The 55,480-nt window shown below is 66.7% G+C and carries 58 protein-coding genes (2 of these 58 only partly in view); 38 read left to right on the top strand and 20 right to left on the bottom strand.

What is annotated here, in order from left to right:
- The 18 genes from nuoG to queA form a co-directional block, all read left to right on the top strand.
- A protein-coding gene (gene nuoG / locus ASE61_RS15100) for an NADH-quinone oxidoreductase subunit NuoG (protein WP_061968164.1) crosses the window boundary here: on the top strand, positions 1-841 show its 3' end. 1,223 nt of this gene lie to the left of the window's left edge; 841 of the gene's 2,064 nt are visible here — the last part of the coding sequence; the start codon falls outside the window, past its left edge; it ends in the stop codon at positions 839-841.
- Positions 842-847: 6 nt separating this feature from the next.
- A complete protein-coding gene (gene nuoH / locus ASE61_RS15095) occupies positions 848-1,900 on the top strand; it encodes an NADH-quinone oxidoreductase subunit NuoH (protein WP_061968162.1) in 1,053 nt (350 codons plus the stop codon).
- The gene (locus ASE61_RS15090) at positions 1,897-2,133 is read left to right on the top strand and encodes a hypothetical protein (RefSeq protein WP_061968160.1); all 237 of its coding nucleotides are present in this window, start codon (positions 1,897-1,899) and stop codon (positions 2,131-2,133) included. Before nuoH ends, ASE61_RS15090 begins: the two co-directional genes overlap by 4 nt.
- A 20-nt stretch (positions 2,134-2,153) precedes the next feature.
- Positions 2,154-2,642, top strand: coding sequence for an NADH-quinone oxidoreductase subunit NuoI (nuoI, locus tag ASE61_RS15085; RefSeq protein ID WP_038367698.1), 489 nt, complete (start codon positions 2,154-2,156; stop codon positions 2,640-2,642).
- 187 nt (positions 2,643-2,829) lie between these two features.
- Positions 2,830-3,453 carry an NADH-quinone oxidoreductase subunit J gene (locus ASE61_RS15080; RefSeq protein WP_047575213.1) on the top strand — a complete coding sequence of 208 codons (624 nt, stop codon included), beginning with the start codon at positions 2,830-2,832 and terminating at the stop codon, positions 3,451-3,453.
- Positions 3,453-3,761 carry an NADH-quinone oxidoreductase subunit NuoK gene (gene nuoK, locus ASE61_RS15075; protein WP_061968159.1) on the top strand — a complete coding sequence of 103 codons (309 nt, stop codon included), beginning with the start codon at positions 3,453-3,455 and terminating at the stop codon, positions 3,759-3,761. The genes ASE61_RS15080 and nuoK overlap by 1 nt, the downstream gene beginning before the upstream one ends.
- Before the next feature lie 29 nt (positions 3,762-3,790).
- Positions 3,791-5,800, top strand: a complete 2,010-nt coding sequence (gene nuoL / locus ASE61_RS15070; RefSeq protein WP_061968157.1) for an NADH-quinone oxidoreductase subunit L — start codon at positions 3,791-3,793, stop codon at positions 5,798-5,800.
- 4 nt (positions 5,801-5,804) lie between these two features.
- On the top strand, positions 5,805-7,316 hold the full coding sequence (locus ASE61_RS15065) for an NADH-quinone oxidoreductase subunit M (RefSeq protein WP_061968156.1): 1,512 nt from the start codon (positions 5,805-5,807) through the stop codon (positions 7,314-7,316).
- A 9-nt stretch (positions 7,317-7,325) separates the two neighbouring features.
- Entirely contained in the window at positions 7,326-8,753 is a 1,428-nt protein-coding gene (gene nuoN / locus ASE61_RS15060) for an NADH-quinone oxidoreductase subunit NuoN (RefSeq protein ID WP_061968154.1), read from the top strand.
- Positions 8,754-8,764: 11 nt separating this feature from the next.
- Complete coding sequence (locus tag ASE61_RS15055) at positions 8,765-9,523, top strand: biotin--[acetyl-CoA-carboxylase] ligase (RefSeq protein ID WP_061968152.1); 759 nt, start codon at positions 8,765-8,767, stop codon at positions 9,521-9,523.
- Positions 9,524-9,634: 111 nt separating this feature from the next.
- Positions 9,635-11,305 carry a ribonuclease J gene (locus ASE61_RS15050; protein ID WP_061968150.1) on the top strand — a complete coding sequence of 557 codons (1,671 nt, stop codon included), beginning with the start codon at positions 9,635-9,637 and terminating at the stop codon, positions 11,303-11,305.
- A 33-nt stretch (positions 11,306-11,338) separates the two neighbouring features.
- Complete coding sequence (mce, locus tag ASE61_RS15045) at positions 11,339-11,743, top strand: methylmalonyl-CoA epimerase (protein ID WP_061968354.1); 405 nt, start codon at positions 11,339-11,341, stop codon at positions 11,741-11,743.
- 5 nt (positions 11,744-11,748) lie between these two features.
- On the top strand, positions 11,749-12,141 hold the full coding sequence (locus tag ASE61_RS15040; RefSeq protein WP_061968148.1) for a RidA family protein: 393 nt from the start codon (positions 11,749-11,751) through the stop codon (positions 12,139-12,141).
- Positions 12,138-12,368 carry a DUF1467 family protein gene (locus tag ASE61_RS15035; protein ID WP_061968147.1) on the top strand — a complete coding sequence of 77 codons (231 nt, stop codon included), beginning with the start codon at positions 12,138-12,140 and terminating at the stop codon, positions 12,366-12,368. Before ASE61_RS15040 ends, ASE61_RS15035 begins: the two co-directional genes overlap by 4 nt.
- A 537-nt stretch (positions 12,369-12,905) precedes the next feature.
- A complete protein-coding gene (locus tag ASE61_RS15030) occupies positions 12,906-13,457 on the top strand; it encodes a peptidylprolyl isomerase (protein ID WP_061968145.1) in 552 nt (183 codons plus the stop codon).
- A gap of 42 nt (positions 13,458-13,499) precedes the next feature.
- Positions 13,500-14,144, top strand: a complete 645-nt coding sequence (locus ASE61_RS15025) for a hypothetical protein (RefSeq protein ID WP_061968144.1) — start codon at positions 13,500-13,502, stop codon at positions 14,142-14,144.
- On the top strand, positions 14,144-14,614 hold the full coding sequence (locus tag ASE61_RS15020; RefSeq protein WP_061968142.1) for a peptidylprolyl isomerase: 471 nt from the start codon (positions 14,144-14,146) through the stop codon (positions 14,612-14,614). Before ASE61_RS15025 ends, ASE61_RS15020 begins: the two co-directional genes overlap by 1 nt.
- A 5-nt stretch (positions 14,615-14,619) precedes the next feature.
- On the top strand, positions 14,620-15,705 hold the full coding sequence (gene queA, locus ASE61_RS15015) for a tRNA preQ1(34) S-adenosylmethionine ribosyltransferase-isomerase QueA (RefSeq protein ID WP_061968140.1): 1,086 nt from the start codon (positions 14,620-14,622) through the stop codon (positions 15,703-15,705).
- Between the two features lie 15 nt (positions 15,706-15,720).
- Here queA and ASE61_RS15010 read toward each other — a convergent pair whose 3' ends face one another.
- Positions 15,721-16,749 carry a purine-nucleoside phosphorylase gene (locus ASE61_RS15010; protein ID WP_061968139.1) on the bottom strand — a complete coding sequence of 343 codons (1,029 nt, stop codon included), beginning with the start codon at positions 16,747-16,749 and terminating at the stop codon, positions 15,721-15,723.
- Between the two features lie 180 nt (positions 16,750-16,929).
- On the opposite strand from ASE61_RS15010, the gene ASE61_RS15005 reads away from it, so the two are divergent.
- From ASE61_RS15005 to ASE61_RS14995, 3 genes are all read left to right on the top strand, one after another.
- Positions 16,930-17,592 carry a tetratricopeptide repeat protein gene (locus tag ASE61_RS15005; RefSeq protein WP_061968137.1) on the top strand — a complete coding sequence of 221 codons (663 nt, stop codon included), beginning with the start codon at positions 16,930-16,932 and terminating at the stop codon, positions 17,590-17,592.
- Between the two features lie 83 nt (positions 17,593-17,675).
- On the top strand, positions 17,676-19,073 hold the full coding sequence (gene der / locus ASE61_RS15000; RefSeq protein ID WP_061968136.1) for a ribosome biogenesis GTPase Der: 1,398 nt from the start codon (positions 17,676-17,678) through the stop codon (positions 19,071-19,073).
- On the top strand, positions 19,073-20,170 hold the full coding sequence (locus ASE61_RS14995; protein WP_061968134.1) for an NAD(P)/FAD-dependent oxidoreductase: 1,098 nt from the start codon (positions 19,073-19,075) through the stop codon (positions 20,168-20,170). The genes der and ASE61_RS14995 overlap by 1 nt, the downstream gene beginning before the upstream one ends.
- Here ASE61_RS14995 and ASE61_RS14990 read toward each other — a convergent pair.
- The 11 genes from ASE61_RS14990 to rpsF form a co-directional block, all read right to left on the bottom strand.
- Entirely contained in the window at positions 20,157-20,930 is a 774-nt protein-coding gene (locus ASE61_RS14990) for a tetratricopeptide repeat protein (protein WP_156407109.1), read from the bottom strand. The two genes, ASE61_RS14995 and ASE61_RS14990, sit on opposite strands and share 14 nt — an antisense overlap.
- 31 nt (positions 20,931-20,961) lie before the next feature.
- On the bottom strand, positions 20,962-21,702 hold the full coding sequence (locus ASE61_RS14985; protein WP_061968131.1) for an SDR family NAD(P)-dependent oxidoreductase: 741 nt from the start codon (positions 21,700-21,702) through the stop codon (positions 20,962-20,964).
- 159 nt (positions 21,703-21,861) lie between these two features.
- On the bottom strand, positions 21,862-23,334 hold the full coding sequence (gene purF / locus ASE61_RS14980) for an amidophosphoribosyltransferase (RefSeq protein ID WP_061968352.1): 1,473 nt from the start codon (positions 23,332-23,334) through the stop codon (positions 21,862-21,864).
- Between the two features lie 40 nt (positions 23,335-23,374).
- A complete protein-coding gene (locus ASE61_RS14975; RefSeq protein ID WP_061968129.1) occupies positions 23,375-24,007 on the bottom strand; it encodes a CvpA family protein in 633 nt (210 codons plus the stop codon).
- 106 nt (positions 24,008-24,113) lie between these two features.
- Complete coding sequence (radA, locus tag ASE61_RS14970) at positions 24,114-25,514, bottom strand: DNA repair protein RadA (RefSeq protein WP_061968128.1); 1,401 nt, start codon at positions 25,512-25,514, stop codon at positions 24,114-24,116.
- Entirely contained in the window at positions 25,514-26,644 is a 1,131-nt protein-coding gene (gene alr, locus ASE61_RS14965; RefSeq protein WP_244492847.1) for an alanine racemase, read from the bottom strand. The genes radA and alr overlap by 1 nt, the downstream gene beginning before the upstream one ends.
- Positions 26,641-28,128, bottom strand: a complete 1,488-nt coding sequence (locus tag ASE61_RS14960) for a replicative DNA helicase (protein WP_061968126.1) — start codon at positions 28,126-28,128, stop codon at positions 26,641-26,643. The genes alr and ASE61_RS14960 overlap by 4 nt, the downstream gene beginning before the upstream one ends.
- A gap of 217 nt (positions 28,129-28,345) precedes the next feature.
- Positions 28,346-28,912 carry a 50S ribosomal protein L9 gene (gene rplI, locus ASE61_RS14955; protein ID WP_061968124.1) on the bottom strand — a complete coding sequence of 189 codons (567 nt, stop codon included), beginning with the start codon at positions 28,910-28,912 and terminating at the stop codon, positions 28,346-28,348.
- Between the two features lie 35 nt (positions 28,913-28,947).
- Positions 28,948-29,895 (bottom strand): DUF2232 domain-containing protein, encoded by a 948-nt coding sequence (locus tag ASE61_RS14950; RefSeq protein ID WP_061968123.1) that lies wholly within the window; start codon positions 29,893-29,895, stop codon positions 28,948-28,950.
- A 182-nt stretch (positions 29,896-30,077) separates the two neighbouring features.
- Entirely contained in the window at positions 30,078-30,323 is a 246-nt protein-coding gene (rpsR, locus tag ASE61_RS14945; RefSeq protein WP_038367644.1) for a 30S ribosomal protein S18, read from the bottom strand.
- Positions 30,324-30,325: 2 nt separating this feature from the next.
- Positions 30,326-30,757, bottom strand: a complete 432-nt coding sequence (rpsF, locus tag ASE61_RS14940; RefSeq protein ID WP_061968121.1) for a 30S ribosomal protein S6 — start codon at positions 30,755-30,757, stop codon at positions 30,326-30,328.
- Between the two features lie 333 nt (positions 30,758-31,090).
- Between rpsF and fabD the strand changes: the two genes are divergently transcribed.
- The 7 genes from fabD (at position 31,091) to gmk (ending at position 37,864) form a co-directional block, all read left to right on the top strand.
- Positions 31,091-32,035: an ACP S-malonyltransferase gene (fabD, locus tag ASE61_RS14935; RefSeq protein ID WP_061968119.1), complete on the top strand. Its 945-nt coding sequence runs from the start codon at positions 31,091-31,093 to the stop codon at positions 32,033-32,035.
- 55 nt (positions 32,036-32,090) lie between these two features.
- Positions 32,091-32,828, top strand: a complete 738-nt coding sequence (gene fabG, locus ASE61_RS14930; protein WP_061968118.1) for a 3-oxoacyl-[acyl-carrier-protein] reductase — start codon at positions 32,091-32,093, stop codon at positions 32,826-32,828.
- A gap of 265 nt (positions 32,829-33,093) precedes the next feature.
- Entirely contained in the window at positions 33,094-33,330 is a 237-nt protein-coding gene (locus ASE61_RS14925) for an acyl carrier protein (protein ID WP_061968116.1), read from the top strand.
- Positions 33,331-33,385: 55 nt separating this feature from the next.
- The gene (gene fabF, locus ASE61_RS14920) at positions 33,386-34,657 is read left to right on the top strand and encodes a beta-ketoacyl-ACP synthase II (protein WP_061968115.1); all 1,272 of its coding nucleotides are present in this window, start codon (positions 33,386-33,388) and stop codon (positions 34,655-34,657) included.
- 208 nt (positions 34,658-34,865) lie between these two features.
- The gene (mltG, locus tag ASE61_RS14915; RefSeq protein WP_244492846.1) at positions 34,866-36,218 is read left to right on the top strand and encodes an endolytic transglycosylase MltG; all 1,353 of its coding nucleotides are present in this window, start codon (positions 34,866-34,868) and stop codon (positions 36,216-36,218) included.
- A 111-nt stretch (positions 36,219-36,329) separates the two neighbouring features.
- On the top strand, positions 36,330-37,211 hold the full coding sequence (locus ASE61_RS14910; protein WP_061968111.1) for a YicC/YloC family endoribonuclease: 882 nt from the start codon (positions 36,330-36,332) through the stop codon (positions 37,209-37,211).
- Positions 37,212-37,216: 5 nt separating this feature from the next.
- Positions 37,217-37,864, top strand: coding sequence for a guanylate kinase (gene gmk, locus ASE61_RS14905; RefSeq protein WP_061968109.1), 648 nt, complete (start codon positions 37,217-37,219; stop codon positions 37,862-37,864).
- On the opposite strand, the gene rsmA is transcribed toward gmk, so the two are convergent.
- The 5 genes from rsmA to lptF are packed head-to-tail and all read right to left on the bottom strand — an operon-like array spanning position 37,865 to position 44,679.
- Positions 37,865-38,713: a 16S rRNA (adenine(1518)-N(6)/adenine(1519)-N(6))-dimethyltransferase RsmA gene (gene rsmA / locus ASE61_RS14900; RefSeq protein ID WP_061968108.1), complete on the bottom strand. Its 849-nt coding sequence runs from the start codon at positions 38,711-38,713 to the stop codon at positions 37,865-37,867.
- Positions 38,710-39,732 (bottom strand): 4-hydroxythreonine-4-phosphate dehydrogenase PdxA, encoded by a 1,023-nt coding sequence (gene pdxA / locus ASE61_RS14895; protein WP_061968106.1) that lies wholly within the window; start codon positions 39,730-39,732, stop codon positions 38,710-38,712. The genes rsmA and pdxA overlap by 4 nt, the downstream gene beginning before the upstream one ends.
- A 54-nt stretch (positions 39,733-39,786) precedes the next feature.
- Positions 39,787-42,345, bottom strand: a complete 2,559-nt coding sequence (locus ASE61_RS14890; protein WP_244492845.1) for an LPS-assembly protein LptD — start codon at positions 42,343-42,345, stop codon at positions 39,787-39,789.
- A gap of 49 nt (positions 42,346-42,394) precedes the next feature.
- On the bottom strand, positions 42,395-43,486 hold the full coding sequence (gene lptG / locus ASE61_RS14885) for an LPS export ABC transporter permease LptG (RefSeq protein ID WP_061968103.1): 1,092 nt from the start codon (positions 43,484-43,486) through the stop codon (positions 42,395-42,397).
- Positions 43,486-44,679: an LPS export ABC transporter permease LptF gene (lptF, locus tag ASE61_RS14880; protein WP_061968101.1), complete on the bottom strand. Its 1,194-nt coding sequence runs from the start codon at positions 44,677-44,679 to the stop codon at positions 43,486-43,488. The genes lptG and lptF overlap by 1 nt, the downstream gene beginning before the upstream one ends.
- 154 nt (positions 44,680-44,833) lie before the next feature.
- Here lptF and ASE61_RS14875 point away from each other — a divergent pair, with 154 nt between their 5' ends.
- From ASE61_RS14875 to ASE61_RS26005, 3 genes are read left to right on the top strand one after another with little or no spacing between them, the layout of a single operon-like run.
- A complete protein-coding gene (locus ASE61_RS14875; RefSeq protein ID WP_061968099.1) occupies positions 44,834-46,327 on the top strand; it encodes a leucyl aminopeptidase in 1,494 nt (497 codons plus the stop codon).
- Positions 46,328-46,375: 48 nt separating this feature from the next.
- Positions 46,376-46,828, top strand: a complete 453-nt coding sequence (locus ASE61_RS14870) for a DNA polymerase III subunit chi (RefSeq protein ID WP_061968097.1) — start codon at positions 46,376-46,378, stop codon at positions 46,826-46,828.
- Positions 46,825-47,262 (top strand): hypothetical protein, encoded by a 438-nt coding sequence (locus ASE61_RS26005; protein WP_091859094.1) that lies wholly within the window; start codon positions 46,825-46,827, stop codon positions 47,260-47,262. Before ASE61_RS14870 ends, ASE61_RS26005 begins: the two co-directional genes overlap by 4 nt.
- Here the strand turns inward: ASE61_RS26005 and ASE61_RS14860 are convergent.
- Both ASE61_RS14860 and ASE61_RS14855 read right to left on the bottom strand, forming a co-directional pair.
- Positions 47,259-47,450, bottom strand: a complete 192-nt coding sequence (locus ASE61_RS14860; protein ID WP_061968095.1) for a hypothetical protein — start codon at positions 47,448-47,450, stop codon at positions 47,259-47,261. The genes ASE61_RS26005 and ASE61_RS14860 overlap by 4 nt on opposite strands.
- A 26-nt stretch (positions 47,451-47,476) precedes the next feature.
- A complete protein-coding gene (locus ASE61_RS14855) occupies positions 47,477-48,562 on the bottom strand; it encodes an MlaD family protein (RefSeq protein WP_162260102.1) in 1,086 nt (361 codons plus the stop codon).
- Positions 48,563-48,744: 182 nt separating this feature from the next.
- Between ASE61_RS14855 and ASE61_RS14850 the strand changes: the two genes are divergently transcribed.
- Together ASE61_RS14850 and ASE61_RS14845 are read left to right on the top strand one after the other, a co-directional pair.
- On the top strand, positions 48,745-49,083 hold the full coding sequence (locus ASE61_RS14850) for a YciI family protein (RefSeq protein WP_061968091.1): 339 nt from the start codon (positions 48,745-48,747) through the stop codon (positions 49,081-49,083).
- Between the two features lie 69 nt (positions 49,084-49,152).
- Positions 49,153-49,407: a hypothetical protein gene (locus tag ASE61_RS14845; RefSeq protein ID WP_061968089.1), complete on the top strand. Its 255-nt coding sequence runs from the start codon at positions 49,153-49,155 to the stop codon at positions 49,405-49,407.
- A gap of 42 nt (positions 49,408-49,449) precedes the next feature.
- On the opposite strand, the gene ASE61_RS14840 is transcribed toward ASE61_RS14845, so the two are convergent.
- On the bottom strand, positions 49,450-51,321 hold the full coding sequence (locus ASE61_RS14840; RefSeq protein ID WP_061968088.1) for an ABC-F family ATP-binding cassette domain-containing protein: 1,872 nt from the start codon (positions 51,319-51,321) through the stop codon (positions 49,450-49,452).
- Between ASE61_RS14840 and ASE61_RS14835 the strand changes: the two genes are divergently transcribed.
- The 5 genes from ASE61_RS14835 to ASE61_RS14815 form a co-directional block, all read left to right on the top strand.
- On the top strand, positions 51,302-51,601 hold the full coding sequence (locus ASE61_RS14835) for a hypothetical protein (RefSeq protein WP_156407107.1): 300 nt from the start codon (positions 51,302-51,304) through the stop codon (positions 51,599-51,601). The genes ASE61_RS14840 and ASE61_RS14835 overlap by 20 nt on opposite strands.
- Before the next feature lie 206 nt (positions 51,602-51,807).
- Complete coding sequence (gene coaD, locus ASE61_RS14830) at positions 51,808-52,308, top strand: pantetheine-phosphate adenylyltransferase (protein ID WP_061968084.1); 501 nt, start codon at positions 51,808-51,810, stop codon at positions 52,306-52,308.
- Positions 52,309-52,460: 152 nt separating this feature from the next.
- Positions 52,461-53,792 (top strand): proline--tRNA ligase, encoded by a 1,332-nt coding sequence (gene proS / locus ASE61_RS14825; RefSeq protein ID WP_061968082.1) that lies wholly within the window; start codon positions 52,461-52,463, stop codon positions 53,790-53,792.
- A 43-nt stretch (positions 53,793-53,835) separates the two neighbouring features.
- Entirely contained in the window at positions 53,836-55,128 is a 1,293-nt protein-coding gene (locus tag ASE61_RS14820) for a lipoprotein-releasing ABC transporter permease subunit (RefSeq protein ID WP_061968081.1), read from the top strand.
- Positions 55,129-55,132: 4 nt separating this feature from the next.
- Positions 55,133-55,480, top strand: the 5' portion of a protein-coding gene (locus tag ASE61_RS14815) for an ABC transporter ATP-binding protein (protein ID WP_061968079.1). Its footprint extends 339 nt past the window's final position; only the first 348 of its 687 coding nucleotides appear in the window; its start codon is at positions 55,133-55,135; the stop codon falls past the right edge of the window.

Raw genomic sequence — 55,480 nt, 5'->3', positions numbered from 1 at the left:
CATCGGCGACAAGGCGGACCTGACCTACGCTTACGATTATCTCGGCGCCGGCCCGGAAACGCTGGCCGAGGTCGTGAAGTCGGCCCAGGCTGCTGGGGCCAAGCCGATGGTGCTGGTCGGGCAGGGCGCTCTCGCCCGCGCCGACGGCGAGGCCGTGCTCTCGCTCGCCGCCAAGGCGGCGCAGGCGCTCGGCGCCGTCGCTGAAGGCTGGAACGGCTTCGGCGTGATCCACACCGCTGCCGCCCGCGTCGGCGCACTCGATCTCGGCTTCGTGCCGGGCGAGGGTGGTCTCGACGCCGCTGCGATGGTCAAGCCGGGCGCGCTCGACGTGCTCTTCCTGCTCGGCGCCGACGAGATCGAGGTGCCGGAAGGCGCCTTCGTCGTCTACCAGGGCACGCATGGCGACAAGGGCGCTCACCGCGCCGACGTCATCCTGCCGGGCGCGGCCTATACCGAGAAGTCCGGCACCTATGTGAACACGGAAGGCCGTGTACAGATGGGCGACCGCGCCACCTTCCCGCCGGGCGATGCCCGCGAGGACTGGGCGATCCTGCGCGCGCTCTCAGGGGCTCTCGGCAAGACACTGCCCTTCGACTCGCTGCCCGGCCTGCGCAAGGCGCTCTACGAGGCGCATCCGCATTTCGCGGCGCTCGACGGCCTCCCGGCCAACGACGCTGCGGAGATCGGCAAGCTCGCCGGTCTCGGCGGCAAGACCGACAAGGCGGGTTTTTCGCCCGTCGTCGCCGATTTCTATCAGACCAACCCGATCGCGCGTGCCTCCGCCGTGATGGCGGAATGCTCGGCGCTGGCCTCCGGCCGGCATCAGCAGGCGGCGGAGTAAGCGGCCATGAACTGGGACCTCGTCCTCGATATCGCGATCATCCTCGGCAAGAGCCTGCTGCTGCTGGTCTGCCTGCTGGTCTTCATCGCCTATATCCTGCTGGCCGACCGCAAGGTCTGGGCGGCGGTGCAGCTTCGCCGCGGCCCGAACGTGGTCGGACCATGGGGTCTGTTCCAGAGCTTCGCGGATCTGATCAAGTTCGCGCTCAAGGAGCCGATCATCCCGTCCGGCGCCAACAAGGGCATCTTCCTGCTGGCGCCCTTCATCTCCTGCCTTCTGGCGCTCGGCGCCTGGGCGGTGATCCCGGTGGCGGAAGGCTGGGCGATCGCCGACATCAATGTCGGCGTGCTCTACATCCTCGCGATCTCCTCGCTCGGCGTCTACGGCATCATCATGGCCGGCTGGGCCTCGAACTCGAAATATCCGTTCATGAGCGCGCTGCGCTCGGCGGCGCAGATGGTGTCCTACGAGGTCTCGATCGGCTTCGTCATCATCACCGTGCTGCTCTGCGTCGGCTCGCTGAACCTCTCGGCGGTGGTCGAGGCGCAGCAGAACCGCGGCCTCGCCCATGCGCTCGGCGTGCCGTGGCTCTCGATCCTGAACTGGTACTTCATCCCGCTCTTCCCGATGTTCGTGGTCTTCTTCATCTCGGCGCTGGCCGAGACGAACCGGCCGCCCTTCGATCTGGCCGAGGCGGAATCGGAGCTCGTGGCGGGCTTCATGGTCGAGTATTCCTCGACCCCGTACCTGCTGTTCATGCTCGGCGAATACGTGGCGATCATGACCATGTGCTCGCTGACCACGATCCTCTTCCTCGGCGGCTGGGCCCCTCCGGTCGCGCTGCCGCCCTTCACCTGGCTGCCCGGTGTGTTCTGGTTCGCGCTCAAGGTCTGCTTTGTGTTCTTCATGTTCGCGCTGGTGAAGGCCTTCGTGCCGCGCTACCGCTACGATCAATTGATGCGCCTGGGCTGGAAAGTCTTTCTGCCGCTCTCCATCGGTAGCGTGGTGATCGTGGCACTGGTGCTGCAGTTGACCGGCTGGGGCCCGGTCGCGGGATGAGTTGGGCCGGCCCGCTCGGTGCCCTGATCGGCTTCGGGCTCGGCCTGCTGGAATACCGGCTGATGTCGACGGTGGTGATCGGGGCGCTCCGGCGCACGGATCGCTCGGAGACCGAAGCCGAGAGAGCTGACTACGAGCGCCGCATCCGCATCCTGCGGGCGGTGCTGGTTGTGATGACGATCGGCGTGATGCCGGTCCTGGGTTTCGTAATCGGCCGGACGGTGTTCGGCTGAGGATGTAAAGGACGAAGGCGATGTCACTCGCGCAAGCCGCAAGGGGCCTGCTGCTGAAGGAGTTCGTCGGGGCTATCGGCCTGTCGATGCGCTATTTCTTCAAGCCGAAGGCGACACTGAACTACCCGTTCGAGAAGGGCCAGCTCTCGCCGCGCTTCCGTGGCGAGCATGCCTTGCGCCGTTATCCGAACGGCGAGGAGCGCTGCATTGCCTGCAAGCTCTGCGAGGCGATCTGCCCGGCGCAGGCCATCACCATCGAGGCCGGCCCGCGCCGCAACGACGGCACGCGCCGCACCACCCGTTACGACATCGACATGACCAAGTGCATCTACTGCGGCTTCTGCCAGGAAGCCTGCCCGGTCGATGCCATCGTCGAGGGGCCGAATTTCGAGTTCGCGACCGAGACCCGCGAGGAGCTGTTCTACGACAAGGACAAGCTGCTCGCGAACGGCGCGCGCTGGGAACGCGAGATCGCGCGCAACATCGCGATGGATGCGCCCTATCGGTGATTGACCGACCTCCGGCGTCGTCCCGCGATGATGCCGAAGGGTGCGATTGAGTTCACAGACCCGCCGTGCGGTTGTCCCGCCCGGCGGGCCTGATTATAGACGCTCCAAATTGCTGCGGGCCTTCTGAGTCCCGGAGCACGAACCAAACGAGGACCGCGCCGAAAAGGGGCGGGAAGGGCTGGCCGAGATGAATGCCGCAGCGGCTTTCTTCTATCTCTTCGCAGGGGTGACCGTGGCATCCGCCTTCATGGTGGTGACCTCGCGCAATCCCGTGCATTCGGTGCTCTATCTGATCCTGGCCTTCGTCAACGCGGCCGGGTTGTTCATGCTGCTCGGCGCCGAGTTCCTCGCGATGCTGCTGGTCGTCGTCTATGTCGGCGCGGTCGCGGTGCTCTTCCTCTTCGTGGTGATGATGCTCGACGTCGATTTCGCCGAGTTCCGCCAGGGCTTCCTGAACTATCTGCCGATCGGCGCGCTGATCGGCTTCATCTTCGCCGTCGAGCTGCTGCTGGTCGTCGGCGCCTGGGTCATCGATCCGCAGATCGTCAAGGCGCCGGTCGCCGCGATCCCGGCGGGCATCTCGAACACCGAGGCGCTCGGCCGCGTGCTCTACACCCAGTATGTCTACTACTTCCAGGCGGCCGGCCTCGTGCTGCTCGTCGCCATGATCGGCGCGATCGTGCTGACGCTGCGCGACCGCCCCGGCATCAAGCGCCAGCACGTCCCGACGCAGAACGCCCGCACCAAGGACGCGGCGATGGCGGTCAAGCAGGTGCCTTCGCGCGCCGGTGTCCCCGAGGAGATGGCGTGATGACGATCGGACTGGGCCATTATCTCGCCGTCAGCGCCATCCTGTTCACGCTCGGCGTGCTCGGCATCTTCATCAACCGCAAGAACGTCATCGTCATCCTGATGTCGGTCGAGCTCATCCTCCTCTCGGTAAACCTGAACTTCGTCGCCTTCTCGAGCTTCCTGAACGACATCGTCGGCCAGGTCTTCGCGCTGCTCGTGCTCACGGTGGCGGCGGCTGAGGCCGCGATCGGCCTCGCCATTCTCGTCGTCTACTTCCGCAACCGCGGCACGATCGCGGTGGAAGACATCAACATGATGAAAGGCTGAGCGCACCCACGCGCCTGGACCTCACTGCCATGTATCACGCGATCGTCTTCCTCCCTCTCATCGGCTTCCTGATCGCCGGCCTCTTCGGCCGGCTGATCGGCGCGCGCGGCTCCGAGATCGTCACGACCTCGCTGCTGATGGTCTCCGCCGCCCTGTCCTGGGTCGCGCTCATCCAGGTCGGCTTCGGCTCCGGCACGACCCGTGTGCAGGTCGCGAGCTGGATCTCGTCCGGCGAATTGCAGGTCGACTGGGCCTTCCGCGTGGACACGCTGACGGCGGTGATGCTGGTCGTGGTCAACACGGTCTCCAGCCTCGTGCACCTCTACTCGATCGGCTACATGCACGAGGACGAGCACCGCTCGCGCTTCTTCGCCTATCTCTCGCTCTTCACCTTCGCCATGCTGATGCTGGTGACGGCGGACAACCTCGTCCAGATGTTCTTCGGCTGGGAGGGCGTCGGCCTCGCTTCCTATCTGCTGATCGGCTTCTGGTACCAGAAGCCCTCGGCCAATGCGGCTGCGATGAAGGCCTTCATCGTCAACCGCGTCGGCGATTTCGGCTTCCTGCTCGGCATCTTCCTGATCTTCGTGCTCTTCGGTGCCGTCACCTTCGACGCCATCTTCCCGCGCGCCGGCGAGATGGTGAGCCAGAGCTTCCGCTTCCTCGGCTATGACTGGAATGCCCTGACCCTGACCTGCCTGCTGCTGTTCATGGGCGCGATGGGCAAGTCGGCGCAGTTCCTGCTGCACACCTGGCTGCCGGACGCGATGGAAGGCCCGACCCCGGTCTCGGCCCTCATCCATGCCGCGACGATGGTCACGGCCGGCGTGTTCATGGTGGCGCGGCTGTCGCCGGTGTTCGAATACGCCCCCGTCGCGCTCACCGTCGTCGTCGTCATCGGCGCGACCACGGCCTTCTTCGCGGCGACGGTCGGCCTCGTGCAGAACGACATCAAGCGCGTCATCGCCTATTCGACCTGTTCGCAGCTCGGCTACATGTTCGTCGCGCTCGGCGTCGGCAATTACGGCGCCGGCATCTTCCACCTGTTCACCCACGCCTTCTTCAAGGCGTTGCTGTTCCTCGGCGCCGGCTCGGTCATCCACGCGATGCATCACGAGCAGGACATGCGCCATATGGGCGGCCTTCGGAAGCACATCCCCCTGACCGCCGCCGCCATGACGATCGGCACGCTGGCGCTGACCGGCTTCCCGGGCTTCGCCGGCTACTTCTCCAAGGACGCCGTCATCGAGAGCGCCTACGCCTCGGTGGCGCATGGCGGCCTCGCCTCGTCCTATGCCTTCGTGCTGCTGGTCGTCGCAGCCGGCATGACCTCGTTCTACTCCTGGCGGCTTTATTTCATGACCTTCGAGGGCGCCCCGCGCTGGGGCCATGGTCACGACGCGCATGGTCACGGCCATGACGATCACGCCCATGCCGCTGCTGGGCACGACGATCACGGCCACGGCCATGACCACACGCCGCATGAGAGCCCCTGGACGATGCTGGTTCCGCTCGCCGTGCTCTCGCTCGGCGCGATCGTGGCCGGCTACGCCTTCAAGGAAGCCTTCATCGGCCACGACTTCGAGCATTTCTGGAAGTCGGCGCTGTTCATGGGCAAGGACAACCACATCCTGCACGCCATGCACGAAGTGCCGAAATGGGTCGTCTGGTCGCCCTTCGTGGCGATGGTGATCGGCTTCGCGCTGGCCTGGTACATGTACGTCCGTCGACCCGAGATCCCGGGCAAGCTGGCGGCCGCCAACCCGGCGCTCTACCAGTTCCTGCTCAACAAGTGGTACTTCGACGAGCTCTACGACTTCCTGTTCGTCAGGCCCGCGAAGTGGCTCGGCCGCTTCCTCTGGAAGAAGGGCGATGGCCTCGTCATCGACGGCTTCGGTCCGGACGGCGTCTCGGCCCGCGTGGTCGACGTCACCAATCGGGTGGTCCGGCTTCAGACCGGCTATCTCTATCACTATGCCTTCGCCATGCTCATCGGTGTCGCTGGGCTCGTGACCTGGTATCTCGTGGCGCGCGGGTGAGATGATGTTCGGTTTCGGTATCCTCACCGGTCTCCTGATCCTGCCGCTGGTCGGCGCTGCCTTCATCCTGGTGCAGCGTGGCGACGAGGCTTCGGTCAACTCCAATGCGCGCTGGGCGGCGCTCGTCACGACGGTGCTCACCTTTGTGCTGGCCTGCGTCGCCTGGGGGCGCTTCGACACGGCCAATCCCGGCTTCCAGCTGGTCGAGACCCATGGCTGGGTTTCGGAGTCCATCAAGTTCAAGCTCGGCGTCGACGGCTTCTCCTTCCCCTTCATCGTGCTGACGGCCTTCCTGATGCCGTTCTGCATCCTCGCCTCTTGGACCTCGGTCGAGAAGCGCGTGCGCGAATACATGATCGCGTTCCTCGTCCTGGAAGCGCTGATGATCGGCGTCTTCGCGGCGCTCGACCTCGTGCTGTTCTACCTGTTCTTCGAGGCTGGCTTGATCCCGATGTTCCTGATCATCGGCATCTGGGGCGGCAAGCGGCGCGTCTACGCCTCCTACAAGTTCTTCCTCTACACGCTGCTCGGCTCGGTGCTGATGCTGCTGGCGGTGATGGCGATGTACTGGAACGCCGGCACCACCGACATCCCGACACTGCTGGCGCACAAGTTCCCGTCGCAGATGCAGCCCTGGCTGTGGCTCGCCTTCTTCGCCTCCTTCGCGGTGAAGATGCCGATGTGGCCGGTCCATACCTGGCTGCCCGACGCCCACGTCGAGGCGCCGACCGCCGGCTCCGTCGTTCTGGCGGCGATCCTGCTGAAGATGGGCGGCTACGGCTTCATCCGTTTCTCGATCCCGATGTTCCCGGAAGCCTCGGCCCTGTTCGCGCCGCTGGTCTTCGCCCTCTCGGTTATCGCCATCGTCTACACCTCGCTGGTGGCGCTGATGCAGGAGGACATGAAGAAGCTGATCGCCTATTCCTCGGTCGCCCATATGGGCTTCGTGACGATGGGTCTCTTCACCCTGACGCCGCAGGGCATCCAGGGCGCGATGTACCAGATGGTCAGCCACGGGCTCGTCTCCGGCGCGCTCTTCCTCTGCGTCGGCGTGATCTACGACCGCATGCACACCCGCGAGATCGCCGCTTATGGCGGGCTGGTGAACCGCATGCCGGCCTATGCCGTCGTCTTCATGATCTTCACCATGGCCAATGTCGGCCTGCCCGGCACCTCGGGCTTCGTCGGCGAGTTCCTGACGCTGCTCGGCGCCTTCCGCGCCAACCCCTGGGTGGCTTTCATCGCGACGTCGGGCGTCATCCTCTCGGCTGCCTACGCGCTCTGGCTCTACCGCCGCGTCGTCTTCGGCGAGCTGGTCAAGCCGGAGCTGAAGGACATCAAGGACCTGAACCCGCGTGAATTCGTGATCCTGGTCCCGCTCGTCCTGCTGACGATCTGGTACGGCATCCAGCCGCACACGATCCTCGACGCCTTCGCGGCGCCGACCGAAGCGCTCATCAAGAACTATCAGGCAGCCCTCGCCGTCGCCAAGACGGCGCTGGCGGCCGCGCAGTAAGGTCTCGTCATGGCTCTGCCCGCTCTCGGCCCGGCCCTGCCGGAAATCATCCTCGCCCTCGGCGCCATCACGATGGTGCTGGTCGGTGCGATCCAGGGCGAGCGCGCCACGCGCCTGCTCGAAGGGCTGGCGCTCGCGCTGCTCGCGGTCGCGCTGGTGATGGTTGTCTCAGGCAGCGGCAAGATGCTGACCTTCAACGATGGCTTCATCGTCGACGGCTTTGCCCGCTTCATGAAGGTGCTGACGCTGCTCGGTGCCGGCGCCTCCATCCTGCTTTCGGCCGATACGCTGCGGCGCCAGGGCACGATGCGTTTCGAATTCCCGATCCTGGTCGTGCTCGCGACGATCGGCATGATGATGATGATCTCGGCGAACGATCTCATCAGCCTCTATGTCGGCCTCGAGCTGCAGTCGCTGGCGCTCTATGTCGTCGCCGCATTCGACCGCGACAACGCGAAATCGACCGAAGCCGGCCTGAAGTATTTCGTGCTCGGCGCGCTCTCCTCCGGAATGCTGCTCTATGGCGGCTCGCTGGTTTACGGCTTCACCGGCACCGTCACCTTCCCGGGCATCGCCGCGGCGACGGCCGGCGGCCATGCCGGCATCGGCCTGATCTTCGGCATCGTCTTCATCGCCGCCGGCGTCGCCTTCAAGATCTCGGCCGTGCCGTTCCACATGTGGACGCCGGACGTCTACGAGGGCGCGCCCACCCCGGTCGCGGCCTTCTTCGCCTCGGCGCCCAAGATGGCCGCCATGGCGATGGTGATCCGCGTCTTCATCGGCGCCTTCCCGGGCGCGATCCATGACTGGCGCCAGATCATCGTCTTCATCTCGATCGCCTCGATGGCGCTCGGCGCCTTCGCCGCGATCGGCCAGCGCAACATCAAGCGCCTGCTCGCCTATTCCTCGATCGCCAACATGGGCTACGCGCTGGTCGGCCTCGCCGCCGGCACGGCCGAGGGCGTGCAGGGCGTGATGACCTATATGGCGATCTATCTCGCCACGACGCTTGCCGCCTTCGCCTGCGTGCTGATGATGCGCCGCGACGGCAAGCTGGTCGAGGACATCTCGGAACTCGCCGGCCTGTCCCGCACCAATGGCTGGATGGCGTTCGCGATGTCGATGATGATGTTCTCGCTTGCCGGCATCCCGCCGCTCGCGGGCTTCTGGGCGAAGTGGTACGTCTTCCTCGCCGCGATCAATGCGAAGCTCTATGTGCTCGCCGTCATCGGCGTGCTGACCAGCGTGGTCGGCGCCTATTACTACCTGCGCCTCGTCAAGGTGATGTATTTCGACGAGCCGAAGCCGGCCTTCGAGACGTCCGATCTCGGCGTTCGCGCGGTGCTGCTGGTCTCGGCGGTCTTCGTGCTGGTGCTCTCGCTGGTGCCGGCACCGCTCTTCGACTCGGCGGCGGCTGCGGCCAAGTCGCTGTTTTGAGCTGAGGCTGCGTGCTCGGTGAGGCCGCCCGCGCCGCGGGCTATCGGCTGATCGTCCGCGACGAGGTCGGCTCCACCATGGAGGAGGCCCGTCGGGCGCTCGATCAGGGCGAACCGGGCAAGCTCTGGATCGTCGCCCGCAGCCAGAATTCCGGCAGGGGGCGTCATGGCCGGCAATGGGGCTCGCCGCCCGGCAATCTCTACGCCAGCCTGCTGCTGACCGATCCGTGCGAACCGGCGCTGGCGCCGCAACTGGGTTTCGTGGTGGGTCTCGCCTTGCACGATGCCGCCGCGAAGCTGCTTGGTCCGGCCGCATCCGGGCTGAAGCTGAAATGGCCGAACGACCTGCTGCTCGACCGCGCCAAGACCTCCGGCCTGCTGCTGGAGGGCGAGAGCCGGGCAGGGCGGCTCAACATTATCGTCGGCTGCGGCGTCAACATCGCCTCTTGCCCCCCCGATACGCCCTATCCCGCGACCTTCCTCAAGGCTACGGCGCCGCAGGCCAATGTCGAGGCCATGCTCACGGGCCTGAGCGATGCCTTCGCCCGGCGCTTCGCCGTCTGGTCGCAAGCCGGCGGCTTCGGCCCGACCCGCGCCGCCTGGCTAGAGCGCGCCGCCTTCCTGGATGAGACCATCACCATCCGCCTGCCCGAAGGGCCGCTCACCGGCATCTTCATCGGCCTCGACCCGACCGGGCGCCTCGAACTCGAAACCGAAGCCGGCCGCCGCGTCATCGATGCCGGTGACCTCTTCTTCGGCCCTCCGGGCTGATCCAGCCATCTCTCCAGCCTCCCTCGATCTGGAGGCTACCTTGCTGGCGTGCTAGGGCTCGTTGCCATCACGCGGCATAAGATCAAGCCATTGCCAAAATCAGGATTGCCAGTGACCCGTTCCAGCGACCAGCTCGTCTTCGTTCCTCTCGGCGGCCTCGGCGAGATCGGCATGAACGCCGCTCTCTACGGCTTCGGACCCGAGGGCCGGCGAAAGTGGATCCTGGTCGATTGCGGCCTGTCCTTTGCCGGGCCGGAGGCGCCGGGCGTCGATATCGTCCTGCCCGACCTGCGCTACATCATCGAGGAACGGGCGAACCTGCTCGGCATCGTCATCACCCACGCCCATGAGGACCATATCGGCGCGCTCGCCGCGCTGTGGCCCTCCCTGCGCGCGCCGGTCTATTGCACGCGCTTCGCCGCCGGCCTCCTCGCCACGCGCCGCCTCTCGGAGCCTGGCGCGCCGAGCGTCGAGATCAACGTCGTGCCGCAAGGCGGGGCGATCACGCTCGGTCCGTTCGACATCGAGTTCGTGCCGGTGGCCCACTCGATCCCGGAATCGAACGCGCTGGCGATCCGCACGCCGGCCGGTCTCGTCGTCCATACCGGCGACTGGAAGATCGATCCGACCCCGCGCGTCGGCCTGCCCACCGACGAGAAGCGCCTGCGCGAGCTCGGCGACGAGGGCGTTCTGGCGCTGGTCTGCGATTCGACCAATGTCATGCGCGACGGCACGAGCCCTAGCGAGGCCGATGTCGCCGCCAAGATGAAGGAACTGGTCGCCTCGGCGCCGGGACGCGTCGCCGTCACCACCTTCGCCTCCAATGTCGCGCGCCTGCGCGCCGTCGCCGAAGCCGCGATGGCCAACGACCGCGAGGTCGTGGTCGTCGGCCGTGCGATGGACCGCGTCATCGATGTCGCCCGCGAATGCGGCTATCTCGACGGCATTCCCGGTTTCCGCGCGGTCGATGCCTATGGCTACCTGCCGCGCGACAAGGTCGTGGCGCTGGTCACCGGCAGCCAGGGCGAGCCGCGCGCCGCGCTCTCGCGCATCGCCTCGGACGACCATCCCGAGATCGCGCTCTCGCCCGGAGACCGCGTGATCTTCTCGTCGCGCACCATTCCCGGCAACGAGAAGTCGGTCGGCAACATCCTGAACGCGCTGGCCCGCGACAAGATAGAGATCATCACCGACAGGACGCATCTGGTCCATGTCTCCGGCCATCCGCGCCGCGAGGAGATGGCCCGGCTCTATGGCTGGCTGAAGCCGCAGATCGCGATCCCCGCCCATGGCGAGGACCTGCATCTGGCCGAGCATGAAACCTTCGCCAGAAGCCTCGGCGTGAAGCATGTGCTGCGCGCCGGCAACGGCGATGTGGTCGCGATCTCGGGCGAGGGCGCCCGCAAGGTCGACGAGGTCAGGCATGGCCGGCTCTACCAGGACGGCTCGCTGCTGGTGAATGCTCTCGAGAAAACCATTCAGGAGCGTCGCCGCCTGTCCTTCGCCGGCATCGTCTCGATCGCGGTTGCCATCGACGACAAGGGCGGCATCGCCGGAGAGCCGGAGATCGCCGTGCTCGGCCTGCCGCCGCGCACGCTTGGCGGCATCGATTTCGACGAATACGTCGCCGATACCGTGGGCGATCTGCTCGATAATATCCCGAAAGCCCGCCGCCGCGACCCCGAGGCCCTGCGCAACGCGCTGGAGCGCGGCGTGCGCAGCGCCGTCAACGACGAGTGGGGCAAGAAGCCGCTGGTGCATGCTCTCGTGATCGAGGTGTAGAAAGGCCGCACGGCCACGCCGGAGAGGATGAAGATGATCGGACGCCTGAACCACGTCGCCATTGCGGTGAAGGACCTCGAAGCCTCCACGGCGCTCTACCGCGACACGCTGGGCGCGCGCGTCTCGCAGCCTCAGCCTGAGCCGGAGCACGGCGTCACCGTCGTCTTCGTCGAGCTGCCCAACACCAAGATCGAATTGCTGGAGCCGCTCGGCGCCGAATCGCCGATCGCAAAGTTCCTCGAGCGCAATGCGGATGGCGGCATCCATCACATCTGCTACGAGGTCGACGACATCCTCGCGGCGCGCGACCGGCTGAAGGCGCAAGGGGCTCGCGTGCTCGGCTCCGGCGAGCCGCGCATCGGCGCCCACGGCAAGCCGGTGCTCTTCCTGCACCCCAAGGACTTCCTCGGTACGCTGGTCGAACTCGAACAGGCCTGACGACAATGACCGCCATTGCTTTTCTCGGCCAGCCGGAAGCCGGCTCGCCACGCCCCTTCAGCGCCGCGACCGTCGCGGGCGGGCTCGTCTTCGTCTCCGGGCATTCGGCGCCGCATGACCCGGCGCGTGGCGTCCATCGCGGCGCGACACCCGCCGAGGAAGTCCGCAATGCGCTCGGCCGCGTCGCCGAGATCCTGGCGGAGGCGGGAAGTTCCCTCGACCGCGTCGTGCAGATGACGATGCTGATCACCGACCCGGCCGATTATGCCGCCTGCAACGCCGAATACGTGAAGCATTTCCCCGGTGGCCTGCCGGCCCGTCATACTGCGCGCTTCGGCGTGCCGACCGAGGCGAAGGTCGCCTTTTCCTGCATCGCGCTCGCGGGGGCCTCAGCATGAATATCGTCGGCGGCCTCGCCCTTTATTTCGTGATCTGGTGGATCACGCTCTTCGCGGTGCTGCCCTTCGGCATCCGCAGCCAGCACGAGGCAGGCGAGGTCGTGGCCGGCACCGAGCCTGGCGCGCCCGTATTCCCTGGATTGCTGAAGAAGGCCGTCATCACCTCGCTGATCGCGGCGGTGATCTTCGCCGGCGTCTGGTATCTCTGGGTGAGCTACGACATCTGAGAGAATGTCCACCTGCGCTCCGAGCCCTCATCCTGAGGAGCCGCGCAGCGGCGTCTCGAAGGATGCTCCAGATGGTTCGGGAGCCTCGGCGAACATCCTTCGAGACGCGGCCTTCGGCCGCTCCTCAGGATGAGGGCTCAGTAACTGTTCGATGAGCCGGGAAACGCCGCGCAACCGCCCAAGAAAAAAGGCAAGGCCGATGCCTTGCCTTTGGTAGTCCGCTTTTACCGCTGCACCGGCGCACGTCTCCGAAAAGCGTGCGACTCATTTTGCAAGGCGGGCGTTTGTTCCTCCCAAGACCTGGTCCGCAGCGCTTCGACTGGCAAAGCGCTCCCAGCGCCGGAAGGATTAGCCGATTGTGACGGCTCTGTCACCAGTTTAGGCAGCATCAGCCTGGAATTTTTGCAAGATTAGTCTTCCTTGCACTTGTGCAGTGCAGCAAGGGCAGGCGCGTGTCGATGCGATGCCTTGTTCCGGTCAAAGGATAGGGCTATCGACCGGCATCCGCCGGGCTCGCCGGCGGCCATGGAGATTTTCATGCTGCGCAGCTCGCTCGCCGCCCTTGCCGTCGTCGCCTCGCTCGGTTTCGCCCAGGCACAGAGCCCGAAGGCCGATCCGGAAAACACCGTCATCCTCGAGACCAAGGATGGCCCCGTGACGATCCGCCTGCGGCCGGATCTCGCGCCGAAACATGTCGCCCAGATCAAGGCACTGGTGAAGCGCGGCTTCTATGACGGCATCGTCTTCCACCGCGTCATCGACGGCTTCATGGCCCAGACCGGCGATCCGACCGGCACCGGCACCGGCAAGTCCGACCTGCCGAACCTGCCCGCCGAGTTCACCCCGACGCCCTACAAGGTCGGCTCGCTCGGCATGGCCCGTTCGTCCTCGCCGGATTCAGCCAATTCGCAGTTCTTCATCTGCTACGAGGGCTGCGGCTCGCTGACCGGCCAGTACACGCTCTTCGGCGAGGTCGTTTCCGGCATGGATGCCGTGCGCAAGATCAAGAAGGGCTCCAGCGCCAATAACGGCCAGGTGAGCAACCCCGACAAGATCGTCCGCATGCGCATGCAGGCCGACGCCAAGTAAGCCGGCTCAAAGCGGAGAGGACGAGCCGGGGAGGGTGCGGCGATGCTTCGAACGGCCCTGATCGGGATCGCCCTGGTGCTCGGCCTGGGCGGAGCGCTCGCGCAGGAGACGCGCGATCTCGGCCTGCCGCCGCCTTCCGGCTCGCAGAATCCGGTTCTGCCCCCGCCTTCGGGCTCGCAGAACCCGATCCTGCCGCCGCAGAGCGGCCAGCGCTACAATCCGGGTGTCGGCGGTCCCTTCAGGGGCGACGACATTCCCGGCCTCGACCAGCGTCGGCTCGGTTCGCCGCGCGTTCTGCAGGGCACCGGCGAGATCGGGCTGATCGGTCAGGTCACGCCTGACGCGCCGCCGGACGGCACGGAAACCGTCGACCGGCTCGACGAGATCGCGCCGGCTGTGCGGCGCTGCTGGAACCCGCCGCCATTGCCGGGTGATCTGACGGGCGCGATGGTGTCACTGCGCTTCAGCCTCCGGCGTGACGGCAGCCTCTTCGGGCAGCCGCGCGTCACCTGGGAGACCAAGCGCGGCGATGCCGCATTCCAGCAGCGCTTCAGCGATTCCGCCGTTGCCGCGATCCGTTCCTGCACGCCGATGAGGTTGTCGGCGGGCCTCGGAGCGAGTATCGCGGGGCGACCCTTCACCATCCGCTTCCACGGCCGCACGCGGCTCAATGAAAGGCAAACCTGATGTCCCTCGATCCCGAGAACACCCTCGTCATGGAAACCACCAAGGGCAAGGTGGTCATCAAGCTGCGTCCCGATCTCGCGCCGGGCCATGTCGAGCGCATCAAGCTGCTCGCCCGCGAGGGCTTCTATGACGGCATCGTCTTCCATCGCGTCATCGACGGCTTCATGGCCCAGGTCGGCTGCCCGCACGGCACCGGCACCGGCGGTTCGAGCTATCCGGACCTGAAGCAGGAGTTCAACGCCGAGCCGCATGTCCGCGGCGTCTGCTCGATGGCCCGTGCCCAGAACCCGAACTCGGCCAACAGCCAGTTCTTCATCGTGTTCGACGATGCCCGTTTCCTCGACAAGCAGTACACCGTCTGGGGCGAGGTCGTCGAAGGCATGGATAATGTCGACCTGATCAAGCGTGGCGAGCCGGTGCGCGATCCCGATTCGATCGTCTCGATGAAGGTGATGGCCGACGCGGCCTGATCATCGTGGATGTCGGGCTCTTCGATTTCGACCTGCCCGAGGACCGTATCGCGCTGAGGCCCGCAAGCCCGCGCGATGCGGCGCGGCTGCTCGTGGTGCGCCCGGACGCACCCGAGCCGCTGGAGGATCGCGGCATCCGCGACCTCGTCGCGCTGCTTGAGCCCGGTGACGCGCTCGTCCTCAACGACACGCGCGTCATCCCGTCCCGCTTGCGTGGGCGGCGCTATCGCGGCGAGGATTCGGCCCGCGTCGAAATCATGCTGCACAAGCGCGAGAGCGAGGATCGCTGGCTCGCCTTCGCCCGGCCGGCCAAGAAGCTCGCCGTCGGCGAGCGTGTGGTTTTCGATTCGGATGCTGCCAGCAATGCCTGCGAGCTCGGCCGCCTGCACGCGGAGGTGATCGCGAAGGGCGAGGGCGGCGAGGTCGAATTGCAGTTCAGCCTGACCGGCGCCTATCTCGACGAGGCGATCGAGCGGCTCGGCGAATTGCCACTGCCGCCCTATATCGCCGGCAAGCGCCCGACCGACAGCGCCGACACGGCCGATTACCAGACCAATTTCGCTCGGAAGGACGGCGCCGTCGCCGCGCCGACCGCGGGCCTGCATTTCACGCCGGAGCTATTGGCGGCGCTGGAGGCGCGCGGCGTCAGCCGGCATTTCGTCACGCTCCATGTCGGCGCCGGCACCTTCCTCCCGGTCAAGGCGGAGGACACCGACCACCACCGCATGCATGCCGAGTGGGGCACGGTCTCAGCCGAGACGGCTGCCGCGCTGAACGCCGTCAAGGCGAAGGGCGGGCGGATCGTCTGCGTCGGCACGACCTCGCTGCGCCTGATCGAGAGCGCGGCCGCCGAGGACGGCACGATCCAGCCTTTCTCCGGCGACACCGCGATCTTCATCACGCCGGGCTACCGCTTCCGTGCGGTCGACATGCTGATGACGAATTTCCACCTGCCGCGCTCGACGCTCTTCATGCTCGTCTCCGCCTTCTGCGGACTCGACATGATGAAACGGGCCTATGCCCATGCGATCGCGGCAAATTACCGCTTCTACTCCTACGGCGATGGCAGCCTGCTCTTCCGGGCAGGCTGACCGCGCCCGCAGGCCTTACTTCGCCGGCAGCGGCGGCACGCCCTTCTGCCAGACCGGCCAGTCCGCGACGATGTGATCGACCACCTTCGAGCCCACCGCCTCGACATTGGCGACGGTCTCGGCGAAGCCGCCTGCAGTCTGGCCGGGCGCCGGGTCGAGATGCTGCAGCGTCGTCTCGTTCGGGTTGCCCTGGTCGAAATTGACCGCGCCGCGCAGGCTCATGATCCGGTCGGTGCCGAACTGCCGCTTGATCACCAGCGTGATCGCGGCCGCCTCCATCTCGGTGATGACGTAGTCGTCCGCGCCGTAGAGCTTGGCCATATATTGCGCCTCCTTCGACAGGCCCGGCCCGTGGAAGAAGGTGTCGCCGGTCATATGCGTGCCGACCTGTACGGAGGGCGCGGCCTGCGCCTTCTTGTCTGGGTAGCGCATGCGATACTGCTTCGCGGAGTCGGAATCCTGAAGGTTCACGCCGGAGCCGAGCTTCACCGCCCAGTTCACCAGAACTGGGTTGAGCTGGAAGACGCGGTAGCTCTCATAGCCCTTGCGCGGCATGAAGACGGGCTCGCCCGGCTTGCCTTCCTCCGGCGCCCAGCGATGACCGAGATCGTAATCGACCAGCCAGCTCCCCCAGGAGATATCGCCGATCGTGCCGCGCGAAGGCGGCGTGCCGGCGACGCCGCTCAGCACGAAATAGGCCTGCGAGAAATCATAGGCCGGGTCGAGCAGGATCGCCTGCATCGACGAGGACGAATTGACCTTGCCCATGCCCAGCACGCTGCCGCAGACGCCGTCGCCGTTGCAGTAGACCGGCTTCAGCGCGCCCTTGACCTCATGCGGCTGGCTCGCCTTCCAGTAGCGCTCGTACCAGTGCTGGAATTCGCCGGCCCGGTCGCCGGTATTCTCGCCGATCTCGAACATCGCGGCGATGAAGACCTTGACCTTGATCGGTTGGGTCTGCGCGGCAGCAGGGGCCGCGAGCGCACCAAAGGCGGCGAAGGCGACGGCGGCGAGGCCGGCCCGTCTGGTTGTCGTCTGCTTCATGGAACTCTCCACGGCCGAAAGCTGAAAAGGCCGTCCGGGGCGGGCGCAGCAGGGGCCGAGCCGATTTTGCCATGTTCGGAGCCCGCTCGTCCATCATGGTCGACGCTCCATGCACTGAACCGGCTCGCATTCCCTGGCTGAAAATGCTACCGGGCTCCCAACAGGGATTTTGATAGTCAAATGGCCGATATTTTTCGCGAGATCGAAGAGGAAGTCCGCCGCGACAAGGCGGCGGAGCTCTGGAAGAAATATGGCTGGGTCGTCACCAGCCTCGCCGTGCTGGCGGTGCTGGCCGTCGCCGGCTGGCAGTTCTGGCTATATCGCGAGAATCAGGCCTCGCAGGCCGTCGGCGCGCGCCTCGAAGCGGCGCTGAAATCCTCGCGTGACGGCGACGCCACCCAGGCCGAGACGATCCTGAAGGAGCTCTCGACCACGGCGCCGGCCGGCTACCGCCTGATCGCCCGCTTCCGCCTCGCGGCCGAGACGGCCAAACGCGACCCGGCCGCCGGCGCCGCAGCCTTCGATGCGCTCGCCGGCGACGCTTCGCTCGACCAGACCTATCGCGACCTCGCGAAGCTGCGCGCCGGCATCCTGCGCGTCGACCTCGCGCCCTATCCCGAGATCAAGGCGGCGCTGGAGCCGCTGGCGACCCCGGAGGGCGTCTGGCGCCACACGGCTCGCGAGTTCCTCGGCATCGCCGCGCTCAAGGCCAACCTCTTCGAGGATGCCGGGCGCTGGTTCGATGCCGCGATCACCGATCCGCAGGCGCCGCGCGGCCTGCGCCAGCGCGTCGAGCTCTATCTCGCTCTGGTCCGTGGCGGCCCCGTCACGGTGAAGAACTGAACCGGAGCCTCGCTCCAACGCCGCCGCCGCCCCGGCTCCTCGCTTCGGCAGGCCGGGACGACGGCGAAAATGTGTGAAATCTGATGACAGCCATCGTCGCCCTGATCGGGCGCCCCAATGTCGGCAAGTCGACACTGTTCAACCGGCTGGTCGGCAAGAAGCTCGCCCTGGTCGACGACCGGCCGGGCGTGACGCGCGACCGCCGCGAGGGTGACGCCACCCTCGGCCATCTCCGCTTCAAGGTGATCGACACCGCCGGTCTCGAAGAGGCCGACAAGGAATCGCTCGCGGGCCGCATGCGCGCCCAGACCGAGACCGCGATCGCGCAGGCCGACGTCGTGCTCTTCATGATCGACGCCCGCCTCGGCATCACGCCGATGGACCAGCCCTTCGCCGATCTGGTGCGCCGCTCCGGCAAGCCCGTGATCCTGCTCGCCAACAAGGCCGAGGGGAAGAAGGGCACCGACGGCATCATCGAGTCCTACGGGCTCGGCCTCGGCGATCCCGTGCCGTTCTCGGCCGAGCATGGCGAAGGCACCTCGGACCTGCTCGAGGCGCTCGCGCCTTACATCCCCGATGAGCCCGAGGACGACGAGGACGAGACGGCCTGGGCCGACGTTCCCGCCGCCGATTCGGATGACGAGGAGGATATCGATCCCGATCGCCCCTTGCGCGTCACCATCATCGGCCGCCCGAATGCCGGCAAGTCGACGCTGGTCAACCGCATGATCGGAGAGGACCGGATGCTGACCGGCCCCGAGGCCGGCATCACCCGCGACACCATCTCGGTCGACTGGGAATGGCGCGGCCGCAAGGTCAAGCTCTTCGACACCGCCGGCATGCGCAAGCGCGCCCGCATCGAGGAGAAGCTGGAGAAGCTTTCGGTCGCGGATTCGCTGCGCGCGATCCGTTTCGCCGAGGTCGTCGTCGTGCTGCTCGACGCCACCATCCCCTTCGAGAAGCAGGACCTGACGCTGGTCGACCTGACCGAGCGCGAGGGTCGCTCCGTCGTCATCGGCCTCAACAAATGGGACCTCGTCGCCGACAAGCAGGGCCTGCTGGCCGAGCTCAAGGAGAAGGCCAACCATCTCCTCGCGCAGGTGCGCGGCGTGCCGATCATTCCGCTCTCCGGCCTCGCTGGCGAGGGCATCGACAAGCTGATGCAGGGCGTGTTCTCCGCCTACGGCGTCTGGAACCGCCGCGTTTCGACCGCGCGGATCAATCGCTGGCTCGAAGGCGTGCTCTCGGCGCATCCGCCCCCGGCCGTGGCCGGCCGACGCATCAAGATCCGCTACATGACGCAGGCCAAGGCCCGCCCGCCGACCTTCGCGCTGTTCGGCAACCAGCTCGATCATCTGCCGGTGTCCTACACCCGCTATCTCGTCAACAATCTCCGGGAAGCCTTCGAATTGCCGGGCACGCCGATTCGGCTGCATCGCCGCGGCGGCGACAATCCCTATGACAAGGGGCGCAAGAGCTGATGAGGGTTGCTGTCGTCGGGGCCGGCATCGCCGGGCTTTCCACCGCCTGGTCGCTCAGCAGGCGCGGGCATGAGGTGACGCTGTTCGAGCAGGCGCCGCAGATCCCCAACCCCTATGCGGCCTCGGGCGACCAGCACCGCATCATCCGCCGCGCCTATGGCGGCGCCGACGGCTATGCCCGCACCATCACCGAGGCCTTCGAGGCCTGGAGTGAACTCTGGGCCGATCTCGGCAGGCAACACTACGCGCCCTGCGGCGTGCTCGGCATCTCCCAGACCGAGGGCGACGAGGGCGAGGAGTATCGCGAGGGCCTCGACCGCATGGCCTCGCCCTACGAGCTCTACGAAGCAGCCGAGGCCGCCCGGCGCTATCCCTTCATCGATCCGGCGACGATCCGCTACGCCTATCTCAGCCCCGAGGGCGGCGCGCTGTTCCCGGCCCGTATCGCCGCAGACATGGTCCGCCTGCTGCGCGAGCGTGGCGTCACCTTGCGCGAGGGCGCGACGGTCACCGCGATCGATCCCGAGAGCGGCCGTATCGACCTTGCCGACGGCGAGGTGGCGAGCTTCGACCGCATCGTCGTCAGCTCCGGCGCCTGGGTGCTGAAGCTCCTGCCGGAGCTTGCCGATGCCCTGACGACCTACCGCACCGCCGTCGCCTATCTCGACCCGCCTGATGACCTGAAGGCTGCCTGGCAGGCTGCCCCGGTGATCGTCGATGTCGGCGGCACGGTCGATGGCTATGTCCTGCCGCCGGTCGACGGCACCGGCCTCAAGGTCGGCGCCGGCGTGCACAAGCGCCCGCGCCAGCCCGACGAGGAGCGCGAGCCGCGAGCCGGCGAGGGCGAGCAGATCCGTGATTATTTCGCGCCGCCCTTCGCGCGCATCGCCGAGTATCGTGTCGAACGCGTCGTCACCTGCGCCTATACCTTCACAGCGGATCGCAAGTTCCTGTCGCGGCAGATCGGCCGCGTGACGGCCGTCTCGGCCTGCTCCGGCCATGGCTACAAGTTCGGCGCGGCGGTCGGCCGGCGCGTCGCGGCTGCGGTCGAGAGCGGCGATCAGGCCGGCCTGCTGCGCTGGCTCAGGGCCGAGTGACCGGCGCAGGCGCGCCTGCATCGCGCGCCGAAAGGGCCTTGGCCTTCGCCTCGTCAGCAACCGCCTCGGCCTCCTGGCCGGCTGCGCGTCTGGCGGCTGCGCGGAAGCGATAATTATCGTCGGCATCCGGCGCGAGACGGATCGCCTCGCTGAAATCGGCGATGGCGCGGTTGGTGTCGCCGTTGTTGAAATGGGTCAGGCCGCGGACCGACCAGGCTTTTTCGAGACGCGGCGCCAGAGCGATTGCACGGTCGAGATCGGCGAGAGCCTTGGCGGGCTCGCCGAGCGAGGCCTGGATCGACGCACGCGTGATGAAGAACTCAGCCTGCGATGGATCGAGCCCGATGGCGGTATTCAGATCGCTCAAGGCCCTCGGCAGATCCCGCATATAGAGCAGCCGGGCTTTCCCGCGCTTCCAGAACGCCACGGACATCTTCGGCGCAAGAGCGATGACACGGGCATAGTCGGCAAGTGCCCGCGTATAGGCCGCGCCCGTTCCCGGTGCCAGGAGATCGGCGCGATCCAGAAGGGTGGCGACAAGCGCCTCACCCGTAAGCCCGTGGTGCTCCACCAGCGCGTTGCAGGCGGCGAGAGCCTTGTCATGGCGCGCAATGATCTGAGCCGGATCGGATGAGGGCTCGTCATGCCCCGAACGGCAGATCTGGCGCAGGTCCGCGACGGAATCGGCAAGAGCCGGTCCCCCGATCAGGACGGCGGCGAGGCAGAGGGCTGTCGACCAACGGACGGAAGGCAAAACCACGCTGTCTCCTTCGTCTTGGTATGGCCGCGTCTCAGGCCGGCAACTGCGGCGTCAGCACCTTGCCCTGCGGGAAGTCGAAGATCTTGCCGCTCTCGGCCCAGTCGGGCGAAGCCAGCCGGACCAGATGCGGCGCCAGCTCCTCCGGCGTCTTCAGCGTCTGCGGGTCTTCGCCCGGCATCGCCTCGGCCCGCATCTTGGTGCGCAGGGGCCCCGGATTGACCAGCATGAGCTTGACCGGGGTCGTCGCCGTCTCGGCCGCATAGGTGCGTCCCAGAGCCTCCACGGCGGCCTTGGAGACCGAGTAGGGACCCCAATAGGCCGTGCATTTATGCGCGGCGCCCGAGGTCATCAGCAGGACGCGGCCGGCATCGGATGCGCGCAGCGCCGGGTCGAGCGCCTTGAGCAGGCGCCAGTTGGCGGTGACGTTGATGTCGAGGACCTTGGCCCAATCCTTCTCGGTGACATGGTCGAGCGGGCTCAGCGAGCCGAGCACGCCGGCATTGGCGAGCAGGATGTCGAGCTTGCCCCAGCGCTCCGTCACGGCGTGGCCGAGCTTCTCCAGCCCGCCGGCGTCAGCGAGGTCGAGCGGCACCAGCGTGGCGCTGCCGCCGATCGCTACGATCTCGTCATCGAGCTCCTCGAGCGCGCCGGCCGTGCGGGCGAGCGCTATGACATGGGCGCCTGCCTCGGCGAAGGCCAGCGCCGCGGCGCGGCCGATGCCGCGCGAAGCGCCGGTGACGAGCGCGACGCGCCCCTTGAGCGGTTGGGTCATGATGAAAGTCGCCCCGTTTCCCTCGCGCCGTCATCCCGGACAAGCCGCGATAGCGGCGCCGATCCGGGATCCATTCCGGAGCGCTTCCGATGAACGTTCAGGCATGGATCCCGGGTCTGCGCTTCGCTTCGCCCGGGATGACAGCCCTTGTGGAAAAGCTCAGCCGGCTTCGGCCAGCAGCGAGATCCGCTGCTTGGCGCTCTCGCCGATCAGGTCGGTCAGCGAGGTCGGATAGTCGCCGGTGAAGCAATGGTCGGTGAATTGCGGCCGGACGGGATCGCGCCGCTCATGGCCCATCGCCCGGTAGAGCCCGTCCACCGAGATGAAGGCCAGCGAATCGGCGCCGACGAACTGGCGCATCTCCTCCAGCGAATGGGTCGCGGCGAGCAGCTTCTCCCGGTCGGGCGTATCGATGCCGTAATAGTCGGGATGGGTGATCGGCGGCGAGGAGATGCGGAAATGCACCTCCTTGGCGCCGGCCTCGCGCATCATCTTCACGATCTTGAACGAGGTCGTGCCGCGCACGATCGAGTCGTCGACCAGGATGATGCGCTTGCCCTCGACCACCGAGCGGTTGGCCGAATGCTTCAGCTTGACGCCGAGCTCGCGGACCTTCTGCGTCGGCTCGATGAAGGTGCGGCCGACATAGTGGTTGCGGATGATGCCGAGCTCGAAGGGGATGCCGCTGGCCTGGGCATAGCCCAGCGCCGCCGGCACGCCGGAATCCGGCACCGGCACGACGACATCGGCCTCGGTCGGCGCTTCCTGTGCCAAAACCGCGCCCATCGCCTTGCGGCGCTCATAGATGCTGCGGCCCTTCACGATCGAATCGGGGCGGGCGAAGTAGATGTATTCGAAGATGCACGGCCGCTCGGCCACCGGCGGGAAGGGCTTGTGGCTCTCGATCCCGCTCTCCGAGATGATCACGACCTCGCCGTTCTCGATCTCGCGGACGAACTTGGCGCCGATGATGTCGAGCGCGCAGGTCTCCGAGGTCAGGATCGGGCAGCCATCGAGATCGCCGAGCACGAGCGGGCGGATGCCGAGCGGATCGCGCGCGCCGATCAGTTTCTTGTTGGTCATGCCGACGAAGGCATAGGCGCCCTCGATCTGGCGGATCGCCTCGATGAAGCGGTCGACGAATTGCTGCTTGCGGCTGCGCGCGACGAGATGCAGCAGCACCTCGGTATCGGAGGTCGACTGGTAGATCGCGCCGTCGCGGACAAGGTTGCGGCGCAGCGTCAGCCCGTTGGTCAGGTTGCCGTTATGCGCGACGGCGAAGCCGCCGCCATGCAGTTCGGCGAAGAGCGGCTGGACGTTGCGCAGGATCGTCTCGCCGGTGGTCGAGTAGCGGACATGGCCGATGGCCTGCTTGCCCTTGAGCTTGTCGATGACGCTCGCTTCCGAGAAGGCGTCGCCGACGAGGCCGAGGCGGCGCTCCGAGTGGAAGCGCTTGCCGTCGAAGGAGACGATACCCGCCGCCTCCTGTCCGCGATGCTGAAGCGCGTGCAGGCCGAGCGCCGTCAGCGCTGCCGCGTCGGCATGGCCGTAGATGCCGAAGACGCCGCATTCTTCCCGGAGCCGGTCGGCATTGGGGTCGAAGGCGGTATCACGCTCGGTGTGCGAGATCATGTCGAGCTCCACGCGCTGGGACGGTTTAGCTGAGCCTCAATTAGGGACGGGCAGGCGCCGGCGCAACCGGGGCTGGCGCCACCGGTGCCGGCGTCGCGGGGCTGCGCGGCTCTTCCGCCGGAGCCTCGGGCGCGGTCTCGGTGGTCTGCTTCTTCAGCAGGTTCTTGATGAAGTCGGCGTTGACGTCCTGCGGCAGCATGGAGATCAGCGAACGGCCGGTCTCTTCGAGCATCGGCTTGGCCTTGGCATCCTTGGCCCAGACCGGCATCTTCTCGGCGCCGACCAGGGCTGCGAAGAACAGATAGCCGATCACCGCCAGCAGCAGGCCGCGCGCCGCACCGAAGACGAAGCCGAGCGTGCGGTCGAGCGCGCCGATGCGCGAATCCAGTACGAAGTCCGAGACCCGCGCCGTGATCAGCGAGACGACGATCAGCGTGCCCAGGAACAAAGCCGCGATCGAGGCGACCAGCGCGATCGTGCCCTGCGCCGAGCTTGCCGGGATGTATTGCTGGATGAAGGGCACGAGCTGCGGGTGGAAAAGCCAGGCGACGACTGCCGCGGCGACCCAGGAGGCGATCGCAAGCACCTCGCGCGTGAAGCCGCGCACGGCTGCGAGCAAAGCCGAGATCAGAACCACGCCGATGACGACGAGATCAAGAATGGTGACAGGCATTGGGAGGGCCGCTTTGCTGTGGTCAGGTGCCGGCCAGCCGGAGCAGGGCGGCCGTTTCGGCTTTGCTATACGCGTTCCCGCCCTCTGCGTCACCCTTTGGGCGGAGTCATTTCACATCTCTGCGAGGTGCACGCGCCGCGATATCGGCAACGAGTTCCGTGACATGGCCGAAACGCCTGAGCGAGAGCCCGTTGCCGTCGCCATGATCGGTGCCGCCGCTCGGCATCAGCGCCGCCTCGAAGCCGAGCTTGGCGGCCTCCCGGAGACGCGCGGCCGCGACCGCGACCGGGCGAATCGCACCCGAGAGCGCGATCTCGCCGAAATAGACCGCTTCCTGCGGTAGGGTCGCTCCGCTCAGCGAGGAGACCAGCGCCGCCGCGACCGCGACATCGGCCGCCGGCTCGTTGACCCGCAACCCCCCGGCGACATTGAGATAGACGTCGTGCTGGCCGAGCCTCAAGCCCCCATGCGTTTCGAGCACGGCCAGCACCATGGCGAGCCGGCTGTTCTCCCAGCCGACGACCGCGCGCCGCGGCGTGCCGAGCGCGGTCGGCGCCACCAGCGCCTGAATCTCGACCAGCACCGGCCGGGTACCCTCCATGCCGGCGAAGACGGCCGCGCCCGGTGCAGGCTGGTCACGCCCCGCGAGGAACAGCGCCGAGGGGTTCGTCACCTCCGACAGGCCCTTCCCGGTCATCTCGAAGACGCCGATCTCGTCGGTCGCGCCGAAGCGGTTCTTCTGGCCGCGCAGGATGCGGAATGAGTGCGCGCCTTCGCCTTCGAAGGAGAGCACGGCATCGACCATGTGCTCGACCACGCGCGGGCCGGCGATCTGCCCGTCCTTGGTGACATGGCCGACCAGGATCAGGCAGGCGCCGCTGGTCTTGGCATAACGGATCAGCGCCTGGGCCGAGCCACGGACCTGCGTCACCGTGCCCGGCGCGCTCTCGACCTCGCCGGACCACATCGTCTGGATCGAATCGATCACCACCAGGGCAGGGCGCTCGCCCTGACCCAGCGTCGCGATGATGTCCTCGACATTGGTCTCGGCCGCGAGATCGACCGGCGCCTCGGCCAGCCCCATCCGCTCGGCCCGGAGGCGCACCTGCCCGGTCGATTCCTCGCCCGAGACATAGACGACGCGCCGGCCGGCCTTGGCGAGCGCCGCGCAGGCCTGCATCAAGAGCGTCGACTTGCCGATGCCGGGATCGCCGCCGATCAGCAGAACCGAACCCGGCACGAAGCCGCCGCCGGTAACGCGGTCCAGTTCGCCGATGCCGGAGACGATGCGTGGCGCGTCCTGCGTCTCGCCCTTCAGCGTTTCCAGCGCGAAGACGCGCCCGCGCGCTCGCCCGCCGGAGGAAAGCCGCCCGCCGCCGGGAACGGGCGCGGCTTGTGCTTCCTCGACCAGCGAGGACCATGTCCCGCAGGCGTCGCACTTGCCCTGCCAGCGATGATAGACCGCGCCGCAGGCCTGGCAGTGATAGGTGGGACCGCGCTTGGCCATCAGCCGCCGATATAGCGCCGCTGGTAGCGGCGGCCGAGGCTGGTGAGGATTTCGTAGCCGATCGTCTTGGCGCCGCCGCCGACCGTTTCGAGATCGAGCGGGCCTCCGATCAGGGTCACGCTCGCGCCGCGCTTGGCGGCATCCGCGGGAGCATCGGTGACGTCGATGATGATCAGGTCCATCGAAACCGAGCCCACGAAGGGGCAGGAGACGCCATCGATCAGCACTGAGCCGCCGGTCGAGGTATCGGTCCAGCTGCCGTTGCGCGGATAGCCATCGGCATAGCCGAGGCAGATCGTGGCGAGCTTGCGCTTGCCCTTGGCCGTCCAGCGACCGTTATAGCCGACCTGCGTGCCGGCCTCGACCTCGCGGGTCTGGATGATCGTCGCTTCGAGCCCGACGACCGGCTTCATCGGATTCGGCTGCCCGGGCGTCGGATTGCCGCCATAGAGCGCATAGCCCGGCCGGGTGAGCTGGTAGGACGGGCAGTCCTTCAGGAAATGGCCCGACGAGTTCTTGAGTGAAGCCGGCACCTCCGGCAGGGCCGCGGCGATCTCGGCGAAGGCGGCGATCTGGCGGGCATTGGCCGGGTCGGTCTCGACTTCGGACGAGGCGAAATGGCTCATGACCAGCCCGATTCCGGCCGCCGCGATCACGCCCGAGCGCTCGCGGGCGAGATTGAGACCCTCGCCGGGCCAGAGGCCGAGCCGGTTCATCGCGGTGTCGACATGCAGCGCCGCCGGCCGGACCTGCGCACCGGTCTGCCGGAACGAGGCCCATTCCAGCAATTCCTCATGCGAGCCCAGAACCGGCGACAGGCCATGCGCGGCGAAGGTCTCGGCGGCGCCGGGCAAAAGCCCGTTCAGCACGTAGATCGTGGCGTCCGGTGCGACCTTGCGGGCGCGGATGGCCTCCGAGATATGGGCGACGAAGAAGCTCTTGCAGCCGGCTTTCGCCAGCGCCGTCACGGCGGGCTCGATGCCGATGCCATAGGCGTCGGCCTTGACCACGGCGCCGGCTTCGGTGCCGGCCCGCTTCCCCAGCAGGCGCCAGTTCGAGATCAGTGCGTCGAGGTCGATGGTGAGGGTCGCGCCGAAGGCGGCGGAATCAGGCAGGTCGGCAGGCATCATTCACGGTCCGGCAGGCGCATCTCATCGGCGCGATCGGAGAAGCGTGTCACATCCGCGTCGAACTGCAAGGCCACGGCGCCGGTCGGGCCGTGACGCTGCTTGCCGATGATCAGTTCGGCGACGCCGTGCATCGCCTCCATCTCGATCTGCCACTTGTTATGCTCTTCGGTGCCGGGGCGCGGCTCCTTGCCCTTGAGGTAGTATTCCTCGCGGTAGACGAACATCACCACGTCGGCGTCCTGCTCGATCGAGCCGGATTCACGCAGGTCCGAGAGCTGCGGGCGCTTGTCGTCGCGATTTTCGACCTGGCGCGAGAGCTGCGAGAGCGCGATGATCGGGACGTTGAGCTCCTTGGCCAGCGCCTTCAGGCTGGTGGTGATCTCGGTCAGCTCCTGCACGCGGTTCTGGCTGTTCTTGGACGAGCCGGACAGGAGCTGCAGGTAGTCGATGAACAGGACGTCGAGCCCCTTCTGGCGCTTCAGGCGCCGGGCACGCGCCATCAACTGCGCGATCGAGATGCCGCCGGTCTGGTCGATATAGAGCGGCAGCTTCTCGATCTGGGCGGCGACGTCGGTCAGGCGGGCGAAATCGCCCTCGGTGATGCGGCCCTGCCGGATCTTGTAGGAGGAAATGCTCGACTGCTCGGCGACGATACGGGTCGCAAGCTGATCGGCCGACATTTCGAGCGAGAAGAAGCCGACGATGCCGCCATCGACGGACTTGATCGAGCCGTCCTCCTGCCGCTCGCCGCGCCAAGCCTTGGCGATGTTGAAGGCGATGTTGGTCGCGAGCGAGGTCTTGCCCATGGCGGGGCGCCCGGCGAGCACGAGCAGGTCCGAGCGCTGCAGGCCGCCCATGCGCTGGTCGACGTCGCGCAGGCCGGTCGAGATGCCCGACAGGCCACCGGCGCGCTGGTAGGCGCTCGCCGCCATGTCGATGGCGAGGCGCAGCGCACCGTCGAATTTCTGGAAGCCGCCCTCGTAGCGGCCCTTCTCGGCGAGCTCGTAGAGCCGGCGTTCGGCATCCTCGATCTGCTCGCGCGGCGCCATCTCGACCGGCGCGTCATAGGCGACGTTGACGAGGTCCTCGCCGACGCCGATGAGCTGGCGGCGTATCGCGAGGTCGTAGACCGTTCGGCCGTAATCGGCGGCGTTGATGACGGTCGTCGCCTCGGCGGCGAGGCGGGCGAGATACTGGCTCGGCGTGATCTCGCCGAGATCGAGGTCGTTGACGAAGGTCTTGAGCGTGATCGGCGTCGCGACCTTGCCGGCCCGGATGAGGCTCGATGCCAGCTCGTAGATGCGCTGGTGGATCGGCTCGAAGAAATGGTCCGGCAGCAGGAAGTCGGAAACGCGGTAGAACGCGTCGTTATTGACCAGGATCGCGCCCAGCAGCGCCTGCTCCGCCTCGATATTGTGAGGCTGGACGCGGAATTCGGCCTCGCGATTGTCGAGGCGGGCGACGAGGGCGGTGACGGGGGCCATGGCTGCCTTGGTAAGTAAGCTCTTACTTACGTGTTCAAGCCGGCATTCGACCGCAGATAGCGGAACGCATGGCGGCAACTGAGTCGGAGTGAACCTAGTTTAGCACTCCGCCAGCTTCTGCCAGCATGTTGAGGGTCTATTCCCGCAGTTCACAGGACAGACGAAAAAGGCGCCGTGTTGCCACGGCGCCCTTGACTCGTTTCGGGAGCGATAAGGCTCAGCGATCGTCGTCGCCACCGGCCTCGGCCAGCGCCGCACCGACCTCGAGTCCGAGATCGTCGAGATCGAACCTCTCCTGGGCCGTGACGTTCTCGCCGGCGGCCTGACGGTCGGCCTCTTCAGCCGAGCGGGCGACGTTGACGGTGACGGTGACCGCGACTTCCGGGTGCAGCACGACCGGGACGGTGTGCAGGCCGAGCGTCTTGATCGGGGTGTTCAGGGTCACCTGGCCGCGCGAGACGTTGAAGCCGTCCTTGGTCAGGGCCTCGGCGATGTCACGGGTCGAGACCGAGCCGTAGAGCACGCCGGACTCGCCGGACTGGCGCAGGATGGTGACGCTCTGGCCGTTGAGGCGCTCGGCGACCGCATCGGCTTCCGACTTCAGCTCGAGGTTGCGGGTCTCGAGCTCGAGCTTCTGGCTCTCGAACCGCTTCTTGTTGTCTTCGGTGGCGCGCAGCGCCTTGCCGCGGGCGAGCAGGTAGTTGCGGCCGAAGCCGTCACGGACCTTCACGACGTCGCCCATCTGGCCGAGCTTGGCGACGCGTTCGAGCAGGATCACTTCCATTTTGTCTTCTCCTTGATCTGTCTGTGGTCAGGGTTTCAGGAACGGGTAGGCGGAGGCGGCAGCGCGGCCTGCCTGCGCAGGCCGAGAAGCGTGTCGATGACGCCGGCGATTGCGAGCAGCGGCGTCAGCAGGGCCTGCATCACGACAAGCGCGACATAGACCGAGATCAGCATCGGCATCCGCCAGGCACGGCCGCGCGAGATGTCGTGCAGCGTGGCGAGCCCGCTGAACATGAAGGCGGCGAGCAGCGCGCCGACGAAGGCCATCGCGGCGACGCCGATGAAGCCGCCCGTGGTCGCGACGAAGGCACCGGCGATCAGCAGCAGCAGGGCCTGCCGCGGCAGCGTGGTCGAGGGAATGAAGGGCCAGGGGCGCGGCAAACGGTCGGACATCTTCACCGTGCGGGCCGCGAGCCAGAGATTGGCCGTGATGGTGGTGACGAAGGAGGCGCCGATGCCGAGCGGCACGGCCGGAGCCAGGCTGTCAGCCAGCTCCTTCACCTGGATATCGGCGGGCAATGCGATCAGCTTGCCGCGCACCATCTCGCCCAGCAGGTTCTCGATCATGCGCGCGATCACCGAGCGATAGGTCTCGTAATCGGTGGTCATCACCAGCGCGCTGCCGACGGTCGCGAGCGCCGCGGTGGCAGCGATCCAGAGCAAGAGATTGCCGAGCGGATACCACTCGACCCGGCCCTCGGTGTCGCCGCGGGCGAGCAGGGCGAGATAGGCGATCCACCAGGCCGGCAGGCCGATGATCAGGGCAAAGGCGATGCCGCCGGTGGGAGCCAGCGCAACCGCGACGGCGAGCGCACCGGCCACCGTGGCGAACAGCCCGGAGCGGTGGTTCCAGCCCAGCGATGCGATGAAGATCGGGAGAGGAGCGGCCGAATACAGCAGAGCAGCCAGCGGCGATCCGGTGATCACCACTGAGAAGAGCAGGGCCGAAACGAGGCCCGCGCCGATGCCGACAATCGGAATCATAAAGTCCGTCCTGCTGTCCCGCTGCTCGCAAGCCTTGTGGGCTCGGCAGGGTGAGAGGCTTCTGGCCTCAACGAACCCGAGGGAGTTTCACCGACGGGCGACTGGTTGATCTTGAAAGCGAGAACCGGAGGCGAAAGGGTACGCCTCCGGAATTTATCGTGTGCCGGAACCGAACGAACGGCTCAGCGGATGACGTAGGGCAGCAGGCCGAGGAAGCGGGCGCGCTTGATCGCCTGGGCGAGCTCGCGCTGCTTCTTGGCGGAGACCGCCGTGATGCGGGACGGAACGATCTTGCCGCGCTCGGAGATGTAGCGCGAGAGCAGACGCACGTCCTTGTAGTCGATCTTCGGGGCGCCTTCGCCCGAGAAGGGGCAGGACTTGCGGCGGCGGAAGAAGGGGCGGCGGGCGCCAGCGGATGCAGTCGACATTCTCAGGCCTCCGCTTCGGCGGTTTCGGTGGCTTCGTCGTCACGGCGCGGACGATCACGGCGCGGGCCGCGGTCGAAACGGTCGCCGCCACGCTCCGGACGGTCATCGCGGTCACGCTTCTGCAGCATGGCCGACTGACCTTCCTCGAGCTCCTCGACCTTGATGGTCATGAAGCGCAGGATGTCCTCGTTGATGCGCATCTGGCGCTCCATCTCCAGCACGGCGGCGGAGGGAGCCTCGATGTTCAGCAGCGTGTAATGCGCCTTGCGGTTCTTCTTGATGCGGTAGCCGAGGGACTTGACGCCCCAGTACTCGACCTTGCGGATGGCGCCGCCATTCGCTTCGATCACGCCCTTGAACTGCTCGACAAGAGCTTCGACCTGCTGCGCGCTGACATCCTGCCGCGCGAGCAGCACATGCTCGTACAATGCCATATGTGGCCTTCCTTGTTTCACCCTGCTTCGCCCGGCGCGGAGCCCTCCGAGCCCTGGATAAGGCCCGACAGGATTTCATCGAAGGCGGAGACACGGGATGACGGTTCCGAAGAACCTGCGCTCTTCCTTGCGGGCAAGCGCCATCCGTTCAGCCTCCGGCCGAACAAGCAGGAGGCGGTGGTTACAGTGTCCGGTGCGTCGTGGCAACCGGAATCTCGTGTGGACGAGCGTCTGTCGGGCGGAAAAGATGGGCGTTGTGCTTGACTTGGCCGCTAAACCGATGTGACAGCCCCGTCATAATACATAAGTAGTGAAGAACGAGGCGTTCCGCACATGACCACAGCCTTCATCTTTCCGGGCCAGGGTTCGCAGGCCGTCGGCATGGGCAAGAGCCTGTCCGAGAACTTCGCCGTCGCGAAGGCGGTCTTCGACGAGGTCGATGCGGCGCTGTCGCAGAAGCTCTCGGCCGTGATGTGGGAGGGGCCTTCCGAGGAGCTGATCCTGACGGCCAATGCCCAGCCGGCGCTGATGGCGGTGAGCCTCGCGGTGGTGCGGGTCCTGGAAAGCGAAGCCGGGCTCGACCTGAAGCGCGATTCAGCCTTCGTCGCCGGTCATTCGCTCGGCGAGTATTCGGCGCTGGCCGCGGCCGGGACCTTCTCGATCGGCGATGCCGCCCGCCTGCTGCGCATTCGTGGCGACGCCATGCAGAAGGCCGTGCCGGCGGGGCAGGGCGCGATGGCGGCGCTGCTCGGTGCCGAGCTCGATCTCGCCCGCGAGATCGCCGCGGCCGCAGCGCAGGGTGAAGTCTGCGAAGCCGCCAACGACAATGGCGGCGGTCAGGTCGTGCTCTCCGGCGCGAAGGCTGCGATCGAGCGCGCCATCGTGCTCGCCGGCGAGCGCGGCGTGAAGCGCGCCATGCTGCTGCCGGTTTCCGCACCCTTCCATTGCGCCCTGATGCAGCCGGCGGCCGATGCGATGCGCGATGCGCTGGCCAAGGTGACGATGCAGGCTCCGGTGGTGCCGGTCGTCGCCAATGTCGGTGCCGCGCCGCTGAGCGATCCCGATGCGATCCGCGCTTCGCTGGTCGCGCAGGTCACCGGTACGGTGCGCTGGCGCGAATGCGTGCAGGCGATGGCGGCCGCTGGCGTCACCGATTTCGTCGAGACCGGCAGCGGCAAGGTGCTGGCCGGGCTCGTCAAGCGTATCGTTGCAGGCGCGGCGCCGGTCTCGATCGGCACGGCCGATGACGTTGCGGCCTGGAAGGCCCGCAAGGAATAAGTGCAGAAACCCGGGACGGGCTGCAGCGGCAGGATGCCGAACAAGGGGAGCGAACATGTTTGATCTGACCGGCCGCAAGGCCCTGGTGACCGGCGCGACAGGCGGCCTCGGCGGCGCCATCGCCCGGACGCTGCATGCGCAGGGTGCCAGCGTCGCGATCTCCGGAACGCGCGCGGAAGCGCTTGAAGCGCTGGCGGCCGAGCTCGGCGAGCGCGTCGTGATCGCGCCCTGCAATCTCTCCGACAAGGATTCGGTCGAGGCGCTCGTGCCGACTGCCGAGGAGAAGCTCGGCGGGCTCGACATTCTCGTCAACAATGCCGGCATCACCCGCGACAACCTGTTCATCCGGCTCAAGGACGAGGACTGGGACAGCGTGCTCGCGGTCAACCTCACCGCGGCCTTCCGGCTGTCGCGCGCCGCGGTGAAGTCGATGATGCGCCGCCGCTACGGCCGAATCGTCGCGATCGGCTCCGTCGTCGGCACGATGGGCAATCCGGGCCAGGGCAACTACGCCGCCGCCAAGGCGGGCCTGATCGGCATGTCCAAGGCGCTCGCAGCCGAGGTCGCGAGCCGCAACATCACCGTCAACGTGGTCGCGCCGGGCTTCATCGAGTCGCCGATGACCCAGGCGCTCAACGACAAGCAGCGCGAGGGCATCCTCTCCGACGTGCCGATGGGGCGGCTGGGTGAGGGCGCGGATGTGGCCGCGGCCGTCGCCTTTCTCGCCAGCACGGAGGCCGGCTACGTGACCGGGCAGACGCTGCACGTCAACGGCGGAATGGCAATGATCTAGGGGCGTTAGCGCCCATTCCGGATCGGCTTTGATAAGCCGGAAGCGCTCTCGCCAGCCCGTAAAGGGTATGTTAACTAGCGCCGTCTCGCTGCCGCCGGGCGTTCCGAGGGGACTTGACGAAACCTCGGTTGTTGCGTTTGTGCAGGCTTCAAGCTTTCCGGATCGCGGGCACCCTCCAGGTGGCGCGGCGGCTCGGAATGAGATTCCTCCACCGCGTCGCACCCCTGCGATGCGTTTTCAGTTTCAAAGTCTAAGGAAGAGACCCATGAGCGATGTTGCCGAGCGCGTGAAGAAGATCGTGGTCGAGCACCTCGGCGTCGAGGCCGACAAGGTCGTCGACGGCGCCAACTTCATCGAGGACCTGGGCGCGGACAGCCTCGACACCGTCGAGCTCGTGATGGCCTTCGAGGAAGAGTTCGGGGTCGAGATCCCGGACGATGCCGCCGAGACGATCGTGACCGTCGGCGACGCCGTCAAGTTCCTGTCGTCGAAGAGCGCCTGATCGACCTTAAGGGTTGGTCTACGCAGAAAGAGCCATGGCTTCTCGCAGTTATCCGATGCGGCGTGTTGTCGTAACCGGGCTCGGCATGGTGACGCCGCTTGCATGCGGCGTCGAGCCGACCTGGTCGCGCCTTCTTGCCGGTGCCAGCGGCGCCGGCCCCATCACATCCTTCGACGCCAGCGATCTGCCGGCGCGGATCGCCTGCAACATCCCGCGGGGTGACGGCAGCGACGGGACCTTCAATCCCGATCAGTGGATGGAGCCGAAGGAGCAGCGCAAGGTCGATGATTTCATCGTCTTCGCCATGGCGGCGGCCACGCAGGCGTTGCAGGACGCCGGCTGGAAGCCGGAAAGCTACGAGGACCAGACCCGCACCGGCGTCGCCATCGGCTCCGGTATCGGCGGGTTGGGCGGCATCTACGAGGCTTCGCTCCTGCTCAAGGAGCGCGGCCCGCGCCGCCTCTCGCCTTTCTTCATTCCCGGCCGCCTGAGCAATCTGGCGGCGGGTTATGTCTCGATCGAGCACGGGCTGAAAGGCCCGAATCATGCCGTCGTGACCGCCTGTTCGACCGGTGCGCACGCGATCGGCGACGCCTCCCGCATGATCGCGCTGGGTGATGCCGAGGTCATGGTCGCAGGCGGCGCCGAATCCGCGGTGAACCGCATCGGCATTGCCGGCTTCTGCGCCTGCCGCGCGCTTTCGACCGGTTTCAACGATACGCCCGAAAAGGCCTCGCGCCCCTATGACAAGGACCGCGACGGCTTCGTGATGGGCGAGGGCGCCGGTGTCGTCGTGCTCGAGGAACTCGAGCACGCGCTTGCCCGCGGCGCGCATATCTATGCCGAAATCGTCGGTTACGGCATGTCGGGCGACGCCTATCACATCACCTCGCCCTCCGAGGATGGCGATGGCGCCTATCGCTGCATGCAGGCCGCGCTGGATCGCGCCGGCATCACGGCGTCCGACCTCGACTATATCAATGCCCACGGCACCTCGACGCCGCTCGGCGACGAGATCGAATTGCGCGCCGTCGAGCGGTTGCTGGCCAATGCCTCGAGGCGTCCGTCGATGTCGTCGACCAAGTCGGCGACCGGCCATCTGCTCGGCGCTGCCGGTGCGATCGAGGCGATCTTCACCGTGCTCGCCATCCGCGACCAGACCGCGCCCCCGACGATCAATCTCGACAATCCTTCGGTCGAGACCGAGATCGACCTGGTGCCGCATGTCGCCCGCAAGCGCGAGATCGATTACGCCCTGTCGAACTCCTTCGGTTTCGGCGGCACCAATGCCTCGCTGGTGATGCGGCGCTACAGGCCCGAGCATTGAACCGCTGCGAAACAGCGCGGTTTCGCCATAATCTTGGGTAGAGTTGGCGACGACTGCGGCTGAATGCGTGATTCCGCGTTCACAGCCGCACCGAAACCGGCTCTAATGCCGTCGCCCGACTGAGTGCGGCTGCAGGCCCACTCCGGCAGGCGCGGTCCAGTTTGCACCGTGCCGAGATCATCACCCCCGTGCTGCGAGCGTCCTGATCGTGAATGATACGCCCCGCGTCGCCCCGAAGAGTCCGAGCGAGGCCCTCAAGCCCGTAGCGCCGCCGGCGCCGCCGCCGAAGGTTCGCCGCCGCCGGCGCAGCCCTTTCCTGTCGATGCTGAGCGGGCTGTTCACGGTCGCGCTCGTCGGCGCCGGCGTGGTCGGCGCCGGAATCGCCGTCGTCTCGAACCAGAGCAAGGCGCCGGGGCCGCTGGCCAGCGACCGGGCCGTGATCATCCCCAGGGAGAGCGGGCTCACCGAGATCGCCGAACTGTTGCAGCGCGAGGGGCTGATAGAGCACCCGCTTTCGTTCCGCGTCGCCGCCGTCGTCGGCGGTGACTGGCACAAGCTCAAGGCCGGCGAGTACCTGTTCAAGGCGCGTATCAGCCCCCAGGAGATTCTCGACATCATCTCGAGCGGCAAGGTGGTCGAGCATTCGATCACCATTCCCGAGGGGTTGACGAGCGAGCAGGTCGTCGAGCGGCTGCGCAACAACGACCTCCTGACCGGCGAGATCGCACAGGTGCCGAAGGAGGGCTCGATCCTGCCTGACACCTATCGCTTCCCGCGCGGTTTTTCGCGGAAGGGCATCATCGATCAGATGGGGCGGAGCCAGAATGCGATCTTGAAAAGCATCTGGCTGCGCAAGCCCGCTGATCTCCCGATCAAGACACCCGAGGAACTCGTCATCCTCGCCTCCATCGTCGAGAAGGAGACCGGCCGTGCCGATGAGCGCCCGCGCGTCGCCGGCGTCTTCATCAACCGTTTGAACCAGAAGATGCGGCTGCAATCCGACCCGACGATCGTCTACGGCCTCGTCGGCGGCAAGGGCACGCTCGGCCGGCCGATCCAGCGCAGCGAGATCACGCAGGCGACGCCCTACAACACCTATGTGATCAACGGCCTGCCGCCGGGGCCGATCGCCAATCCCGGTCGCGCCGCCATGGAGGCGGTGGTCAACCACTCGCGGACCAAGGATCTCTACTTCGTCGCCGACGGCAGCGGCGGCCACGCCTTCGCCGAGACGCTGGAGCAGCACAACCGCAATGTCGGACGCTGGCGCCAGATCGAGACGACGCGGACGCAGCAGCAGGGCGGCAAGCCGCCGGCCGAGGCCGTCGACAAGGTCGAGCCGCCGGCAGGTCCCGACAACCGCACCGAGGCGCCGGCCACGACGCAGCCCGCAGCCGACAATACCGGCTCCGCCGGCGTCCCCGTCGCCCAGCCGACCGGTGCGATTGCGGGAACACGCGCCCGCGCCTTCGACGCTTCGGAAGGCACGACGCGGGATCCGCTGCTCAACAAGAGCTTCGACCTGAACTCGCCCAAGCAGGTGCCGCAGCTCAAGCCCTGAGTTGCAGGCCCCGGAAGGCTCGCAATCCCCATTTTCCGGCGGCAGCCCGCTTGCTGTCATGGATGCGCGCCACTACGGTCCCGCCGATCTTGAATGAAGGCGGCAGGGGCAATGTCCATCGAAAGCATGACGGGCTTTGCCCGCGCGGCGGGAACGGCCGGAGTCCATGGCTGGGCCTGGGAAATCCGCAGCGTCAACGGGCGTGGGCTCGATTTGCGTGTCCGTGTCCCGCCCGGCTTCGAGGTCCTCGCCGAGGCCGCTCGCAAGAAGCTGGGCGCCGCCTTCTCGCGCGGAACGCTGCACGTCAACCTTGCCGTCACCAGCGATGCCGGTCCGCCGCGCCCGCGCGTCAACGAGGCCGTCCTGGCCGCGCTGCTCGAGGCCGTCGAAAGGCTGCCGCCGGCCGCCGGCATCAATCCTCCATCCTATGACGGGCTGCTCGGCATCCGCGGCGTCGTCGACTATGCCGACGAGGCGCAGGACGCGCTCGGCGCGGTCGAAGCCCCGGCTCTGGCCGGCCTCGCAGCTGTGACCGATGCCTTGAAGGAAGCGCGGGCCGCCGAAGGGCGTGCGCTCGAAGCGATCGTCCTCGGTCATCTCGAAACCATCGCCCGCCTCGCCGGCGAGGCCGAACATCATCCCGCCCGCAGCAGCGACGCGATCCGTGCCCGGATTGCGGCTCAGGTCGAGGCCCTGCTCGGGGCGAATAACGGCTTCGATCCGCAGCGCCTCCATCAGGAAGCAGCATTGATCGCTGTGCGTGCCGATATCCGCGAGGAGATCGACCGGTTGCAGGCCCATGTCGCGGCTTTGCGCGAATTGCTGGCCAAGGGGGGACCGATCGGCCGCAAGCTCGACTTCCTCGCGCAGGAGTTCGGCCGCGAGGCCTCGACGCTCTGCGCCAAGGCCAATGATCCCGGCCTGTCGCGCATCGGGCTCGAGCTCCGCACGGTCGTCGACCAGATGCGCGAGCAGGTCCAGAACGTGGAGTGAGCCGGATGGCTGCCGAGACCCTTCACCCGGCCCGCCGCGGCCTCATGCTGATCCTGTCTTCGCCGTCCGGCGCGGGCAAGACGACGCTCACCCGCAATCTCAAGAGCGAGAACAATCTCGATCTCTCGATCTCGGTGACGACCCGCGCCAAGCGCCCGTCCGAGATCGAGGGCGTGCATTACCGCTTCATCGATCGCGCGGCCTTCGACACCATGCGCCAGCACAATGACCTGCTGGAATGGGCTGAGGTCCACGGCAATGGCTACGGCACCCCGCGCAAGGAGGTCGAGGCCTCGCTCGCGGCCGGGCGCGACGTGCTGTTCGACATCGATTGGCAGGGCACCCAGCAGATCGTCAAGAAGGCGCGGGCCGACGTCGTCACCATCTTCATCCTGCCGCCCTCGATGGCAGAGCTTCGCTCGCGCCTGATCCGCCGCGCCGAGGATGCCGAGGAGGTCATCGTCAAGCGTCTCGCCAATGCCCGTGACGAGATCGCACGCTGGAACCAGTACGATTACGTCATCGTCAACAACGATCTCCAGGCGGCCTATGAGTCGATCAAGGCGATCCTGACGGCCGAGCGCCTGAAGCGCAGCCGCGCCGTCGGCCTCAACGACTTCGTCGACCAGCTTCTGACCGAAGAGCTGCCCTGATCAGCGCTGCGCGGCCAGCGCGTTCGCCAGCCTGACGAAGCCCGAGACCGGTATCTCCTCGGCGCGCGCCGTCTCGTCGAGGCCGGCGGCCGTGATGATCGGGGCGGGGTCGGGCAGCACGGCCTTCAGGCTCTGCCTGATCATCTTGCGGCGCTGGCCGAAGGCCGCCAGCGTCACCCGCTCCAGCAGGCGCCGGTCGCAAGGTTCAGGCTCCGCACGCGGGATCAATTGCACGATCGACGAGGTGATCTTCGGCGGCGGCACGAAGGCGCTGCGCGGCACGTCGAACAGGATCTTCGTCTCGCAGCGCCAGTTCGAGAGCACGGCAAGCCGGCCGTAATCGGCGCGCTCATCCGGCGTCGCGACGATGCGCTCGGCGACCTCGCGCTGGAACATCAGCGTCAGGGAATCCCACCAGGACGGCCAGGGTTCGAGGCTGAGCCAGCCGACCAGCAACGGCGTGCCGATATTATAGGGCAGGTTGGCGACGATCCGCGCCCGCCCGCCACCGAGATGAGGCGACAGGTCGACCGCGAGCGCGTCGCCGTCGATGACCTCCAGGCGCCCCGGATAATGCGCCGCGATCTCGGCGAGCGCCGGCAGGCAGCGCCGGTCGCGCTCGATCGCGATGACGCGGCCGGCGCCGTTGGCCAGCAATGCCCTCGTCAGCCCGCCGGGGCCGGGGCCGATCTCGACCACCGTCTGGCCGTCCAGCGGCCCGGCTGCGCGCGCGATCCGGCTCGTCAGGTTGAGATCGAACAGGAAGTTCTGGCCGAGCGCCTTCTGCGCCATCAGCCCATGGCGCTCCACCACCTCGCGCAGCGGCGGCAGGTCGTCGATCTGGCTCATGAAGCGGTGTCCGTGACAGTGTGCTCGGCCATCCGGGCGGCGAGCTTCAGGGCGGCGCAGAGGCTGTCCGGCCGCGCGATGCCCTGGCCTGCGATGTCGAAGGCCGTGCCATGGTCCGGCGAGGTCCGGATGAAAGGCAGGCCGAGCGTGACGTTGACGCCGTCGTCGAAGGCGATCGTCTTGATCGGGATCAGGGCCTGGTCGTGATACATCGCCAGCGCCGCGTCGTAGCCGGCCCGCGCGCGGGCATGGAACATCGTGTCGGCCGGATAGGGGCCACTGGCATCGATGCCCTCGGTCCGCAATTGGGCGATGGCGGGCGCGACGATCGCGGCGTCCTCATGGCCCATCGTGCCGTCTTCGCCGGCATGGGGATTGAGCCCGCTGATCGCCAGTCGTGGCCGGGCGATACCGAACCGGCTGCGCAGCTCGGCGGCGACGATCCGGCCGGTCTCGACGATAAGCGCCGTGGTCAGAAGCTCGGGCACGCGGCGCAGCGGCTCGTGGATCGTCACCGGCACGACAGCGAGTTCCTCGCACCAGAGCATCATCACCGGCCGCGGCGCGACACCACCCCGCGCAGCCAGATGCGCCAGATATTCCGTATGGCCGGGATGCTTGAAGCCGGCCTTGTAAAGCACTGATTTCGCAATCGGATTGGTCACGACGCCTGCGGCGTCGCCAGCATAGGCCGCGACGACCGCCTGGTCGATGGAGCCGATCGTGCTTGCGGCTGTCGCCGGATCAGGCTTGCCGGGAACGACGGTGCCAGCCCCGGAAGCGAGCGGAATCACCGGCAACGCATCGGCAAAGGCGGCTCCGGCATTGCGCCAGTCGCAGATATGCAGCGGCACGGTCCATCCAAGCCGCTCGGCGATACGGGCGAGGTGATCGGGGTCGCCAATACAGACGAATGCGGGCACCGCACGCTCGCGGCGCTCCAGCCAGGCGCGAAGCGTCAGTTCCGGCCCGATGCCGGCCGGGTCGCCCTGTGTCAATGCGAGCGGCTTGGCCGGCAAGACGAACTCCGCGCCTTGAAGAAGGATCCGGCCCGTCGCTTCGGGCCGGTACGACTAGTTCGACGAGGTGACGCCGTCGCTCGACGAGGAGGCCCCGCCAAGGTTCTGCGAGTAGCTGATTTCGCCCAGCGTGCGCAGTTCGAGGCGGAACATGACCGTGCGCGTATCCTTCGTCGCCCCGGCCTGGCGGTCGGCATAGCTCTGCGAATAGCTGATGTCGAAGACCGTGCACTCGTCGGTGTAGTTGATGCCGAACGAGGTCGAGGCGGTCTGGAACGGCCCGCTGTTCGGATAGATCGGGACAGCGGATGCCGCAGGAGCCGCCGCGTAGGACGCATAAGCGTCCCGATAGCGCTCGCGATCGTATTTGTACTTGTCGAGATCGAACAGCACGCCGGCCCGCAGGCGCCAGTTCTCGGCGACCTTGAGCGAGCCGTTGAGCGACAGGCCCTCGCGGCGGCGCGAGATGCCGAGATCGGGCTGGGGCTCGTAGCGGCCGTAACCGACCGAAGCGGAGATGATGCTGTTGGAATAGGTCGCGGCGGCGTCGATCCGCTGGGCTTCGAAGGTCGTCGAATTGAGGCGCGTCGCGCCGGTCAGGAAGAAGCCCTTGAACGGCGAGAGCTGGGCGCGGGCGACATAGTCGGAATTGCGGGTCTCCAGACCGGAGTTCAGGCCGGTATTGATCAGGTCGCCACCGGCGAAGGAATTCCGCCCTCCGAGCTGGTAGGACTGGCCGATGAGCAGGTTGGCGAAGGCTTCCTGGCCGAAGCGCCCGGTATAGAGCGCTCCGACATTCGCGCGGGTCCCGCCCTCGACGCGGTCGAAGCCGGAGAACTTGCCGCTCCACTCGAACAGGTTGTTGGCGTCGAAGACCAGACTTTGCGCATCCTCGTTGGCGACGCGCAGGCTGTTCGTCTCGTTCGGCCGCGCGACGATCTGCGCCACCGGCTCGATGATATGGGTGCCCCAGCCGGTCTTGGCGACGAACGGGTAGCGGTACATCAGGCCGATCGCCGGCATCACCCGGCCGAAGACCTCGTCGGAAGTGTCGGCGATCGTCGAGACGCGCGAATTGATGAGGCCGCTGGTGTCGGGATTGATCGAGAAGACGTCGGCGCGCACCGAGGCATAAGGCGTCCACATCTGCCCCAGCGGGTCGATGAAGTTGCGCCGCCAGGCGACCTGGGCGGTCGCACGCGAGACATTGCCGGCAAGGCCGCGCACGAGGCAGTGGTTCTTGTCGTAGACGGCGCAGCCGTCATAGAGCGAATAGCTCGGCGTCCTGATCAGGTAGCTCTTCTGCTGCGGCAGCTCCGAGAAGGCGGCCGTGTCGCGCGTCAGGCTGGTGATGTTGACGTTGAACGAGAGCTCGCCGCCGAGGAAGGACGGCTTGTGGACGCGCTTGTCGTAGTCCAGCACCGGCAGCACGACGGGCTGTTGCTTCTGCCAGTCCTGATAGTTCAGGGGCTGGAAATAATAGCCGCGCAGGTCGAACCAGGCGCTCTCGCTCTGGCCGTTCAGATAGGCCGTCGAGATCGATTCCTGCAGATAGGTCGTGGCGCTGAGGCTCTCGTTGCGGATGCGGTAGTTCTTGTAGAACCAGCGATCCGTCGACATCGAGGCGTTCCAGCCGACGCTCCAGCGCGGGTTGATGAAGAACTTGCCGTTCGTCTCCACCGAACCGCGGAATTCCTTGTCGCGCGGGCCGAGCGGGCTCGCCAGATAAGCGTCCTTGTCCTGCTGGAAGATGCCGGAGGCCCGGATCGCGTAGGAACCGTTGACCAGCCGATGGCGCCATTCCACCTGGCCGAGGAAGCCCTGGCGGCTGAAATAGGTCGGCGTGAACGTCAGGTCGTAATTCGGCGCCAGGTTGAGGAAATAGGGCAGCCCGACGCCGTAGCCGAGCGCCGAGGTGTTGATGAAGCGCGGAGACAGGAAGCCGGACTTGCGCTTCACCGTCGAATCCGGGCCGGACATGTATGGGATATAGGCCATCGGGATGCCGGCGAACTCGACCCGGGCATCCTCGTAATAGATCGTCTGCTCGGACTTCTTGTGGATGATCCGCGCGGCGCGGACCTGCCAGAGCGGCGGCCGTTCGGGATTGTCCTTGCAGGGCTCGCAGGCCGTGTAGATGCCCTTGTCGAAGACGAAGGTCTCGCCATCCGTCCGCTCGGCGCGGGGGGCCGAGAAGCGGGTCTTGTCCGGATTCACGACGCGTAGCGAGTCGATGAAGCCGTCGCGGAAATCGTCCGTCAGGTTGAACTTGTCGCCGGTGATGACCGTGCCGTTGGCTTCGGTGATCCGGGCCTTGCCGATGGCGGTGACGCGCTTGTTGCCCTGGTCGTAGATGACGCGATCGGCCTCGATCGTCCGGCCCTGATAAAGGATCTGGACGTCGCCGACGGCCGCGACCGTCTTCTTGTCGTTGTCGTAGACGAGTTCTCGCGCATCGACGACCATCCGGTCCTGCGGCTTCGCCGCAGCCGTGGTCGCAGGCTTGGGCTGCGTGCCGGCCGCCCGATTCTGGGCATAGGCCGGCCCGGCCAGCAGATAGGCCAGGCTGGAGGCGAGAGCCGTCGCCGCAGCAAAGCGCGCTAGCCGGTTCACTCCTGGACCCATCTCGTAAACTCGAAATTAACCATAGGCACAGTACGTTTCACCCATCTTCCTGATGGAGGAGGGCGAGTGCTCCCAGCATTGCCCCCAATGCTGCAGGCAACCACGCCGCGACGATCGGATTGACGATTCCCGACGATCCGAGTTCCTCCGACAGTTGTGTCGCCACATAGAGCACGAACCCCGCAGCGACGCCACCTATCACCAGTCTGGTCACACCACCAAACCTGAAAAATCTTAAGGAAACCGAAGCGGCCACGAGCACCATCGCGATCAGCAGCAGCGGACGCGCCATAAGCGACTGATAACGCAGCTCATAGGGGGTCGTGTCGAGACCGGCGCGCTGCGTCCGGTCGATCACGGCCGGCATCGACCAGAAGCCCACCGCGTCGGGTGGGGTGAAGCTCTGGCGCATCTGTTCCGGCTCCAGCGTGGTGGCGAGCACGTAGCTCTTATAGCTCTGTGGCTCTTCCGTGGCGGAGGTCGTGCGTGCGTCGGCGAGCTCCCAGTGCCCCGGGCGCAGCAGGGCCTGCCGGGCGTCGATTCGCTCCTTGAAGCTGCCGTTCGGATTGAAGATGAAGAACGCGACCTGCGACAATCCGTCCTCGTCGGGCAGGGCGCCCGCGGCGCGGATGATCGCCTGGCCGTCGACGCTGCGCTGCCGCAGCCAGATTTCCTTGGAGAGGGCGGATTTGCCTCCGGAGCGGACGAACAGGCGCGTCTCGAGCGCCGTGGCCTTGCGCTTCAGCTCGGCCGCTACGGGATTGTAGATCATGATCGAGATCAGCCCGAGGACCCCTGCGACCGCCGCGGCCGGCTGGAGGAATTGCCAGGCCGAGACGCCGACCGAGCGGGCGACGACGAGTTCGAGCTTCCGGCTCAGCGTCAGCAGCGCGAACATGCCGCCGAACAGCGCGGCGAAGGGGAAGATCTGCTCGGCGACGGCCGGAGCCCGGAACAGCGCGAGCTGGACGATGCGCGGCGTCGTCGCGATCGGGGAATCGCCGGCGCGGCGCATCAGCTCGACGAAATCGAGCGTCCCGATCAGAAAGAAGAACGTGCTGAAGACGCCGACGATGGCGCGCGCGAAGCGCCTGGTCAGATAGCGGCCGAAGGTCGTGAACAGCAGCATCAGGCGCGCCGGAAACGGGCCGCGAGATTGACCAGCGGCGTGGTGAGGGGAGCGACGAGACGGGCCAGTATCGGCTGGATCCGTGCGCCGTAGAAGATGAAGCCTGTCGCCAGGATGATGGCGAGGATTGGCAGGATGTAGAGCAGCGCGGCAGCAAAGGGCGAGCGCACGCTCGCGGTCCAGGCCGCATAGGCCGCGATGCGGGTCGCTCCGACGATCATGATCGCCGACTGGATCGCCAGCGCGCGGCCCTGGCGGGTGGTGCGCGCCTCGCCGATGGCGGCAAAGGCGATCAGCATGAAGGCGAGGGGATAGAGCGGCGACGAGAGCCGGTTGTGCAGCTCGGCCCGGAAGCGGCCTTCCTGGATCTTGTAATAGGCTTCGTTGGTGTCCTGCCGGAGCAGCTCCCAGGTCGAGCGCTCGCGCGGCTTGTAGATCACCTTGTCGCCGTCGCCCTCGCCGGGGCCGCCGCTGGCATCGCCTGTGAGCGCCGACAGGTTCAGGGCATAGCGCTCGAACGAGATGATCGAGGTCGTGCTGGTGTTCTTGGCCTCGCGCTGGATCGTGCCCTTTTCCAGCATCAGGAAGCTCTGGCCCTCGGCCTCGACCGTTCGGCCGCGCTCGGCGAGATAGATCGAGGGCTGCGACGGGTCGCGGCGATCCTGCATGAAGATGCCGACCAGCGAGTCGCCGGCCTTCTCGCGATAATGGAAGGTCACACCGGAATCGAGCGAGACGAACTGGCCTTCCTTGACCACGTTGGCGACGAAATCGGCGCGGATCAGCGTGATCAGGTCGCGCAGCATGCGGAAACTCGCCGGCATCACCGAGATCGTCATCCAGGCGACGATCAGCGAGGTCGCGATCGTCAGCACGATGAAGGGCCGCGTGATGCGCTGCGGCGCCACGCCGGCGGCGTTCATCACGATCAGCTCGGAATCGCCGTTGAGCCGGTTCAGCGTGTAGAGCGTCGACATGAACAGCGCGACCGGCGCGATGCCGGCGAGCAGGGCCGGCAGCGAAAGCAGCGTCACGGTCAGGAAGATCAGGACCGTCTGGCCCTTGCCGGTGATAAGATCGACCTCGCGCAGGGCCTGCGTGACCCAGATCACGCCGGTCAGGCCGAGCAGGAGCACGATCGCCGCCACCGCCGCGATCTTCAGGATGTAGCGATCGAGGCGGTTGAGAAGCACGCGTCGGTTCCGGAGAAGGAGAGCAAACGCCCTCCGAGGTGGTTCGTCGGACACACCCTATGGTATAGGCGCGACCATGGCGCAAACGGGAATCGTTTGCCGTCTGCCGTCAATTGTCCTTCCCCTGTCATTTTCGCAAGATTGTGAGCGGATCATGTCGCAGCGCCTGAAGCTCGAGATCAAAGCCCTGGATGCCGTCGAAGGGCAGGATCTGGTGATCCTCGTCTCGGACCGGCTTGCCGTCCCCGATGCGGCGCAGGAATGGGCGGGCGAGGGCGCGCAGGCGCTGCTGACCCGGGCCGCCGCCGCCGAGCGTTTCAAGGGCAAGGCCCTGGCCGGGCTGACACTGCCGTCGCCGGAGGGGGCTTCCTATGAGCGCCTGATCGTCGTCGGTGTCGGGCCTGAGGACGAGCGAGCCAAGCTGGATTTCGTCAAGCTGGGCGGTGTCATTGCCGGCCGGCTCGGCGCCGGCCGCAGCGCCGAGATCATTCTCACGCTGCCCGAAGGCGCGCTCGAGGCGAAGCAGGCCGCCGATATCGCGCTCGGCCTTCGGCTGCGGGCCTATGCCTTCGACCGCTACAAGACCAAGAGCAAGGACAAGGATGAGGCCGAGCCGCTGACGGTCACGCTGCGCGCCGCCGATCCCTCGCCGTTGAAAAAGGCTCTGAAGACGACTGACGCCATCGCTGCCGGCGTGATCCAGGCGCGCGACCTCGTCAACGAGCCGCCGAACGTTCTGTATCCCGAGGAATTCGCCGACCGGGCGGCCAAGCTCGAGAAGCTCGGCGTCGAGATCGAAATCCTCGACGAGAAGGCGCTGAAGAAGATCGGCATGCGCGCTCTGCTCGGCGTCGGCCAGGGCTCGCGCCGCGAAAGCCGCGTCGTCGTCATGCGCTGGAACGGTGCGAAGAAGGATGCGCAGCCGGTCGCCTTCGTCGGCAAGGGGGTGACCTTCGACACCGGCGGCATCTCGCTGAAGCCGGGCGCCGGCATGGAGGACATGAAGGGCGACATGGCGGGCGCGGCCTGTGTCGTCGGCCTGATGCAGGCGCTGGCCGGCCGCAAGGCCAAGGTCAACGCGATCGGCGTGATCGGCCTCGTCGAGAACATGCCTGACGGCAACGCCCAGCGCCCCGGTGATATCGTGACTTCGCTCTCCGGCCAGACCATCGAGATCATCAACACCGATGCGGAAGGCCGCCTCGTTCTGGCGGATGTGCTCTGGTACACGCAGGAGCGCTTCGAGCCGCGCTTCATGATCAATCTGGCGACGTTGACCGGCGCTATTCTCGTCGCACTGGCGCAGGAGAATGCCGGCCTGTTCAGCAACGACGACGAGCTCTCCGCCCGCCTGACGGCGGCCGGCATCGCCACGGGCGAGACGGTCTGGCGCATGCCGCTCGGCAAGGCCTACGACAAGATGATCGATTCGAAATTCGCCGACATGAAGAACTCGGCCGGTCGTTATGGCGGCTCGATCACCGCGGCGCAGTTCCTGCAGCGCCATGTCGACGATACGCCCTGGGCGCATCTCGACATCGCGGGAACCGGAATGGCCGCCGCGAATTCCGAGATCAACCGGTCGTGGGGGCCGGGCTGGGGCGTGCGCCTGCTCGACCGGCTGGTCGCCGACCATTACGAAGGCTGATTCGCTTTCTGCGAAAATGCCGGCAACCCTTTAGGATATAAGGCTTCGATGGCCGAGATCCTGTTCTTCCATCTGCAGTCCCGCCCGCTGGAGCAGGTCCTGCCGACGATCCTCGACCGCGCCTTGTCGCGCGGCCAGAAGGTTGTCGTCGAGGTCGGCGGCCAGGAGCGGCTGAGCGTGCTCGACGACCACCTCTGGACCTATGCTGATGAAAGCTTCCTGCCGCATGTCACGGCACTGGAGGTCGATGCGGCGAGCAATCCGATCGTGCTGACGACGCAGGCGCATAACCCGAATGCCGCTCAGGTCCGGGTCTGCGCCGACGGGGTCCGCATTCCCGACGCAATGCAGGACTACGAGCGCGTCGTCCTGATATTCGATGGTGACGATCCCGAGGCGCTTGCTGCCGCCCGCGAGGATTGGAAGAAGGCCAGGGCCTCGGGCCATGCCGCCAGCTACTGGCAGCAGGACGACGCCGGCCGTTGGGAGAAGAAAGCGTGAGACTGCCTGTTCTGTTGCTCTGCACCGCCGCCCTTGCCGGCTGCTCGGTCGATATGGGCGGTTTCGCCTTCCAGTCGGAGACGAAGGGCGGCGTCACCACCACGACGACGACCTCCGGCAGCGCCGGCATCTCGACGCAGGAACCGGTCCTGACGCCGGAAGGCGAATGCAGCGTCGGCGCCTCGCTCGATCCCTCGACCCGGCCGCTGCCGAAGGAGATCGCGCCCGGCATCACCGAATGCGAACTGGTGAAGCTGAAGGGCGGGCGCCCGACCGACGTACTGGTCGGCGAGAGCGGCAAGGGCCAGCGCGAGGTCCAGGTGCTCTATTCCGAGCCCGGCGGCCGCGAGATCTACATGTTCACCGACAATCGCCTGAGCCGGATCGTCAAGCCCGGGCAGGGTGATCCGGGGGCGGTCGCGTCTTCGCGCTAGCGGCTTTGGCGCCGGGCTCGGTGGGCCATCAGCGACCTGAAAAGCGGGGCGCAGCAGAGCGCGACGATCGCGCCAGTGACCGACCAGCCGATCGCGCCGCCGCCGAGAAGCTCCTGGCCGAGATACGCGCCACCGAAACATCCGGCCAGAGCCAATGGGATTTGCCAGAGGATCGTCGTGACGGACATCGGGCTTCTCCGGACAGGCGCCTGTTCTATCGCGAGCCGTTATATTGCGGGATGCGGTTCTTGCTCCCGAAAATCAGCCCTTGCGGGTCTCGATTCACATTGCGCAGCGTACGGTCGAAGCCGGAGAGGGCGCGGCTGCCGTCCGAGGTGAGTGTTTCGACCTTCTGCAGCCCGCTTCCCGTGAACTGGATGATCTTCGCCGCCACCGCCGCCGAGCTCCGATCCAGATTGTCGGCGAGCGTGCGCAGGGATTTCGCCGCCTCGGCAACGTCTTCGAAGACGCTTCCCCCGTTTTCTCTCCCGGCACCAGTCAAGAAGGCTTGCGCGCCTTTCAGCACGCCATCGACCTGATCGGCGGCCCTGTTGAGCTTTTCGCTCATCGAGGCGACGCTCCGCGCCGTCTTGCCGATGTCGGGAGCGGCGGCGCTCAGTTTCGTGGCAAGGCGATCGGCATCGTCGATGGCTGAAGCGATCCGATTTGTGTCGGCAGATCGCAGATTCTCGATGAAGCCCTCACTGAAAGTTTTCAGTTTATCGGGAAGCGGTGCGATGAAATCGGCAACCGAGCTGACGCTCGTCATGAATTCCGCCACTTTTGGAGAGCTGCCATCGAGCGTGGCGGACAGGTTCTCCAGGTATTTGATCTTTTCGTTTACCGGCCCTGCATTGGCCTGGATTGCCGCATCGATACCGACGAGGGATTCGTCGATGCCCTTCGCGATGGATCCGACCTTTTCGAAGATGCTCTCGGAGGATTCCGCGACGATCGTCGGAAGAGCCTGCCCCGGCCCGGCGATCAACGGAGCAGCGGCGGGGCTGCCTCCGCGAAGCTGCACGGCGACGATGCCGGCCAGGCCCTGGCCTTCGAGGCGGGCGATCGTATCGACGCGCAGCGGAGCGGACTGGCTGATCTTCAGGATGGCGTAGATCTGGCGCGGATCACTCGGCTCGATCTCGAGTTCCTTGACCTCGCCGATGCGCAGGCCGTTGAACAGCACGCTGGAGCCACGGCCGAGGCCGGAGACCTTGCCGTTGAAGACCACCTTGACGTCGATGGTGTCGCCTTGCCCCCGGCTGAACCAATAACCGAGCCCGAACAGCACAGCGAGCACGACCAGCGTAGCCAGACCGATCAGCGCATGAGCTGCTCGCGATTTCATCGGCGGAATTGTCTTTCATTGCCAAGTGGAGTGGCCATCCGAGTCGACAGCATAGTCTACTGTCGCGACGGCCACGAGGCGATCGGGCGACCCATCCGCTTGTTTTCGCCCAATCTGCAACGCATCATCGCGGCATGGCGAAATATCTCATCTCCTTTCCGAGCGAGGCGATGGTGCTCACGGACGAGGAGCTGAACGCCGCCTCCGTCGACTCCCATGCGGTGATCGAGGAGGCCAAGGCGGCCGGCGTCTATGTCTTCGGCGGCGGGATCAACGAGCCGGTCGCCCCCGTGCTCGTCTCCGCCGATGGATCGGTGTCCGGGGAGATTTATCCGGGCAGCCGCCTCAATGGCGGCTTCGCGGTGCTGGAGCTGCCGACGCGCGAAGAGGCGGTGAAATGGGCGGCGAAGCTCGCGCGGGCCTGTCGCTGCGCGCAGGAACTGCGCGAGTTCATGTATGATCCGGCCAGCTAGGATGGCCATTGCCAGCTTCCGCCGAGCACGCCATTCGCCGGCGATAGCGGCCATCGGAGATCACCGCCCATGATCAGATTTGCCACCGTTGCGGCGTTGGTCGCGGTCGCCTTTGGGGCTGCCGATGACGCGTTCGCGGCAGGTTCGTGCCGGCCGACGCGAGACGGCAAGGACCGCATGGAAAGGTCCGGCGGCTGCCCGAGCGGCTATGTCGTGCGCGGCGCCTGCTGCGAATCCGTCCGGCCGATCTCGCAGCCCACCGGCCCGCATACCTGCCCGCCCGGCACCATGCTGAGGCTCGGCGCTTGCGTCCCGCGCCCGTAGGTCACCGGCCGCGGCTGCGCCGCATTCCGAAGACCTGAGGCCTCAGGCGCTCTCCAGCTCTTCGCCGAGCAGCAGCCATTCCTCCTCGGCCGCGGCCAGCGCCTCCGACAGCTCCGCCCGCTGGCGCGAAATCTGGATCGCCTTGTCGGGATCGCGGGCAAAGGCGCCGTTGGCGAGCGCGGCATCGACCTTCTCGATCAGTCCGGTCAGCTTGGCGATGCGCGCCTCGGCGAGGTTGAGCTTCTGCCTGAGCGGCCCCTGCGCGGCCCGCTTCGTCGCCGCTTCCTTGCGCTCGTCGGCCTTGGGCTTGGCAGTCGCATCCGGCGCCGGCTTGCCGCGCTTCTCGGCCTTGGCGGCGCCCAGCACGTAAGTGCGGTAATCGTCCATGTCGCCGTCGAAATTCTTCACCGTCCCGCCACCGACGAGCCAGAGCCGGTCGGCGCAGGCCTCGATCAGGAAGCGGTCGTGGCTGACGAGGATGACGGCACCGGGATAGTCGTTGATCGCGGTGACCAGCGCCGTGCGGCTGTCGATGTCGAGATGGTTGGTCGGCTCGTCGAGGATCAGAAGATGCGGCCCGTGGAAGGTCGCGAGCCCCAGCATCAGGCGCGCCTTCTCGCCGCCGGAGAGCAGCTTCACCGGCGTATCGGCCTTGTTCGCGGGGAAGCCGATCTGCGCCGCCTTGGAACGGACCTTGGCCTCCGGTGCATCCGGCATCAGGTCGCGCAGATGGCCGACCGGTGTATCCTCGATGCGGAGCTCGTCGAGCTGGTGCTGGGCGAAATAGGCCGTTTCCAGCTTGCTCGACTTCTTCATCTCGCCGGACATGGCGTCGAGCCTGCCGCCGATCAGCTTGCAGAAGGTCGATTTGCCGTTGCCGTTCGAGCCGAGCAGCGCGATGCGGTCGTCGGGGGCGAGCGAGAGGTTGAGGCGGGACAAGACCTTGCGCTCGCCATAGCCGGCGGCGGCATCCTCAAGCACGATCATCGGCGGCGAGAGCGGCTTTTCCGGACCGGGGAAGGAGAAGGGCTGCACGTCGCGGTCGACGATCGCGGCGATGGTCTGCATCTTCTCCAGCCGCTTGACGCGCGACTGCGCCTGCCGGGCCTTGGTCGCCTTGGCCTTGAAGCGGTCGACGAAGGACTGGAGATGCTTGCGCTCGGCGTCCTGCTTCTCCTTGGCGCGGGCGAGCTGCATCTGCTTCTCGGCGCGCTGCTTCTCGAAGGAGGAATAGCCGCCGCGATAGAGCGTCAGCTTGCCCTGGTCGAGATGCATGATGTGGTCGACCGAGGTGTCCAGCAGTTCGCGATCGTGGCTGATGACGATCACGGTATGCGGATAGCGCTCCAGATAGTCGTAGAGCCAGAGCGTGCCTTCGAGGTCGAGATAGTTGGTGGGTTCGTCGAGCAGCAGCAGGTCGGGCTCGGAGAACAGCACGGCGGCGAGCGCGACGCGCATGCGCCAGCCGCCCGAGAAATCGGAGCAGGGGCGCTGCTGCGCCTCCTCGTCGAAGCCGAGCCCGTGCAGCACCATCGCCGCGCGGGCCGGGGCCGAGTGCGCGCCGATATCGGCAAGCCGCGTGCCGATCTCGGCGATGCGGTGCGGATCGGTCGCGGTCTCCGCTTCCGTCATCAGGGCCGAGCGCTCGGTATCGGCGGCGAGCACGACCTCGATCAGCGTCTCCGGGCCGCCCGGCGCCTCCTGCGCGACGCCGCCGATGCGCCGGCCCCGCGGCAGGCTGATCGTGCCGCTCTCGGTGCCGAGATCGCCGGTGATGATCTTGAACAGCGTGGTCTTGCCGGTGCCGTTGCGGCCGACGAAGCCGACGCGCGCGCCATCCGGGATGGCGGCACCGGTATGGTCGAGCAGCAGGCGTTCGCCGAGGCGGTAGGTGATGTCGTTGATCGTGAGCATGGCGCGCCCGTTTAGGCTTGCCGCGCTCGAAAAGGCAATCGAAAGCCGGAACAAGCGGCCGCTGTCACCGTTTCGTCAAAATCTCGCCTTGGGGCCGCCCGCACCGGGCATCACCCAAGGGAAACCGGGTCAACCGCGATTCGCCGAGGCTATCTTCATGGATACCCGCCTGTCCTACGCCAGCTCCCGCCGTGCCTCCGCTACGGCCTCGCTCATGGTCATCGTCTCGATCATCATCGGCAGCGCCGCCGCGCTCGCCGCGTTGGTGCCGTTGTCCTGAGAAGCCTTTTGGACATGTGAGCCCTCATCCTGAGGAGCCGCGAAGCGGCGTCTCGAAGGATGGTCCAGAGATCTCCCGAGCCTCCTGAAGCATCCTTCGAGACGCAGCCTTCGGCTGCTCCTCAGGGTGAGGGCTGAGACCGCATCAGGCCGCCAAGCCCCTGAGAAGACTTGTCGTCCTCCGGTCCAGCCGCTAACGCTGGTCGTATGGCACGCATCGCTTTCTACACCGGCTCCTTCGATCCCGTGACCAACGGCCATGCCGACGTCATCGCGGCGGCTGCCGGCCTCTGCGACAGGCTCGTCCTGGCGATCGGGGTCCACCCCGGCAAGACGCCGCTGCTCTCAGTCGATATCCGCGCCGAATTGTTGCGCGCCGTCGCCGGGCCGTTGCTGGCAGCCAAAGGCGCTTCGCTCGACGTGGTGACCTTCGACGATCTCGCCGTCGACGCGGCGCGCCGGGCCGGGGCCTCGCTCATCATCCGCGGCCTGCGCGACGGCAGCGACCTCGACTACGAGATGCAGATGGCGGGGATGAACGGCACCATGGCGCCGGACGTGCAGACCGTGTTCCTGCCGGCCTCGCCCGACGTGCGCTACATTACCGCGACGCTGGTGCGCCAGATCGCGGCGATGGGCGGCGATGTCTCGCCCTTCGTGCCGGCGCCAGTGCTGGCCGCGCTGAAGGCGCGCTTCGCCAAGAGCTGACGGCACGATCTTCGGCGAAAGGCACATAACTTCGCCATCTTCCGCCGCTTCCTGCTGATTTTGGTTTGCAATTTGTCGAGAGCGATGGTGTCTCTCAGATGAAGCGACTCGTCGTGCAGTGCCCTGCACGACGCCCTCCGACAGGTTTCCCGATGCGTCTTTCCCGCTATTTCCTGCCCCTCCTGCGCGACACGCCCAAGGAGGCCGAGATCGTCTCGCACCGGCTGATGCTGCGTGCCGGCATGATCCGTCAGCAGTCGGCGGGCATCTATTCCTGGCTGCCGCTGGGCCTGCGCGTGCTGAACAAGATCAGCAACGTCGTTCGCGAGGAGCAGAATCGCTCGGGCGCCATCGAGATCCTGATGCCGACCATCCAGTCGGCCGATCTCTGGCGCGAGAGCGGGCGCTACGAGGCCTATGGCAAGGAGATGCTGCGCATCAAGGACCGGCATGATCGCGACATGCTGTACGGGCCGACCAACGAGGAGATGGTCACCGAGATCGTCCGCTCCTACGTCAAGTCCTACAAGGACCTGCCGCTCAATCTCTATCACATCCAGTGGAAGTTCCGCGACGAGGTCCGTCCGCGCTTCGGCGTGATGCGCGGCCGCGAGTTCCTGATGAAGGACGCCTATTCCTTCGATCTCGACAAGGATGCGGCGCGCCACGCCTATAACCGCATGTTCACCGCCTATCTGCGTACCTTCACGCGGCTCGGCCTGAAGGCGATCCCGATGAAGGCCGATACCGGCCCGATCGGCGGCGATCTCAGCCATGAATTCATCGTGCTCGCCTCGACCGGCGAGAGCGAGGTCTTCTGCCACAGCGACTACCTGAACTTCGAGACGCCGACCGCCGACACCGATTTCGACGATGTCGCCGGCCTGCAGGGCGTCTTCGACAAGTGGACGAGCCTCTACGCCGCGACCGAGGAAATGCATGACAAGGCCGCCTTCGAGGCGGTTCCGGAAGACAAGCGCGTCTCGGCGCGCGGCATCGAAGTCGGCCATATCTTCTATTTCGGCACGAAATATTCCGAGCCGATGGGCGCGACCGTTGCCGGGCCGGACGGCCAGCCCGTGCTGCTGCATGGCGGCTCCTACGGGATCGGCCCGAGCCGCCTCGTCGCCGCGCTGATCGAGGCCGGGCATGACGATGCCGGTATCGTCTGGCCGGAGGAGATCGCGCCCTTCGACATCGCGGTCATCAACCTCAAGGTCGGCGACGCCGCGACGGACGGTGCGGCCGAGCGCATCTACAAGGACCTGCTGGCCAAGGGCTACGACGCCGTGCTCGACGACACCGACGACCGGCCGGGTGCCAAATTCGCCACAGCCGACCTGATCGGCGTGCCCTGGCAGATCATCGTCGGCCCGAAGGGGCTGGCCGAGGGCAAGGTCGAGATCAAGCGCCGCGCTGGCGGCGAGCGTGAGCTCGTCTCGCTGGAAGCCGCGCTCGACCGCTTCAAGGGCAGGGCGGCGTGACGGCGGACACCGTCATGAAGACGCACCTGATGGGAGCTGCCGCATGAGCGCCGTCGCCGACAGCGCCGAGGTTCCGACCGGGACAAAGCCTTTCGCCGGATTCGAATGGCTGCTCGCCGGGCGCTATCTGCGCACGCGCCGCCGCGAGGGCTTCGTCTCGGTCATTGCCGGCTTTTCCTTCCTCGGCATCCTGCTCGGCGTCGCGACGCTGATCATCGTGATGTCGGTGATGAACGGCTTCCGGATCGAGCTGCTCAGCAAGATCGTCGGCGTGAACGGCCATATCTTCGCGACGCCGATCGACCGCCCGCTCGACGATTACGACAGCGTCGCGGCCAGGCTCGCCAAGATCCCCGGCATCAAGCTCGCGATTCCGCTGGTCGAGGGCCAGGCGCTCGCCTCCTCGCAGACGGGTAACAACGGCGTGCTGGTGCGCGGCATACGCGAGAGCGACATCAAGGCGATTCCCTTCATCGGCGGCAATATCAAGTCCGGTACGCTCGACGGCTTCGACGGTGGCACGCCCGGCGTCGCCATCGGCCGGCGCCTCGCCAATGCGCTGGGCATCCAGGCCGGCGACATGATGACCCTGGTTTCCCCGCAGGGCGCCTCGACGCCCTTCGGTACGGCCCCGCGCATCAAGGCCTATCCGGTCAAGGCGATCTTCGAGATCGGCATGACCGAGTTCGACGGCACCTTCGTCTACATGCCGCTCAACGAGGCGCAGGCCTATTTCAACCGCGACGGCGACGTGAACGTCATCGAGATCTTCGTCGACAACCCCGACCGGACCCAGGCCGTCCGCGACGCGATCGAGGCCGATGCGCCGCGCCCGCTCGTGCTCTCCGACTGGCGCCAGCGCAATCGCAGCTTCTTCAATGCGCTCGAAGTCGAGCGGAACGTGATGTTCATCATCCTGACGCTGATCGTGCTGGTCGCGGCGCTGAACATCGTCTCCGGCCTGATCATGCTGGTGAAGGACAAGACCGCCGATATCGCGATCATGCGCACCATGGGCTGCACGCGCGGCACGGTGCTGCGCGTCTTCCTGATCACCGGGGCGACGATCGGCGTCGTCGGTACGCTGGCGGGCTTAGGTCTCGGCATCGTCTTCGCCAAGAACATCAAGTCGATCATGGCCGGGCTGAACTGGATCACCGGGGCCAATCTCTGGGACCCGACGGTGCGCTTCCTCAGCGACATCCCCTCGGTCATAGACTGGAGCGAGGTGACGAGCGTCGTGCTGATGGCGCTGACCCTGTCGCTGCTGGCGACGCTCTATCCGGCCTGGAAGGCTGCCCGGCTTGACCCCGTCGAAGCGCTGAGGATGGGCTAAAGCGATGGCACAGGAAATGCCCGCGCTCTTCCTCTCCCAGGTCGAGCGCTATTATCCGCAGAGCGATGCGCCGCTCGAAGTGCTGCGCAAGGCCGATTTCGCGCTCTGGCCGGGCGAGGTCGTCGCGCTGGTCGCGCCGAGCGGCACCGGCAAGTCGACGCTGCTGCATGTCGCCGGCCTCTTGGAGAAGCCCGATGCCGGCGAGGTCTTCGTCGGCGGGCTCGCCACCACCAAGCTCGACGACAAGGGCCGCACGCGGCTGCGCCGCACCGAGATCGGCTTCGTCTACCAGTTCCACCATCTCCTGCCCGAGTTCACGGCGCTGGAGAATGTCGTGCTGCCGCAGCGCATC

Origin of the sequence: Allobosea sp. Root670 (assembly GCF_001429415.1) — a bacterium.
Lineage (GTDB): Bacteria > Pseudomonadota > Alphaproteobacteria > Rhizobiales > Beijerinckiaceae > Allobosea > Allobosea robiniae.
The sequence above is the reverse complement of the archived record's forward strand: the minus strand, read 5'-3'. Positions and strand labels throughout refer to the sequence as shown.

What these genes read in the sequence shown, in the direction of transcription:
- fabD (WP_061968119.1), top strand. Translation starts at nt 31,091, where the DNA reads ATGACCACAGCCTTCATCTTTCCGGGCCAGGGTTCGCAGGCCGTCGGC.
- ASE61_RS15080 (WP_047575213.1), top strand. Translation starts at nt 2,830, where the DNA reads ATGAATGCCGCAGCGGCTTTCTTCTATCTCTTCGCAGGGGTGACCGTG.
- ASE61_RS15040 (WP_061968148.1), top strand. Translation starts at nt 11,749, where the DNA reads ATGACCGCCATTGCTTTTCTCGGCCAGCCGGAAGCCGGCTCGCCACGC.
- ASE61_RS15010 (WP_061968139.1), bottom strand. Translation starts at nt 16,749, where the DNA reads ATGAAGCAGACGACAACCAGACGGGCCGGCCTCGCCGCCGTCGCCTTC.
- ASE61_RS14840 (WP_061968088.1), bottom strand. Translation starts at nt 51,321, where the DNA reads ATGCTCACGATCAACGACATCACCTACCGCCTCGGCGAACGCCTGCTG.
- radA (WP_061968128.1), bottom strand. Translation starts at nt 25,514, where the DNA reads ATGGCCAAGCGCGGTCCCACCTATCACTGCCAGGCCTGCGGCGCGGTC.
- rplI (WP_061968124.1), bottom strand. Translation starts at nt 28,912, where the DNA reads ATGGAAGTGATCCTGCTCGAACGCGTCGCCAAGCTCGGCCAGATGGGC.
- nuoL (WP_061968157.1), top strand. Translation starts at nt 3,791, where the DNA reads ATGTATCACGCGATCGTCTTCCTCCCTCTCATCGGCTTCCTGATCGCC.
- alr (WP_244492847.1), bottom strand. Translation starts at nt 26,644, where the DNA reads ATGATGCCTGCCGACCTGCCTGATTCCGCCGCCTTCGGCGCGACCCTC.
- ASE61_RS14835 (WP_156407107.1), top strand. Translation starts at nt 51,302, where the DNA reads ATGTCGTTGATCGTGAGCATGGCGCGCCCGTTTAGGCTTGCCGCGCTC.
- ASE61_RS14870 (WP_061968097.1), top strand. Translation starts at nt 46,376, where the DNA reads ATGGCCGAGATCCTGTTCTTCCATCTGCAGTCCCGCCCGCTGGAGCAG.
- mce (WP_061968354.1), top strand. Translation starts at nt 11,339, where the DNA reads ATGATCGGACGCCTGAACCACGTCGCCATTGCGGTGAAGGACCTCGAA.
- ASE61_RS14845 (WP_061968089.1), top strand. Translation starts at nt 49,153, where the DNA reads ATGATCAGATTTGCCACCGTTGCGGCGTTGGTCGCGGTCGCCTTTGGG.
- ASE61_RS14925 (WP_061968116.1), top strand. Translation starts at nt 33,094, where the DNA reads ATGAGCGATGTTGCCGAGCGCGTGAAGAAGATCGTGGTCGAGCACCTC.
- rpsF (WP_061968121.1), bottom strand. Translation starts at nt 30,757, where the DNA reads ATGGCATTGTACGAGCATGTGCTGCTCGCGCGGCAGGATGTCAGCGCG.
- ASE61_RS14860 (WP_061968095.1), bottom strand. Translation starts at nt 47,450, where the DNA reads ATGTCCGTCACGACGATCCTCTGGCAAATCCCATTGGCTCTGGCCGGA.
- ASE61_RS15065 (WP_061968156.1), top strand. Translation starts at nt 5,805, where the DNA reads ATGTTCGGTTTCGGTATCCTCACCGGTCTCCTGATCCTGCCGCTGGTC.
- ASE61_RS14960 (WP_061968126.1), bottom strand. Translation starts at nt 28,128, where the DNA reads ATGGCCCCCGTCACCGCCCTCGTCGCCCGCCTCGACAATCGCGAGGCC.
- rsmA (WP_061968108.1), bottom strand. Translation starts at nt 38,713, where the DNA reads ATGAGCCAGATCGACGACCTGCCGCCGCTGCGCGAGGTGGTGGAGCGC.
- fabG (WP_061968118.1), top strand. Translation starts at nt 32,091, where the DNA reads ATGTTTGATCTGACCGGCCGCAAGGCCCTGGTGACCGGCGCGACAGGC.
- ASE61_RS14985 (WP_061968131.1), bottom strand. Translation starts at nt 21,702, where the DNA reads ATGACCCAACCGCTCAAGGGGCGCGTCGCGCTCGTCACCGGCGCTTCG.
- rpsR (WP_038367644.1), bottom strand. Translation starts at nt 30,323, where the DNA reads ATGTCGACTGCATCCGCTGGCGCCCGCCGCCCCTTCTTCCGCCGCCGC.
- ASE61_RS14995 (WP_061968134.1), top strand. Translation starts at nt 19,073, where the DNA reads ATGAGGGTTGCTGTCGTCGGGGCCGGCATCGCCGGGCTTTCCACCGCC.
- ASE61_RS14820 (WP_061968081.1), top strand. Translation starts at nt 53,836, where the DNA reads ATGAGCGCCGTCGCCGACAGCGCCGAGGTTCCGACCGGGACAAAGCCT.
- ASE61_RS14875 (WP_061968099.1), top strand. Translation starts at nt 44,834, where the DNA reads ATGTCGCAGCGCCTGAAGCTCGAGATCAAAGCCCTGGATGCCGTCGAA.
- nuoI (WP_038367698.1), top strand. Translation starts at nt 2,154, where the DNA reads ATGTCACTCGCGCAAGCCGCAAGGGGCCTGCTGCTGAAGGAGTTCGTC.
- nuoH (WP_061968162.1), top strand. Translation starts at nt 848, where the DNA reads ATGAACTGGGACCTCGTCCTCGATATCGCGATCATCCTCGGCAAGAGC.
- nuoK (WP_061968159.1), top strand. Translation starts at nt 3,453, where the DNA reads ATGACGATCGGACTGGGCCATTATCTCGCCGTCAGCGCCATCCTGTTC.
- ASE61_RS15030 (WP_061968145.1), top strand. Translation starts at nt 12,906, where the DNA reads ATGCTGCGCAGCTCGCTCGCCGCCCTTGCCGTCGTCGCCTCGCTCGGT.
- ASE61_RS14850 (WP_061968091.1), top strand. Translation starts at nt 48,745, where the DNA reads ATGGCGAAATATCTCATCTCCTTTCCGAGCGAGGCGATGGTGCTCACG.
- nuoN (WP_061968154.1), top strand. Translation starts at nt 7,326, where the DNA reads ATGGCTCTGCCCGCTCTCGGCCCGGCCCTGCCGGAAATCATCCTCGCC.
- ASE61_RS14975 (WP_061968129.1), bottom strand. Translation starts at nt 24,007, where the DNA reads ATGCCTGTCACCATTCTTGATCTCGTCGTCATCGGCGTGGTTCTGATC.
- coaD (WP_061968084.1), top strand. Translation starts at nt 51,808, where the DNA reads ATGGCACGCATCGCTTTCTACACCGGCTCCTTCGATCCCGTGACCAAC.
- purF (WP_061968352.1), bottom strand. Translation starts at nt 23,334, where the DNA reads ATGATCTCGCACACCGAGCGTGATACCGCCTTCGACCCCAATGCCGAC.
- ASE61_RS15020 (WP_061968142.1), top strand. Translation starts at nt 14,144, where the DNA reads ATGTCCCTCGATCCCGAGAACACCCTCGTCATGGAAACCACCAAGGGC.
- ASE61_RS14950 (WP_061968123.1), bottom strand. Translation starts at nt 29,895, where the DNA reads ATGATTCCGATTGTCGGCATCGGCGCGGGCCTCGTTTCGGCCCTGCTC.
- lptG (WP_061968103.1), bottom strand. Translation starts at nt 43,486, where the DNA reads ATGCTGCTGTTCACGACCTTCGGCCGCTATCTGACCAGGCGCTTCGCG.
- fabF (WP_061968115.1), top strand. Translation starts at nt 33,386, where the DNA reads ATGCGGCGTGTTGTCGTAACCGGGCTCGGCATGGTGACGCCGCTTGCA.
- gmk (WP_061968109.1), top strand. Translation starts at nt 37,217, where the DNA reads ATGGCTGCCGAGACCCTTCACCCGGCCCGCCGCGGCCTCATGCTGATC.
- ASE61_RS15025 (WP_061968144.1), top strand. Translation starts at nt 13,500, where the DNA reads ATGCTTCGAACGGCCCTGATCGGGATCGCCCTGGTGCTCGGCCTGGGC.
- ASE61_RS15090 (WP_061968160.1), top strand. Translation starts at nt 1,897, where the DNA reads ATGAGTTGGGCCGGCCCGCTCGGTGCCCTGATCGGCTTCGGGCTCGGC.
- ASE61_RS14910 (WP_061968111.1), top strand. Translation starts at nt 36,330, where the DNA reads ATGTCCATCGAAAGCATGACGGGCTTTGCCCGCGCGGCGGGAACGGCC.
- ASE61_RS15005 (WP_061968137.1), top strand. Translation starts at nt 16,930, where the DNA reads ATGGCCGATATTTTTCGCGAGATCGAAGAGGAAGTCCGCCGCGACAAG.
- ASE61_RS15035 (WP_061968147.1), top strand. Translation starts at nt 12,138, where the DNA reads ATGAATATCGTCGGCGGCCTCGCCCTTTATTTCGTGATCTGGTGGATC.
- der (WP_061968136.1), top strand. Translation starts at nt 17,676, where the DNA reads ATGACAGCCATCGTCGCCCTGATCGGGCGCCCCAATGTCGGCAAGTCG.
- proS (WP_061968082.1), top strand. Translation starts at nt 52,461, where the DNA reads ATGCGTCTTTCCCGCTATTTCCTGCCCCTCCTGCGCGACACGCCCAAG.